Consider the following 53,737-nt stretch of genomic DNA (forward strand, 5'->3'; position numbering starts at 1 on the left):
GCTGCTCGAGAGCCTGAAATTATTGATGTAGCTACTTTGTTAAATAATATGGGAGCTCATATTCGTGGTGCAGGTACGGATATGATTACTATCGATGGTGTTGAATCTCTACACGGCACACGTCATCAAGTTATTCCAGATCGTATCGAAGCTGGTACTTATATTTCTTTAGCTGCTGCTGTGGGACAAGGAATTCTTATAAACAATGTACTTTATGAACACTTAGAAGGTTTTATTGCAAAACTTGAAGAAATGGGTGTTCATATGACGATTTCTGAAGATAGTATCTACGTTGAAGAACAAACAAATCTTAAGGCTGTAAATATCAAAACAGCTCCATATCCAGGATTTGCTACAGACCTTCAACAACCGATTACACCACTTTTGTTGAAAGCAGAAGGACGAGGGACACTGATTGATACCATTTATGAAAAACGTGTGAACCATGTCTTTGAATTAGCTAAAATGAACGCAGATATTACAACGACTAATGATCACATTATCTATAAGGGTGGTAATTCTTTACACGGTGCAAGTGTAAGAGCGACTGACTTACGTGCAGGTGCAGCCTTGGTTATTGCTGGATTAATGGCTGAAGGTAGAACAGAAATTACTAGTGTGGAGTTCATTTTAAGAGGCTACTCAAATATTATTGAAAAATTACGTAAGCTTGGAGCAGATATTGAGCTAATTGAAGATTAGCCATTTTGAGGAACACAATGAATATCTGGACAAAATTAGCAATGTATTCTTTCTATGAGACGGAACGTTTGTATTTCCGTCCATTCTTTTTTACGGATGTAGATGACTTTCATGCTCTAGCATCAGACCCTGAAAATCTCCAATTTATTTTTCCTACGCAAGCCAGCATTGAGGAAAGTCAATATGCTCTTGCTAACTACTTTATGAAATCACCTTTGGGAATTTGGGCGATTTGTGATAAGAAAGCACAGAAGATGATTGGAGCCATTAAGTTTGAAAAGCTGGATGAAATTCGTAAAGAAGCAGAAATTGGCTATTTTTTAAGGAAAGACTATTGGTCTCAGGGATATATGACGGAAGCAGTTACCAAATTACGCGATTTGTCTATGGATCAGTTTGAATTAAAGCAACTTTCTATTGTGACGCATTTAGAAAATAGTGCTAGTCAAAAGGTTGCACAAAAATCAGGCTTCGTTCTATATCGTCGTTTCAAGGGTAGTGATCGATATACTCGTAAGATGCGGGATTATCTAGAATTTCGCTATACAAAAGGAGAGCTAAATGAGTAAACACCAAGAAATTTTAGCTTATTTAGAAGAATTACCAGTCGGAAAACGGGTCAGTGTTCGAAGTATTTCAAATAGGCTGGGAGTGAGTGATGGTACAGCTTATCGTGCTATCAAAGAAGCTGAAAATAGAGGATTGGTTGAAACACGTCCTCGAAGTGGAACTGTCCGTGTCAAGTCCAAAAAAGTTGCCATTGAGAGATTAACCTTTGCAGAAATTGCAGAAGTCACTGGTTCAGAAGTTTTAGCTGGCCAAGCTGGTTTGGAGAGAGAATTCAGTAAATTCTCCATTGGAGCCATGACAGAAAAGAATATTCTTTCTTATCTTCATGATGGCGGTCTACTTATTGTCGGTGACAGAACACGAATCCAATTATTGGCACTTGAAAATGAAAATGCTGTCTTGGTAACAGGTGGATTTGAAGTTCATAAAGATGTTTTGGATGCTGCTAATAAGAAAAATATCCCAGTGTTACGCAGCAAACATGACACATTTACCATTGCAACCATGATTAACCGAGCTTTGTCAAATGTACAAATAAAGACAGATATTTTAACGGTTGAAAAAATCTATCGCACTTGTCATGAATATGGTTTTTTACAAGAAACGGATACTGTAAAAGATTATTTAGATTTAGTTCGTAAGAATAGAAGTAGTCGATTCCCTGTTATCAATCAGCATAAGGTTGTTGTGGGTGTCGTGACCATGCGTGATGCTGGAGATAAATCACCAGGAACTACCATTGATAAGGTCATGACAAGAACTGTCTACATGACCGGTTTAGCCACAAATATTGCTAACGTGAGCCAGAGAATGATTGCTGAAGATTTTGAAATGGTACCTGTTGTACGGAGCAATCAAACCTTGCTTGGTGTCATTACTAGACGTGATGTCATGGAAAAAATGAGTCGTTCTCAGGTCTCAACTTTACCAACCTTTTCAGAACAGATTGGACAGAAGCTATCTTATCATCATGATGAGGTTGTCATTACAGTCGAACCCTTTATGTTAGAAAAAAATGGTGTTCTGGCTAATGGTGTTCTTTCAGAAATCTTGACTCATATGACACAAGACTTGGTCGTTAATAGCGGGCGTAACCTCATCATTGAACAAATGTTGATTTACTTCTTACAGGCTGTTCAGATTGATGATGTTCTACGTATTCAAGCTAGAATAATTCATCATACGAGACGATCAGCTATTATTGATTATGACATTTATCTCAATCATCAAATTGTATCAAAAGCAAATGTAACTGTAAAAATTAATTAGAATCTAGGAGTAAACATGATTACATTAAAATCAGCTAGAGAAATCGAAGCTATGGATAAGGCAGGTGATTTTCTTGCAAGTATCCACATTGGCTTGCGTGATATCATCAAGCCAGGTGTTGATATGTGGGAAGTAGAAGAGTATGTTCGCCGTCGTTGTAAAGAAGAGAATTTCCTTCCACTGCAGATTGGTGTTGATGGAGCAATGATGGACTATCCATATGCAACCTGCTGTTCGCTCAATGACGAAGTAGCACACGCCTTCCCTCGTCATTATATCCTCAAAGAGGGTGACCTCCTAAAGGTTGATATGGTTCTTGGTGGGCCAATCGCGAAGTCTGACCTCAATGTTTCTAAACTCAATTTTAACAACGTTGAGCAGATGAAAAAATATACTCAAAACTTTACGGGTGGCTTGGCTGATTCTTGTTGGGCATACGCAGTTGGTAAACCATCAGAAGAAGTTAAAAACTTGATGGACGTGACCAAGGAAGCTATGTATAAGGGTATCGAGCAAGCTGTTGTTGGCAACCGAATTGGCGATATTGGGGCAGCGATTCAAGAATATGCTGAAAGTCGTGGATACGGTGTTGTCCGTGATCTTGTAGGACACGGTGTTGGACCAACTATGCATGAAGAGCCAATGGTTCCTAACTATGGTGTAGCTGGTCGTGGTCTCCGTCTTCGTGAAGGTATGGTTTTGACAATCGAACCTATGATCAATACAGGTGATTGGGAAATCGATACAGACATGGAGACAGGTTGGGCTCATAAAACTATCGACGGTGGTCTATCATGTCAGTATGAACACCAGTTTGTTATTACCAAGGATGGACCTGTAATCTTGACAAGTCAAGGTGAAGAAGGAACTTATTAATAAAAAAGGGAGCTGAGCTCCTTTTTTTTGTTAAAGCTGAAATCAAATTTGCGTAGCAGATATCTTACAAACGTTTTCTTTTATAGTAAAATAAAAGATGACTATATGAAAGAAGGTTCTTAATTGGAAAGTATTATATTTTTTATCTCTGTATTTTTAGCTGGTATCTTGTCATTTTTTTCTCCCTGCATATTTCCTTTGTTACCAGTCTATGCAGGTGTTTTGTTAGATGATCAAGAGCAGTCAAAAACATTTCGGTTTTTAGGTAAAGATGTTGCCTGGTCAGGATTAATTCGGACATTCTGTTTTATCGCTGGTATCTCTCTAATTTTCTTTATTCTAGGGTTTGGAGCAGGATTTCTGGGGAACTTACTCTATGCTGATTGGTTTCGTTATGTTATGGGTGGTATTATTATCATACTAGGCTTACATCAGATGGAAATCCTTCATCTACGAAAATTAGAGTTCCAAAAAACAGTAAGATTTGATCAAAAACAGTCTAGTAAATATCTATCAGCCTTTCTATTAGGTATCAGCTTCAGCTTTGGTTGGACTCCATGTATTGGTCCAGTTTTAAGTTCAGTTTTAGCATTAGCTGCCTCAGGAGGAAATGGAGCTCTTCAAGGGGCCTTATTAACCCTAGTTTATACTCTTGGAATGGCGCTTCCATTTTTAGTATTGGCTTTGGCATCAGGTCTGATTATGCCTTATTTTAGTAGAATTAAATCTCACCTACTCTTACTGAAAAGAATTGGTGGTTTACTAATTATTCTCATGGGAATTTTATTAATGTTGGGACAGTTAAATGTCTTATCTGGAATATTAGGATAAAAGGAGTTATCTATGAAAAAAACAATCTATTTTGGACTTAGTTTCTTATCTATCTTTCTTTTGATTGCTTGTGGCAAGGAAGAGAAGGAACTAAGTCAGGAAAATCAAACGACTCAAGCACAGCAGCAAGCAACGGTTAAGCAAATAGCTGTAGGAGCAGAAGCACCGGATTTCACGCTCCAATCTATGGATGGAAAAGAAGTGAAATTATCAGATTATAAAGGAAAGAAAGTTTATCTTAAATTTTGGGCTTCTTGGTGCGGACCTTGTAAAAAAAGTATGCCTGAATTAATGGAACTTGCTGCAAAAGAAGATCGTGATTTTGAAATATTATCTGTTATTGCACCCGGCCTTCAAGGCGAAAAAACGATCGACCAATTTCCAAAATGGTTTGAGGAGCAGGGCTATAAAGATATACCTGTCTTATATGACACTAAGGGAACTACATTCCAAGCCTATCAGATTCGAAGTATTCCAACTGAATACCTAATTGATTCAAATGGTAAAATTGCTAAGATTCAGTTAGGTGCAATTAGCAATGTAGATGCTGAAGCAGCTTTTGCACAAATGGATTAACGTTATAAAAAATGTCTAGACTGTTTTGTCTAGACATTTCTTTTTTTAAAATTAAATTGAGTTAGTTTTTAGAAGCAGCTTGGAATTCTGGGTTTTTCCATGCTTCATCAATAATCTCTTGCAATTCACGAGCAGAAAGTTGCATTTTTTGAGTTTCAGCGTCGTTCAATGGGATGTTAACTGGGCGAACGATACCATGCGCACCAACGATAGCTGGTTGACCGATAAAGACGTTTTCAACTCCGTATTGGCCTTCTTGGAAGACTGAAAGTGGAAGAACCGCATTTTCATCATCAAGGATAGCTTTTGTGATACGAGCAAGAGCAACTGCGATACCGTATTATGTAGCACCTTTTTTGTTGATGATTGAGTAAGCAGCGTCACGAACTGAGATGAAGAGTTCAACAAGATCCGCTTCATTCAAGTCACGGTTAGCTTGTAACCATTGTTCCAATTTAACACCGGCAACGTTAGCGTGTGACCAAACTGCAAATTCAGAGTCACCGTGCTCACCCATGATGTAGGCGTGAACTGAACGAGCATCAACACCGATAGTTTCAGCAAGTGCTTGACGGAAACGAGCTGAGTCAAGTGAAGTACCTGAACCGATAACACGTTCTTTAGGGAATCCTGAGAATTTCCAAGTTGAGTAAGTTAAAATGTCAACTGGGTTAGCGGCAACAAGGAAGATACCGTCAAATCCAGATGCAACAACTTGTTCAACAATTGATTTGTTAATAGCAAGGTTTTTACCAACAAGATCGAGACGAGTTTCACCTGGTTTTTGTGGAGCACCAGCAGTGATAACTACAAGGTCTGCATCCGCACAGTCTTCGTACTTAGCTGCATAGATTTTTTTAGGTGAAGTAAAAGCTAGCGCGTGGCTAAGGTCTTCAGCATCACCAACTGCTTTTTCAAACAATTGAGGAATTTCAATGATACCAAGTTCTTGAGCAATGCCTTGGTTAACAAGAGCAAAAGCGTAAGATGAACCTACGGCACCGTCACCAACGAGGATAACTTTTTTGTGTTGTTTAGTAACTGTCATTTGTCTAAACATCTCCTTTGTTTTTTTTCAGGGGGAACCCCTATTTGATTTCATTCTATCACTTTTGCTAAGCTTTGTCACGGATATACCTTCGGGATAAATATGTAAACGTTTTACACGTGTTGTTAGACTGTAAAATAGTCCAAACTATGGTATAATATATGTAATTACTAATAGTGAAACGAGGCATTTGTTAATGCAAGATAAAAATTTAGTGAATGTCAATCTGACCAAGGAGATGAAGACTAGCTTTATCGATTACGCCATGAGTGTAATCGTATCGCGGGCTCTTCCTGATGTTCGTGATGGGTTGAAACCTGTTCATCGTCGTATTTTGTACGGAATGAACGAATTAGGAGTTACTCCTGATAAACCTCATAAGAAATCTGCCCGTATTACAGGGGACGTAATGGGTAAATACCACCCACACGGGGACTCATCTATCTATGAAGCTATGGTTCGTATGGCTCAATGGTGGAGCTACCGCTACATGCTTGTAGATGGGCACGGTAACTTTGGTTCTATGGACGGTGATGGTGCTGCCGCGCAACGTTATACAGAAGCACGTATGAGCAAAATTGCTCTTGAAATGCTTCGCGATATCAATAAAAATACCGTTGATTTTGTTGATAACTATGATGCCAATGAACGAGAACCTGTTGTTTTACCAGCTCGTTTCCCAAATCTTTTGGTCAATGGTGCCACAGGTATTGCCGTTGGTATGGCGACCAATATTCCACCTCATAATTTGGGTGAAACCATTGATGCTGTTAAACTCGTCATGGATAATCCTGAAGTTACAACCAAAGATTTAATGGAAGTTTTGCCTGGTCCAGACTTCCCAACAGCTGCCCTAGTTATGGGTAAATCAGGTATTCATAAGGCGTATGAGACCGGTAAGGGATCTATTGTTCTTCGTTCTCGTACGGAAATTGAAGAAACTAAAACAGGTCGCGAACGGATCGTTGTTACAGAATTTCCATATATGGTTAACAAGACTAAAGTGCATGAACACATTGTACGTTTAGTTCAGGAAAAACGTATCGATGGAATTACAGCTGTTCGTGATGAATCTAACCGTGAAGGTGTTCGCTTTGTTATTGAAGTTAGACGTGATGCATCAGCTAATGTTATTTTGAACAACTTATTCAAGATGACTCAGATGCAGACTAGCTTTGGTTTTAACATGCTTGCTATCCAAAATGGTGTTCCAAAGATTTTATCGCTTCGCCAAATCTTGGATGCATACATTGAGCACCAAAAAGAAGTTGTGACTCGTCGCACTCAATTTGATAAAGAAAAAGCTGAGGCACGCGCGCATATCTTGGAAGGTTTGCTAATTGCTCTGGATCATATTGATGAAGTCATTCGTATCATCCGTGCCAGCGAAACTGACCAAGAAGCTCAAGCGGAATTGATGAGCAAGTTCAAGCTATCTGAACGTCAAAGCCAAGCAATCCTAGACATGCGTCTCCGTCGTTTGACTGGCTTGGAGCGTGATAAGATTCAATCTGAATATAATGAGTTGATTGCTTTGATTGCTGACTTAGCGGACATTCTTGCTAAACCAGAACGTGTTGCGCAAATCATCAAGGAAGAATTGGATGAAGTCAAACGCAAGTATGAAGATAAACGCCGTACTGAGTTAATGGTTGGTGAAGTCTTGACGCTTGAAGATGAAGACTTGATTGAAGAGTCTGATGTTCTTATCACTCTATCAAATAAAGGTTATATTAAACGTTTGGACCAAGACGAGTTTACTGTCCAAAAACGTGGTGGACGTGGCGTACAGGGAACAGGAGTCAAGGACGATGACTTTGTCCGTGAGTTGGTTTCTACCAGCACCCATGATCACTTGCTCTTCTTTACCAACAAAGGTCGTGTCTATCGTTTGAAAGGTTATGAAATCCCAGAATATGGTCGTACAGCCAAGGGATTGCCTGTAGTTAACCTCTTGAAACTGGATGAGGGAGAAAGCATCCAAACTATCATTAATGTCGAATCAGAACGTAGTGATGATGCATACATCTTCTTTACGACTCGAGCAGGTATTGTTAAGAGAACTAGCGTTAAAGAATTTGCCAACATTCGTCAAAATGGTCTAAAAGCCTTGAATTTGAAAGATGAGGACGAATTGATTAATGTTCTTCTTACTCAAGAAGATACTGATATCATTATCGGTACTAAGTTAGGCTATGCAGTTCGTTTCAACCAGTCATCCGTTCGTAGCATGAGTCGTAGTGCAACTGGTGTTAAAGGAGTAAATCTTCGTGAAGGCGATTCTGTAGTTGGAGCTAGAGTAATCACTGACCAAGATGAGGTTCTCATTATCACCGAAAAAGGATACGGTAAGCGTACAGTTGCCACTGAATATCCAACTAAAGGTCGTGCTGGTAAAGGTATGAAAACCGCTAATATTACCGATAAAAACGGTCAACTTGCCGGCCTACTCACAGTAAAAGGTGACGAAGACTTGATGGTCATCACAGATACTGGTGTTATGATTCGAACAAATGTTGCCAATATTTCACAAACTGGACGTTCAACTATGGGAGTAAAAGTGATGCGTCTAGATGAAAATGCTAAGATTGTAACCTTTACAACAGTTGCAGCAGCAGAGAAAGAAGAAGTTGGGACAGAAAACGAAACAGAAAGTGAAGAATAATGTCTCAAAAAAGAATAAAAAGTAAAAAAAATAAGCGTAAGAATCTGCTGATTAATATTTTGGCTGGATTTCTAATCCTTTTGTCTCTAGCTTTGATTTTTAATTCAAAGATACGTGATGTAATTATGATTTGGAATACCAATAAATATCAAGTAAGTCAGGTTTCAAAAGAGGAAATTGAGGAAAATAAAACTGCTAGTGGAAATTTTGATTTTGACTCTGTAAAATCCTTATCTTCAGAGGCAGTACTTTCTGCTCAATGGAATTCCCAACAACTTCCAGTGATTGGGGGTATTTCTATTCCAGAACTTGAAATGAATTTACCTATTTTTAAGGGGCTGGATAATGTGAACCTGTTCTATGGTGCTGGAACGATGAAAGCTAATCAGGTTATGGGGCAGGGAAATTATTCATTGGCAAGTCACCGGATTTTTACTGGTAAAGATGCAGATCAGAAGCTATTTTCACCCTTAGCACGTGCTACTAATGGAATGTTCATTTATCTAACAGATAAAGAAAAAGTTTATAAATATGAAATAGTAGAAGTTAAAAAGGTAACTCCAGATCGCATCGATGTTATTGAAGACAGAGAAGGGATTGACGAGCTGACTTTGGTAACCTGTGAAGATGCTAATGCTACAGAACGGATAATTGTTAAAGCAAATTTGAAGGAAGTTAAAGACTATTTAGAAGCTTCTCCAGAAATATTGCAATCATTTACTAAACCATATAAACAATTTTATGAATAGTAGAAGAGGTTGGGCCAAAAGAGCCCGACCTCATTTTTTATTAGCAATCAAACTTTGACGCGGTAGCTGATTGAACTTTTTGTTCGTCTTTTAGACTCCAAAAAGCTCCTAATCATCCTCGCGGGGCTGGGACTACGAAATCGAGACTTTGTCTATCGATTTCTGTCCCATCGCCTTTTCTTGTAATTTCAGAAAATAGATAGGGTAAAGACTTTTCAATTCTTTTAAAAAGTAGTATAATGTTTCTATTATAGAAATTTTTAGAAAATTCAAAAAGAGGTTTGTTATGGGATACACAGTTGCTGTTGTCGGTGCTACAGGTGCCGTTGGTGCTCAAATGATCAAAATGTTGGAAGAATCAACTCTTCCAATCGATAAAATTCGCTATCTTGCATCTGCACGTTCTGCAGGAAAGGTCTTGCAATTCAAAGGCCAAGATGTGACTATTGAAGAAACAACAGAAGAAGCTTTTGAAGGAGTTGATATTGCTCTCTTCTCAGCTGGTGGTTCAACTTCTGCAAAATACGCACCTTATGCTGTTAAAGCGGGGGCAGTAGTAGTAGATAACACTTCTTATTTCCGTCAAAATCCAGATGTGCCATTAGTCGTTCCTGAAGTAAACGCCCATGCTCTTGATGCTCACAACGGAATCATCTCTTGTCCAAACTGTTCAACTATTCAAATGATGGTTGCTCTTGAGCCTGTTCGTCAAAAATGGGGTTTGGACCGTATCATTGTATCAACTTATCAAGCAGTTTCAGGTGCCGGTATGGGAGCTATTCTTGAAACCCAACGTGAGCTTCGTGAAGTCTTAAATGATGGAGTTAACCCACGTGATGTTAAAGCAGAAATCTTACCTTCAGGTGGAGATAAGAAACACTATCCAATCGCCTTCAACGCTCTTCCGCAAATTGATGTCTTCACTGATAATGACTACACTTATGAAGAAATGAAGATGACAAACGAAACTAAGAAAATCATGGAAGACGATAGCATTGCCGTTTCAGCAACTTGCGTGCGTATTCCTGTCTTGTCAGCCCACTCTGAGTCAGTCTATATTGAAACAAAAGAAGTAGCACCAATCGATGAAGTCAAAGCTGCTATTGCTGCCTTCCCAGGTGCAGTTCTTGAAGACGATGTTGCTCACCAAATCTATCCTCAAGCAGTCAATGCTGTCGGTTCACGTGATACATTTGTCGGACGTATCCGTAAAGACTTGGATGCTGAAAAAGGGATCCACATGTGGGTGGTGTCTGATAACCTTCTTAAAGGTGCTGCTTGGAACTCAGTGCAAATTGCAGAGACTTTACATGAACGTGGTTTGGTTCGTCCAACTACAGAATTAAAATTTGAATTGAAATAGGGAGCAAAACAGAAATCAGTAACTCGAAGAGTTTGATTTCGTAGTTTTGCCCCCGCACAGTTGATTAGTAAGTACGAATGTTGCAAACATGAGTAGTTCCAATCAACCACTGCGTTATGAAACAGAAATCAGTAACTCGAAGAGTTTGATTTCTTCCTCTTATTTTATGTACAGAACAGGAGGTAAAGGCAAGTATGCCCCAGCCTCTTTCTTATATAGAGAAAGGTTTTTTCTATGTCTTATCAAGATTTAAAAGATTGTAAAATTATCACTGCTTTTATTACCCCTTTTCATGAAGATGGGTCAATAAATTTTGACGCGATTCCAAAGTTGATTGAACATTTATTGGCACACCATACTGATGGTATTCTCATGGCGGGGACGACTGCTGAGAGTCCAACCCTAACCCACGATGAAGAGTTGCAGTTGTTCGCGGCTGTACAAAAGGTTGTTAACGGCCGTGTTCCTTTAATTGCGGGTGTTGGTACTAACGATACTCGCGACTCGATCGAGTTCGTTAAAGAAGTAGCGGAGTTTGGTGGTTTTGCAGCCGGTCTAGCGATTGTACCTTACTACAATAAACCATCTCAAGAAGGTATGTACCAACACTTTAAAGCCATTGCAGACGCATCAGATTTGCCAATTATTATCTATAACATCCCAGGTCGTGTAGTTGTCGAAATGACTCCAGATACTTTACTTCGTTTGGCTGACCATCCAAATATTATCGGTGTCAAAGAATGTACTAGTCTTGCCAATATGGCCTACTTGATTGAGCATAAGCCTGAAGACTTTTTGGTATACACTGGTGAAGATGGGGATGCTTTCCATGCTATGAATCTTGGTGCTGACGGTGTAATTTCTGTTGCTTCTCATACGAATGGTGATGAAATGCATGAAATGTTCACTGCGATTGAAGAGAGTGATATGAAGAAAGCGGCATCTATTCAACGTAAATTTATTCCCAAGGTTAATGCTCTCTTCTCATACCCAAGTCCTGCACCTGTTAAGGCAGTACTCAACTATATGGGATTTGAAGCTGGTCCAACTCGCCTCCCATTGGTTCCTGCGCCTGAAGAGGATGCTAAACGCATTATCAAGGTTGTTATTGACGGAGACTACGAAGCAACTAAAGCGACTGTCACTGGAGTTCTTCGACCTGATTACTAATATAACTAAGATAAATAGAAACTTCCTAACAAGTAAAATTGTTGGGAGTTTTTTTCTTTTTCTACGAATAGTTAAATAGAGAGAGAAAAAGGAGTCGATCATGAAAATTAAGATTGATAATTTTGAAATTTATAAGCTAAAGCAAGCAGGATTAAGTAATCAGCAGGTTCTGAAAGTACTTCAATACGGAGAAATTTATGATCAGGAATTGAGTTTAGAGACAATCGCTGAAGCCTCGGAGTGTCGTAACCCAGTAGTTTTTATGGAGCGGTATCATAAGCTGACTTTTGAAAGTATGGAACGTTTAAAGAAAGATTTTGAAAAGTTCCCATCATTTTCGATTTTGGATGATGTTTATCCAATTGCACTCAGTGAAATTTACGATGCACCTGTATTGCTTTTTTATAAAGGAGATTTAAATCTCTTAAAATTACCAAAGATAGCAGTTGTAGGTAGTCGCTCTTGTAGTCAAACCGGAACCAAATCAGTCCGGAAAGTCATCGAAGAACTGGAGAATGAATTAGTTGTGGTGAGCGGACTTGCTAGAGGAATTGACACAGCAGCCCATATGTCAGTTCTTCAAACTGGTGGCAAAACGATTGCAGTGATCGGAACTGGTTTAGACGTCCATTATCCCCGCTCCAATAAACGTCTTCAAGAATATATTGGAGACAATCATTTAATACTAAGTGAGTACGGACCAGGGGAAGAACCCTTGAAATTTCACTTTCCTGCCAGAAATCGCATTATTGCAGGATTGTGTCGAGGAGTTATCGTTGCAGAAGCTAAAATGAGATCTGGTAGCTTAATCACTTGTGAGCGTGCGATGGAGGAAGGTAGAGATGTCTTTGCGATTCCAGGTTCCATTTTAGATGGACGCTCAGACGGCTGTCATCATTTGATCCAAGAAGGAGCAAAACTAGCAACATGTGGGCAGGATATTCTCGCTGAGTTTGAGTTTTAGAAATAGAATCATTTCATTTAGCAAACTTTTCTTCTATTATATGGGTGTTAAGTCTTGACAGGTTTTTAAAAATGGTTTACACTTTATAAAGTTTAATTACTTTGAGAAGGTGTGATACTGTGGTAACGGCAACCAAAAAGAAAAAATCAACAAGTAAAAAAAATCTTGTAATCGTAGAGTCGCCTGCAAAGGCTAAAACGATTGAAAAATATCTAGGACGTAATTATAAGGTTTTAGCCAGTGTCGGACATATCCGTGATTTGAAAAAGTCAAGTATGTCAGTTGACGTTGAAAATAATTACGAGCCGCAATATATCAATATTCGAGGTAAAGGTCCTCTTATTAATGATTTGAAAAAAGAAGCAAAGAAAGCCAATAAAGTCTTTCTTGCAAGTGACCCGGACCGTGAAGGAGAAGCTATTTCTTGGCATTTAGCGCATATTTTAAATCTTGACGAGAATGATACTAACCGTGTTGTTTTCAACGAGATTACCAAGGATGCGGTAAAAAATGCCTTTAAAGAACCTCGTAAAATCAATATGGATTTGGTCGATGCCCAACAGGCCCGTCGTGTTTTGGACCGTTTAGTAGGGTATTCAATTTCACCAATTCTTTGGAAAAAAGTTAAAAAAGGCTTATCGGCAGGACGTGTTCAGTCTGTTGCGCTTAAATTAATCATTGATCGTGAAAATGAAATCAATGCCTTCCAACCTGAAGAATATTGGACGATTGATGGTGTCTTTAAAAAAGGTACCAAGCAATTCCAAGCTTCTTTTTATGGAATGAATGGCAAGAAGATGAAGTTGGCTACCAATGAAGAAGTCAAAGAAGTTTTATCTCACCTTAGCAGTAAAGACTTTACTGTTGATCAAGTAGATAAAAAGGAAAGAAAGCGCAATGCTCCTCTTCCATATACAACGTCTTCTATGCAGATGGATGCTGCTAACAAGATAAATTTCCGTACTCGCAAGACTATGATGGTTGCTCAGCAACTCTATGAAGGAATCAATATTGGTACAGGTGTCCAAGGTCTGATTACCTATATGCGTACGGATTCTACTCGTATCAGTCCAGTTGCTCAGAATGAAGCTGCTAGCTACATCAATGAACGTTTTGGTAGTAAGTATTCTAAACATGGTAGCAAGGTAAAAAATGCCTCTGGCGCTCAAGACGCCCACGAAGCTATTCGTCCTTCAAGTGTCTTTAATACTCCTGAAAAAATTGCTAAGTATTTGGATAAAGACCAGCTAAAACTTTATACCCTTATCTGGAACCGCTTTGTAGCGAGTCAAATGACTGGTGCGATTTTCGATACCATGGCTGTTAAACTTTCGCAAAATGGTGTTCAATTCGCGGCAAATGGTAGTCAGGTTAAGTTTGATGGTTATTTAGCCATTTACAACGATTCTGATAAAAATAAGATGCTGCCTGATATGGAAGTAGGAGATGTGGTCAAACAGGTTAATAGCAAACCTGAACAACATTTCACACAACCACCGGCACGATATTCTGAGGCTACTTTGATTAAGACCTTGGAAGAAAACGGAGTTGGACGTCCATCTACCTATGCTCCAACCATTGAAACAATCCAAAAACGTTACTATGTAAGACTAGCATCTAAACGCTTTGAACCAACTGATTTAGGACAAGTCGTTAACAAGCTGATTGTTGAATATTTCCCAGACATTGTTAACGTGAAGTTTACCGCTGAAATGGAAGGTAAACTGGATGATGTCGAGGTTGGAAAAGAAGAGTGGCAACGGGTTATTGATGAATTTTACAAACCATTCTCTAAAGAGGTCGCTAAAGCTGAAGCAGAGATGGAAAAAATTCAAATTAAGGATGAGCCAGCTGGATTTGACTGTGAAGTTTGTGGTAGTCCTATGGTAATTAAGATTGGACGCTTCGGTAAGTTTTACGCATGTAGCAATTTCCCAGATTGTCGGCATACGCAAGCCATTGTTAAAGAAGTCGGTGTTACATGTCCAAATTGTCATCAAGGGCAAATTATCGAACGCAAAACCAAACGTAATCGTATTTTCTATGGATGCAATCGTTATCCAGAATGTGAGTTTACCTCTTGGGATAAACCTGTTGGACGTGATTGTCCTAAATGTGGTCACTTCCTCATGGAGAAAAAAATCCGTGGTGGCGGAAAACAGATTGTATGTAGCAATGGTGACTACGAAGAAGAAAAGATTAAATAAAAATAATTAGGGCTGAAATGATAATTTCAGCTCTTTTTAATTTAAACTTGACAGATTTTATCTTTTTATGCTTAACTAGAAGAAGATTATTCTTACTTAGGAGTAGATATGCGCATTATTTATCTTTGCATTGGATTCATTTCTTTAGCTTTAGCAATCGTTGGAGTTGCCTTGCCACTATTACCGACAACACCCTTCCTCTTGTTGTCAATAGCTTGTTTTTCAAAATCTTCTAAACGTTTTGAAGATTGGCTCTATCATACCAAGCTCTACCAAACTTATGTTGCGGACTTTAGAGAAACTAAGTCTATTGCGCGTGAACGGAAGAAGAAGATTATCGTATCGATTTATATTTTGATGGGCATCTCCATTTATTTTGCTCCGCTCTTACCTGTAAAAATTGCTTTAGGCTGCTTAACAGTATTTATAACCTATTATCTCTTTAAGGTAATACCAGATAAAGAATAGCTAAAAAAGTAATGATTTTCCTTGATAAAAAGTAGGGGTTACTTAAAACAATATGATATAATAATATTAAAGAAAGCTTCAAGGAGTATCAAATGATTTACGAATTTTGTGCTGAAAATGTGACCTTGCTTGAAAAAGCTATGCAGGCAGGAGCTCGCCGTATTGAGCTCTGTGATAATTTAGCGGTTGGTGGAACGACACCAAGCTACGGAGTAACCAAGGCAGCTGTTGAACTTGCATCAAACTACGACACGACTATCATGACTATGATTCGTCCACGTGGTGGTGACTTTGTTTACAATGACCTCGAGATTTCTATTATGCTCGAGGATATTCGTCTAACTGCTCAAGCAGGTAGCCAAGGGGTTGTCTTTGGTGCCTTAACAGCAGATAAGAAATTGGATAAGGCTAACCTTGAAAAGTTGATTGTTGCATCTAAAGGTATGGAGATTGTCTTCCATATGGCTTTTGACGAATTGAGCGAACAAGATCAGTTGGAAGCCATTGATTGGCTCAACCAGGTTGGTGTAACACGCATCCTCACTCGAGCTGGTGTATCTGGCGACTCGTTAGAGAAACGTTTTGCTCACTACCGCAGAGTTTTAGAACACGCTGCAGGAAAAATCGAAATTTTACCGGGTGGTGGGATTGACATGGACAACCGTCAAACCTTTATTGACCAACTGGGCGTGACACAATTACATGGAACTAAGGTTGTCTTTTAAAAAATAGAAAGGAACTGCTAGCTTTTGGTAGCAGTTTTCGCTTATGTTTGAAATTTTTAAGGCCTATCAGTTTAATAGTAAAAAGGCTAAAGAGTTTGGATTTGTAGAAAATCAAGGTGTATGGACCTATAGTTCGACTATCTTGCAGGGAGATTTTCTCATGATGGTTACAGTTGAGGATGGGGACTTAAGTTTTCAAGTTTATGACCAAGAAACTGGGGACCTCTATCCTCAAGTGCATATGGAAAGTATGAGAGGAACTTTTGTCGGGAGCGTTCGAGAGTCTTGTTTAGAAGTTCTTTATGGCACTCGAAAGGCTTGTTTTGAGGTACAGGAATTTCTCTATCCACAGACCAAGAGAATCATGGCGCTTGTTCAAGAAAAGTATGGTAATCAGCTGGAATATCTATGGGAGAAATCACCTGATACGGCGGTTTTGCGCCATGAAGATAATCAGAAGTGGTATGCTATTTTAATGAGAATTCCTTGGGATAGGCTAGATAAGGAGAGAGAAGGGCTAGTGGAAGCAGTCAACCTCAAACACGACCAAGTAGCTGACTTGCTTTCACAAAACGGAGTTTATCCAGCCTTTCATATGAATAAACGCTATTGGATTAGTCTTCCACTCGATGACACTCTAACTGACGAAAAGGTCCTTGAATTATTTGAGAGAAGTTGGTTTTTGACTTCTAAGAAATAAACATATTTGAGTTTTCAAATACTTTCAATTCGCAAAATATTCTTTATTGAAGAAATTTTCAGAAAATATTGGATTTTTTCTTGACAAGTGATTTTTCCTATGCTAGAATACTAAACAAGACATCAAACAAAGGAGAAAGCCAAACATGAAAACAGCTAAGTTTAATCAATTTGCTTTGTTGTTGAGGTACTCGGACTAGTGCAAAAGCATTAGTCCTGTTTGGCTTACCAAGCGGGAGTAAATCAACATCTCGCTTGGAACTCCGAGCGAGATGTTTTTTCTATATCGAAAATGTGAAGGGAGAATTCTCATGCGTGTAGTTGAGTTTTTAGATACCAGTCTCCGAGATGGTGAGCAGACACCAGGTGTCAATTTTTCAATAAAGGAAAAGGTTGCTATAGCAAAACAGCTAGAGAAATGGGGGATTTCAGCAATCGAAGCTGGTTTTCCAGCTGCTAGTCCAGATTCATTTACAGCTGTTCAAGAAATCGCTAAATCCATGAAAAAAACAGCAGTGACAGGCTTAGCTCGTTCTGTAAAATCTGATATTGACGCTTGTTATGAAGCACTCAAGGATGCTAAGTATCCACAAATACATGTCTTTATCGCAACTAGCCCTATTCATAGAGAGTTCAAGTTGAACAAGAGTAAAGAGGAAATATTGGAAGCAATTAAAGAACATGTTTCCTATGCATGTTCTAAGTTTGAAGTAGTAGAATTCTCTCCTGAAGATGCGACTAGAACCGAGTTGGATTTCCTTTTACAAGTCGTTCAGACAGCGGTAGATGCGGGTGCGGCCTATATCAATATTCCTGACACGGTTGGTTTTACGACACCAGAGGAATATGGAAGCATCTTTAAATACTTGATTGACAATGTACAAACTGACCGACAAATTATCTATTCACCTCACTGTCATGATGATCTTGGAATGGCGGTAGCAAATAGCCTTGCGGCCGTTAAGAATGGGGCAGGACGTGTTGAGGGAACCATTAACGGTATCGGAGAACGAGCTGGGAATGCTGCTCTAGAAGAGATAGCAGTAGCTCTCAATATTCGCCAAGATTATTACCAAGCAGAGACAAGCATCGTTCTAGATGAAACCATCAATACGTCTGAAATGGTTTCACGCTTCTCAGGGATTCCAGTTCCTAAAAATAAGGCAGTTGTCGGAGGAAATGCCTTTTCTCACGAATCAGGTATTCACCAAGATGGCGTTCTTAAAAATCCACTTACCTACGAAATCATCACACCAGAGCTGGTGGGTGTTAAGAGTAACAATCTGCCACTTGGTAAATTATCTGGTCGCCATGCCTTTGTAGAAAAACTAAGAGAATTGGCCCTAGACTTCACAGATGAGGATATCAATCCACTCTTTACCAAGTTCAAAGCCTTAGCAGATAAGAAGCAAGAAGTTACAGACGCAGATATTAGAGCTCTGGTAGCTGGAACCATGGTTGAAAATCCAGAAGGATTCCACTTTGATGATTTGCAACTTCAAACTCATGCGGAAAATGATATTGAAGCAACTGTCAGCCTATCTAATCTGGATGGTGAGAAGGTCGAATTTAATGCTACTGGGCAAGGTTCTGTGGAGGCTATCTTCAATGCTATCGACAAGTTCTTTAATCAATCGGTTCGTCTGGTATCCTATACAATAGATGCGGTAACGGATGGTATTGATGCTCAGGCAAGAGTCTTAGTTACTGTTGAAAACAAAGACACAGAAACAATCTTTAATGCGGCCGGACTTGATTTTGATGTACTGAAGGCTTCAGCAATTGCATACATTAATGCCAATACCCTTGTTCAAAAAGAGAATACTGGCGAGATTGGTCCAAATGTCTCTTACCGAGATATGCCTAGTCTTTAAAGGAGAATACCATGACAAAGAAAATTGTTGCCCTTGCAGGTGACGGAATCGGCCCAGAAATCATGGAAGCTGGTTTAGAAGTTCTAGCCGCTATAGCCGAAAAAACAGGCTTTGACTATGAGATAGATAGGCGACCTTTTGGCGGTGCAGGTATTGATGCAGCAGGACATCCTTTGCCAGATGAAACTTTAAAAGCTGCTAGAGAAGCAGATGCTATCCTTCTAGCAGCTATTGGTAGTCCCCAGTATGATAATGCCGCAGTTCGACCTGAACAAGGCTTGCTGGCTCTTCGTAAGGAACTCAATCTCTATGCTAATATTCGTCCGGTTAAAATCTTTGATAGTCTCAAGCATTTATCACCTCTTAAGCCCGAACGAATTGTTGGTGTTGACTTTGTAGTAGTGCGTGAGTTGACAGGTGGGATTTACTTTGGAGATCATATCCTTGAAGAGAAATCGGCACGTGATATCAACGATTATAGCTATGAGGAAGTAGAGCGGATTATACGCAAGGCCTTCGAAATTGCAAAAGGTCGAAATAAAGTTGTTACTAGTATCGATAAGCAAAATGTGTTAGCAACTTCAAAACTCTGGAGGAAAGTAGCTGAAGAAGTCGTAAAAGATTTTCCGGATGTAACCTTGGAGCACCAGCTAGTCGACTCGGCTGCCATGCTCATGATTACAAATCCAGCCAAGTTTGATGTAATCGTGACAGAGAATCTTTTCGGAGACATCCTCTCGGATGAGTCAAGTGTCCTATCTGGTACACTTGGAGTCATGCCATCGGCTAGTCACTCTGAAAATGGACCGAGTCTCTACGAACCCATTCATGGTTCGGCGCCTGATATAGCAGGCCTAGGAATCGCCAATCCTATTTCTATGATTTTATCAGTTGCTATGATGTTGCGTGATAGTTTTGAACGATATGAGGATGCGGATTGTATCGAGCATGCTGTTGAAGAAACTTTAGCAGCAGGAATTTTAACGAGAGATATAGGAGGACAGGCTTCAACTAGTGAAATAACAGAAGCCATCATTGAAAGACTATGAAGATAAATCAAGGAATTACTTTTGCTATTTTGATTTGGAATTTATTGGTATTTATGATTTATGGTATTGACAAATCCAAAGCAAAAAGAAGTGCTTGGCGAATACCAGAAAAATATTTATTATCATTTGCATTCATTCTTGGTGGTTTTGGTGCTTGGTTGGCAGGTATTACCTTTCATCACAAGACTAGAAAATGGTATTTTAAAACGGTTTGGTTCCTAGGAATAGTGACTACACTAGTAACTTTGTATTTGATATGGAGGTAATGAATGGCAGGAAAATCAATTTTTGATAAATTATGGGACCTCCATGTGATTACAGGAGAAGAAGGACAGCCTCAACTCATGTATGTAGATCAGCACTATATTCACGAGGTGACCAGTCCTCAAGCTTTTCAAGGATTGCGAGATGCAGGGCGAAGATTGAGAAGACCAGATTTAACATTTGGTACCTTTGACCACAATGTTCCAACGGTAAATATTTATGATATTCGAGATGTAATCTCGAAAGCACAGATTGATAAGTTGGCAGAAAATGTTGAGGAATTCGGGATTGAACATGCGGCCCACGGTTCTGAAAAACAAGGCATCGTTCACATGGTTGGTCCAGAAACAGGACGAACACAACCAGGAAAATTTATCGTCTGTGGAGATAGCCATACGGCGACCCATGGAGCCTTTGGAGCGATTGCCTTTGGGATTGGAACCAGTGAGGTCGAGCACGTATTTGCTACTCAAACTATTTGGCAGGTTAAACCCAAGAAAATGTTGGTGGAATTCACAGGAGTTCCTCAAAAAGGAGTCTATTCCAAGGATTTCATCCTAGCTTTGATTGCCAAGTATGGTGTTGCTTGTGGTGTTGGCTACGTGGTTGAGTATCGTGGTCAAGCGATTGATGCACTCAGTATGGAAGAGCGAATGACCATCTGCAATATGTCCATTGAGTTTGGCTCTAAGATGGGAATCATGAATCCAGATCAGATAACATATGACTATCTAAAGGGACGTGAGTGTGTTCCAAAGGATTTTGATGCAGCAGTAGCTGATTGGAAAAGACTGGTTAGTGATGACGATGCCGTCTATGACAAGGTTATCCGTATGGATGTTTCTGAATTAGCACCTATGGTGACTTGGGGAACCAATCCTGCCATGGGAGTTGACTATGAGACTAGCTTCCCAGAAATAAAAGATATGAACGATGAACGGGCCTATCATTACATGGATTTACAACCAGGTCAGAAACCAGCAGATATCCAACTTGGCTATGTTTTTATAGGTTCTTGTACTAATGCTCGGCTTAGCGATTTGCAACTGGCTGCTCGATTTGTCGAAGGGAAGAAAATTGCTCCCAACTTGACAGCAATCGTAGTACCTGGTTCTCGACCAGTCAAGCGAGCTGCTGAGAAGTTAGGTTTGGATAAGATTTTCCAAGATGCTGGATTTGAGTGGAGAGACCCAGGTTGCTCCATGTGTCTAGGGATGAATCCTGACAAGGTACCAGATGGTGTTCACTGCGCCTCAACTAGCAATCGTAACTTTGAAGATAGACAGGGATTTGGAGCGAAGACCCATCTTTGTAGTCCAGCAATGGCAGCTGCGGCAGCTATCGCAGGACGATTCGTAGATGTTCGGCAAATGCCAGAAGCCCAGTAAGGAGAGGATATGGAAAAATTTACAGTTTATACAGGAACAACGGTTCCTCTTATGAATGATAATATCGATACCGACCAAATCCTACCTAAACAGTTTCTGAAGTTGATTGATAAGAAAGGTTTTGGAAAATACCTCATGTATGCTTGGCGTTATGTGGATGATCAGTATACTGAGGACCCAGACTTTGTCTTTAACCGATCTGAATATCGTAAAGCCAGTATCCTCATCACAGGAGATAATTTTGGGGCTGGTTCTTCGAGGGAACACGCTGCTTGGGCATTAGCAGACTACGGCTTTAAGGTCGTTATTGCTGGCTCTTTTGGAGATATTCATTACAATAATGAACTCAATAATGGCATGTTGCCTATTGTTCAGCCTAGGGAGGTTAGAGAAAAGCTAGCCCAACTTAAACCGACCGACCAGATAACTGTGGACTTGGAACAACAAACAATCATCACACCAGTCGGAGAATTCACTTTCGAAATTGATAGTGAGTGGAAACACAAGCTCTTAAATGGTTTAGATGATATCGGTATTACCTTGCAGTATGAAGACTTGATTGCTGCTTATGAAAAACAACGACCAGCCTACTGGCAAGAATAAAAAAATAGAAAAGGAAACAGAACTATGACAAAACACATTCAATGGAACGGAACACTTTCACAAGAAGGCTATGACATTTTAAAAGGTGAGGGCGGATGTATCGTTTGTCCTACTAAAGTCGGTTACATCATCATGACTAGTGACAAGGCTGGACTTGAGCGTAAGTTTGAAGCCAAAGAACGTAACCGTAACAAACCAGGTGTTGTCCTCTGTGGTAGCATGGACGAGCTACACGCTTTAGCACAGCTAAATCCTGAAATCGAAGCCTTCTATCAAAAACATTGGGACAAAGATATTCTCCTCGGTTGTATCCTTCCTTGGAAACCAGAAGCCTTTGAAAAATTGAAAGCATACGGTGATGGTCGTGAAGAACTCATGACAGACGTTCGTGGTACTAGCTGTTTTGTCATCAAGTTTGGTAAAGCTGGTGAACAATTATCTGCCAAACTTTGGGAAGAAGGGAAAATGGTCTACGCTTCATCTGCAAACCCTTCTGGAAAAGGAAATCGTGGTAAAGTGGAAGGAATTGGGGAGCGTATCGAAGGAGCAGTGGATCTTGTCATCGAAGCAGACGACTACGTTGCCTCAATCCAACCAGACAAAACAATCGAAACTCGCTACGAGCAAGGTGTGATGGTGTCTATGGTTGATAAAGACGGCAAGCTTATTCCAGAACAAGGAGGAACACGCTCAACATCACCAGCACCAGTTGTGATTCGTAAAGGACTTGACATCGATAAAATCATGATGCATCTGTCAGATACCTTTAACTCATGGGACTACCGCCAAGGGGAGTATTATTAATATAGAAAAGAAGTCTAGTGTTAAGAGACATTGAAGCTCCTAACGCTGGGCTTTTTCTTTAGAAATTCTTTTCATTTTTTATAGGATATGATATTCTATATATGAAATATATAGTTTCTTATTCGAACATTATTATAAAAGGAGTAAGATTGATGCTAAAAAGAAAAGTCAGTTTGGAAGATTTTTATGCTTGGTACCAAGAAAATAAAATAAGATTAAGAGAAGATGCATCTAAATATAGTATTTACAATGAACAATTACGTGAAGAATTTCTTAAAGAGTGGCCACTTGATAGAATTTTAACACTATCTATCGATGAATACGTCATTGGGAAAGGAGCTCAAAGTAATTCTTTTTGCTACGGTCTTGAGAGGGGGAAATACAAATCTTTATTTATGGGAATTGGAGGCGGAGGTTCTTCAAAATTTGGTATTTATTGGAATGAAAAAACAAAGAGTTATAAAGATCAAGCTAATAAAGTCATTCCTCTTTCAGAGTTGGATCATCGATTTACTAAATTAAAAACAGATTTGTACGAAATTATTAAAGAAGGTATTCATTTCAAATTTGATAATGCTATCTTTGATATGAAAAAGTCAACAAATGAATTTATTGGTCGTTCTGCGGTGGTGACAAAATTACTTTGTATTTATTCTGAGAATCATTCTTTTTTAGGGGTAAATATGAATAGTCAAAAGAGATTCTGGAACAAGCTACTTCCTCAAAAAAATCAAGGGGGGCCTTATCTTCAGAATCATGAGATTTGTCAACTCGTATTGCAAAAGTATCCTGAGCTGGAACCATCATTGTTGGGAAGTATCTTATTTGAATATTCAACACAATTTTTAGACGAAAAAGAAAAGAAAGAAGAAAAAATGTCTCTAGAATATAAGGTTTATTATCCATTGAGTCAAACTCTACTACAATCCAAAAACCTCATTCTCCGTGGTGCACCTGGTACAGGAAAAACTTATCTTGCTAAAGAAATTGCCAAAGAATTAACAGATGGTAACGAAGATCAAATCGGCTTTGTTCAGTTTCATCCATCCTATGACTATACAGATTTTGTGGAGGGGTTAAGACCAGTATCAAATGGGGATGGAGCTATTGAGTTTAGGCTACAGGATGGTATTTTTAAAGATTTTTGTCAGAAAGCAAAAGAAGCCCAATTGATTGGAGGACAAGATAATTTTGATGAGGCTTGGGATTCTTACTTAGAATATATAAATGTTGCTGAAGAAAAAGAATATATAACAAAAACATCTTACTTATCTGTTAATAGTAGACAAAATTTGTCAGTAAATTATGATAGTGGTGTTCCAGGATGGTCACTACCTCGCAAATATGTTTATGAGTTGTATAAAGATAAAAATTATAATAAGCAAGAATACTACAAAAGTGGTGGAAGAACTGTCCTAGAAACATTGAGAAAGAGATTTGGTCTGAAAGACTACCTTTCCCCAACAGAAATTGATACCGATAAGAAATTCGTCTTCATCATCGATGAGATCAATCGTGGTGAGATTTCTAAAATTTTTGGTGAACTCTTTTTCTCCATTGATCCTGGATATCGTGGCGAAAAGGGAAGAGTATCTACCCAATATGCCAATCTACACGAAAACGATGAAAAGTTTTATATCCCAGAAAATGTTTACATCATTGGAACTATGAATGATATTGACCGTTCGGTAGACACCTTTGATTTTGCAATGCGCCGTCGTTTCCGTTTTGTTGAAATTACTGCTGAAAGCCAACTAGGCATGCTAGATGATGCTCTTGGTGATAAGGCTGAAGAAGCTAAAGCGCGTCTAAGAAACTTGAATGCTGAAATTGAAAAAGTTCAGGAACTAAATAGTCATTATCATATCGGACCAAGTTATTTTCTTAAGTTAGAAGATGTAAACTTTGACTATGAGTTGCTCTGGTCTGATTATCTGAAACCGCTCTTGGAAGATTACTTACGTGGTTCTTATGAAGAAGACGAAATACTGAATACTTTGAAAAAAGCATATGATTTGACAAATCAGCAAGATATTGGTGATGACGATGCAGTTAACTGACAATCAACAGGCCTTAAACAAAGAAGAGTTTATCACAGAATATCCTAAAATTAGTCAAGTTCTTCTAGATAGAACTCTAGATAATCTTTCTCAAGAAGATAGTATCTTTATATTTCCAAACGACCTGAAAAATTCTCCTGATTTGGATAAGGAACAAAAGATTTTGGAAACAGTCAATCAGAAAATTAAGACAGGGAATGTGATTGGATTTCTGGGGTGTGGTCAGGAGAGATTAACCATTTCTTCCCGCTTTTCGAGTAAAAGTGATGACTATTTTTTGCATTATCTATTGCAGAAAGTTCTAAATATCAATCTCACTAGTTTGGATGTTGGTTTATCGCGCGAGGAAAGACTCTATCAGCTTTTAATCTACCTCTTTCCAAAGTATTTGGAAGCTGCTATGCGAAAGGGACTTTATAAGGAATACCAGAGATTTTCCCATAATGATAGTCATATCAAGGGAGTGATTGATGTAGGAAATCATCTCAAGAAAAATCTTCCTTTCACAGGCAATATTGCTTATACTACAAGAGAATTTACTTATGACAATCCGATGATGCAGCTGATTCGTCATACTATCGAGTACATTAAAAATCAAAAATCTCTAGGAAGAGGTATCATTTATACTAATCGTGATAATATTACAGAAATAATTCGTGTAACACCTTCGTACAAACAAGCTGATCGTGCTAAGGTTATTCGACGAAATCAAGATAAACCTCTTCGTCATGCCTACTTTCGAGAGTACAGAAAATTGCAAGAACTTTGTCTGATGATCCTAAATAGGGAAGAGCATGGTTTAGGTTACCAAGAGCAAAAAATCCATGGTATTCTTTTTGATGTTGCTTGGCTTTGGGAAGAATATGTTTATACCTTGTTGCCAAAAGATTTCATACATCCTAGAAATAAGGATAAGACGAACGGTATTTCAGTATTTTCTAATCGTGAAAGAAAAGTATATCCAGATTTTTATGATAGAGAACGAAAGATTGTACTAGATGCTAAATATAAAAAACTGGAATTGACTGAAAAGGGAATTAATCGTGATGATCTATTTCAATTGATTTCTTATGCTTATATCTTACAAGCAGAGAAAGCTGGCTTGATTTTCCCTAGCATAGATCAGACAGTAAGTAGTGAAATAGGTAAAGTTGAAGGTTATGGGGTCTTACTTAAAAAGTGGTCTATCCAAATTCCTCAAAAGACGTCATCCTACAGCGAATTCTATGAAATGCTAGGGATGTCAGAAAAAATTTTTCAAAATAATATAAATCAAAAATAGAGAGCCTATAAACTCTCTATTTTTAATGAAATCACCAACAAAATCCGAACGTTATAAATTTTAGGTTTCAAAATAATTGACAAAAACTTTACCTTAGTTTATAATCGTTAGAGGAAACGTCGGAAAAGGCGTAGTGATGCGCAAGCATAGGTAGGTCATTATAAAAGAAACGAGACATCGAAATGTTAAACGAATTTCCGATCTTTGACTATGAAGACATTCAGCTAATCCCTAACAAATGTGTCCTTAAAAGTCGTGCAGAAGCTGACACACAAGTGACACTTGGGAAGCACACCTTTAAATTACCAGTTGTTCCTTCTAATATGCAAACTATCTTGGATGAAGATGTTGCAGAACAACTTGCAAAAGGTGGTTATTTCTATATCATGCATCGCTTCGATGAAGCTGGGCGCATTCCTTTTGTGAAACGCATGCATGAAAAAGGGTTGATTGCTTCTATCTCTGTTGGTGTTAAAGATTACGAGTATGATTTTGTTAGTCAATTAAAGGAAGATGCGCCAGAGTATATCACTATTGATATCGCTCATGGACATGCCGACAGTGTGATTTCAATGATTCAGCACATCAAAAAAGAATTGCCAGATACGTTTATCATCGCTGGTAACGTTGGTACTCCAGAAGCTGTTCGTGAACTTGAAAATGCTGGAGCAGACGCTACTAAGGTCGGAATCGGTCCAGGTAAAGTATGTATTACTAAGGTTAAAACTGGTTTTGGTACTGGTGGTTGGCAGTTAGCAGCTCTTCGCTGGTGTGCTAAAGCTGCGCGTAAACCGATTATTGCCGATGGTGGTATTCGTACACACGGAGATATTGCCAAGTCAATCCGCTTTGGTGCTAGTATGGTTATGATTGGCTCACTATTTGCAGGTCATATTGAAAGTCCAGGAAAAACAGTTGAAGTCGATGGTAAACAATTTAAAGAATACTATGGTTCAGCTTCAGAATATCAAAAAGGTGCCTACAAGAATGTTGAAGGAAAGAAAATTCTTCTTCCTGCCAAAGGACATTTACAAGATACCCTAACTGAGATGGAACAAGATTTGCAAAGTTCAATTTCTTATGCTGGAGGTCGTAAAGTAGCTGATCTTAGACATGTAGATTATGTGATTGTGAAGAACTCTATCTGGAATGGAGATGCTCACTAAAAAATATCATTACTTATTTATGCCGCGAATTGGCGTGGCGTTTCTACAAGGTACCGTAAATACCTAACAATGAGTAAGTCAAGAGAGATAAAAGAAGCAGAGATATCTGTTTCAATCTTTCTAAGGGGCTTACTTTGTAAGTCCCTTTTTATTTCGGAGGTTAATGTGAAATTACTAGAGGAACGTATTTTAAAAGATGGGAATATTCTAGGTGAGAATATTCTTAAGGTGGATTCCTTCTTGACCCACCAAGTTGACTATTCCTTGCTGCGTGAGATTGGTCGTACTTTTGCAGAGCATTTTAAAAATGCTGGCATTACAAAAGTTGTAACCATTGAAGCATCTGGAATTGCTCCAGCTCTATATGTTGCAGAACAATTAGATGTACCTATGATTTTTGCTAAGAAGGCAAAAAATATTACCATGAATGAAGGAATTTTAACTGCAGAAGTATTTTCTTTCACGAAACAAGTTACTAGCACTGTATCTATTGCAGGGAAGTTCTTATCTCCAGGAGATAAAGTATTAATTATTGATGATTTCTTGGCTAATGGTCAAGCAGCTAAAGGTTTGATTCAGATTATCGAGCAAGCTGGTGCTACAGTTGAGGCCGTCGGAATTGTGATTGAAAAATCCTTCCAAGATGGTCGTGAGCTGTTAGAAAAATCAGGTCATCAGGTAGTATCACTTGCTCGTTTAGAGCGTTTTGAAAATGGAAAAGTTATCTTCAAGGAGGCAGACATCTAATGAATCAACAGGAAAAACACTCACAGGCAGCCGTTCTTGGTTTGCAACACTTACTTGCTATGTACTCAGGTTCAATCCTAGTACCCATCATGATTGCAAGTGCTTTGGGGTATTCAGCTCAACAGTTGACATACCTTATCTCTACAGATATCTTTATGTGTGGGGTTGCAACTCTCCTACAATTGCAACTCAATAAACACTTCGGTGTTGGTTTGCCTATTGTTCTTGGGGTAGCCTTCCAGTCTGTTGCTCCACTTATTATGATTGGACAAAGTCATGGTAGTGGTGCCATGTTTGGTGCCTTGATTGCTTCAGGGATTTATGTTATCCTGATTTCAGGTATCTTCTCTAAGGTTGCCAATCTTTTCCCTGCAATCGTAACTGGTTCTGTTATCACAACTATCGGATTGACCTTGATTCCAGTTGCTATCGGAAATATGGGAAATAACGTTGAAAAACCAACTGGACAAAGTCTAGCCTTGGCAATGATTACTGTTCTCATCATTCTTTTGGTCAATATCTTTACAAAAGGATTTATCAAATCTATTTCGATTTTGATTGGTTTGATTGCCGGTACGATTATTGCAGCGACTATGGGCTTGGTTGATTTTTCTCCAGTAGCAGAAGCTCCACTGGTTCATATCCCAACTCCATTCTACTTTGGCGCTCCACAATTTGAGATTTCATCTATTGTCATGATGTGTATCATCGCTACTGTATCCATGGTAGAATCAACAGGTGTATATCTTGCCCTTTCTGATATTACTAAAGATCCAATTGATAGCACTCGTCTCCGTAATGGTTATCGTGCTGAAGGTCTCGCTGTTTTACTTGGTGGACTTTTCAATACCTTCCCTTATACAGGATTTTCACAAAACGTAGGTTTGGTGAAACTTTCAGGTATTCGTACTCGTTTGCCAATCTACTACGCAGCTGGTTTCCTTATCTTACTCGGTCTTTTGCCTAAGTTTGGTGCCTTGGCTCAGATTATTCCTAGCCCTGTTCTTGGTGGAGCAATGCTCGTCATGTTCGGTTTTGTGTCTCTCCAAGGGATGCAAATCTTGGCTCGTGTAGACTTTGAGCACAATGAACACAACTTCCTCATTGCAGCAGTGTCTATTTCTGCTGGTGTGGGATTAAACGGAAGCAATCTCTTCAATACTTTACCGACTGAATTACAAATGTTCTTCTCAAATGGTATTGTCATTGCGAGTGCTGTAGCCATCATCTTGAATGCTATTTTGAATCGTAAAAAATAAAAATAAATGAGAAGTGATAGAAATATCCTTCTCATTTTCTTTTTTAGAGCTTGAATATTGTTTCTATAGTCCTTTTTATGGTAAAATGGTTTTATGAATGAAAGAATGAAAGAGCTCGTTGAGTTGCTCAATCGCTATGCGACAGAGTATTATACAAGTGACAATCCATCTGTATCTGATAGTGAGTATGACCGTCTTTATCGTGAATTGGTAGAGTTAGAAAAAGCTCATCCAGAGCAAATCTTGCCAGATAGTCCAACCCACCGTGTTGGCGGTAAGATTCTAGATGGTTTTGAAAAATATAGTCATCAGTATCCTCTCTATAGTTTGCAGGATGCTTTTTCTCGTGAAGAGCTCGATGCCTTTGATGCGCGTGTTCGTAAGGAATTAGATGATGTTACTTATATCTGTGAGTTAAAAATTGATGGTTTATCAATTTCCTTGACTTATGAGCAGGGAATTTTTGTTGCTGGAGCAACTCGTGGTGATGGTTCAATTGGTGAAAACATCACGGAAAATCTCAAACGTGTCAAGGACATTCCTTTATCCTTACCAGAGAAATTAGATATCACTGTTCGTGGTGAATGTTATATGCCAAGAGCTTCTTTCAAACAAGTCAATCTTGCTCGTCAAGAAAACGGCGAGCCTGAATTCGCCAATCCACGAAATGCTGCTGCAGGAACCCTTCGCCAGTTAGATACTGCAGTAGTAGCTAAGAGAAATCTTGCAACTTTCCTCTATCAGGAAGCTAGTCCTTCAACACGAGATAGCCAAGAGAAGGTTTTGGAACATTTAGAACAGTTAGGTTTTGTGGTTAATCATAGGCGCCTATTAGCGCACAGCATGGATGAGGTTTGGGATTTTATCCAAGAAGTTGGTCGAGAAAGAGACCAGTTGCCTTATGATATCGATGGTGTTGTGATTAAGGTTAATGACTTAGCCGGTCAAGAGCAGTTAGGTTTTACAGTAAAAGCACCTAAGTGGGCAGTGGCTTATAAGTTTCCGGCAGAAGAAAAAGAAGCAAAACTTCTTTCGGTTGATTGGACAGTTGGAAGAACAGGAGTCGTAACTCCGACTGCTAATCTTACTCCAGTACAACTTGCAGGTACAACTGTAAGTCGTGCAACTCTTCATAATGTCGACTATATTGCTGAAAAGGATATCCGCAAGGATGATACTGTCATTGTATACAAGGCAGGGGATATCATACCAGCTGTTTTACGTGTAGTAGAATCCAAGCGTATATCTGAAGAAAAACTTGACATTCCAACAAACTGTCCAAGTTGTGACAGTAAGCTTTTGCATTTTGAAGATGAAGTTGCCCTTCGTTGTATAAACCCACGTTGTCCAGCTCAAATCAAGGAAGGTCTAATTCATTTCGCATCTCGTGACGCCATGAATATTTCTGGCCTTGGTCCATCAATCGTAGAAAAATTATTTGCCGCCAATTTAGTTAAAGATGTTGCGGATATTTATCGCTTAACTGTGGAAAATTTTCTCTTGCTAGATGGCATCAAGGAGAAATCAGCTCAAAAACTTTATCAGGCTATTCAAGCTTCTAAAGAAAATTCTGCTGAAAAACTTTTGTTTGGTTTAGGGATTCGTCATGTTGGAAGCAAGGCAAGTCAGTTACTCTTACAACATTTCCATTCAATCGAGTCACTTGCTCAAGCAAATCCTGAAGAAGTAGCAAGCATCGAAAGTTTGGGAAGTGTCATTGCCCAAAGTCTCCAATCTTATTTTGAGACTGAGGGTGCAAAAATTCTTTTAAGTGAATTGAAAGAATTAGGTGTTAATCTAGACTATAAAGGACAGGTCGTTGCAGCAGATGCTGCCTTATCAGGTTTAACTGTCGTATTGACAGGGAAACTTGAACGTCTTACTCGCTCGGAAGCCAAAAGCAAGCTCGAAAATCTTGGTGCCAAGGTAACGGGTAGCGTATCGAAGAAGACTGACCTTGTAGTAGCAGGAGTCGATGCAGGCAGCAAATTCCAAAAAGCACAAGAACTTGGAATTGAGATTCGAGATGAAGCTTGGTTGGAGAGTTTATAATCATTACACACTAAAGAATGACTATCTTAGATTTCTTGCTCCAACTCGAAAATATAAACAAGAAATTATTTTTTAAAATTTAACAATTAGAAATTAGGGAGAACTATGTACAATTATCCTGTACTTATTCATTATCATCGTAAGGATGGAGCGTATCAGAATTGCAACTTTAGTAAGGGGTCAGCTGATTCAGTAGAATTTGTTAAAGAGCAAGAATACTTTGGAGAGAAGTTTTCATTTACCCAATCAAGTGAAACACCTCTTGAACAAATGGTGTTTACAGTTGATAAAGATGGAGTAAGCAAAGAATATCCTATCCGATTCAATCATTATCCACTTTTAACAGAAGTTTGGATTTTAGATGGAGATGACACAGTTTATTATTCTGAAAATCCAGCCATTGCAAGTCCACACTATAAAGATCAAAATCCATTTGCTTTTGATAAAGCGATTAACAGTGCCAGTTTTGATCACCACTGGGGTTGCCAAGGAGAGTTGGGATGCCAGGTTTCTGAAGAAGAAACAAGCTTTAAACTTTGGTCGCCAACAGCAACAACTGTACAAGTTGTAGTTTATGAATCAGCAAGTAATGATGCGGCTATCCTAAAGACTTATGAAATGCAACGTGGTAACAGTTATTCATATAGTCACAAGGATAATACAATTGGCGTTTGGAATTTGACAGTTCCTGAAAGTCTTGCTGGTCGTGCCTATCAATATCAGATTAATTTTCCACATCATCAATCATTGACACGAGATCCATATACCATTGCGACAAGTCCAGATGGTAAACGTTCAGCGATTCTTTCAGAAAAAGAACGTCAAGTTGAAGGTTTTGAAGTTAAGAATGGAACGGAAGCTACTTGGCGATTGGAAAATTCTTGTCAAGCGGTTGTTTACGAAATGCATGTTCGTGACTTGACCAAGTCTGAAACTTCTGGTGTTGCTCCAGAATTAAGAGGAACATTCTTAGGTGCTGCCCAGACTGGAACAGTCAATCACTTCGGTCAGTCTACTGCATTTGACTACATCAAGGAACTTGGTGTTAACTATGTTCAACTGCAACCAATTGCTGATCGTCACAAAGAGTATGATGCAGATGGAAATGTGACCTACAACTGGGGTTACGATCCACAAAACTACAATGCACCAGAAACCAGCATGTCTACGAATCCAAATGATCCAGGTCAAGTCATCCGAGATTTGAAGACGATGATTCAAGCTTATCATGATGCTGGTATCGGTGTCATCATGGATGTTGTTTATAATCATACTTTCTCTGTAGTCGATGCACCATTTCAAACAACGGTACCAGATTATTATTATCGAATGAATCGTGATGGGACCTATCAAAATGGAACCGGTGTAGGCAATGAAACTGCTAGTGAACACGAAATGTTCCGTAAGTACATGATTGATTCACTTCTTTATTGGTTGAATGAGTTTAATATTGATGGTTTCCGCTTTGACTTGATGGGAATCCATGATATTAAAACCATGCAGATGATTCGTTGGGCAATGGATGAGGTCGATCCTAAAATTATCCTTTATGGAGAAGGCTGGGATATGGGAACTGGTCTTGCTCCTTATGATAAGGCTAAGAAAGACAATGCCTATCAATTACCTAATATTGGCTTTTTCAATGATGATCAACGTAATGCGGTAAAAGGTGCTGAAGTTTATGGTGATATCAAATCAGGCTTCGTAAGTGGTGCTGCCACTGAGCCAATTGTTGCCAAAGCTATCCTTGGTAGTCGTGAACTAGGCTCTTATCTAAGCCCTAACCAGGTTGTCAACTATGTAGAAGCCCATGATAACTATAACTTGCATGATTTATTAACGACACTTCATCCAACAGAAGACCAAGCAAGTATCATGAAAAAGGTAGAAACAGCAACTGCAATGAATCTACTCATGCAAGGCATCTCTTTTATGGAACTTGGTCAAGAGTTTGGACGTACCAAACTGGTTCCTACAGGTGAAAACGGTGAGTTGACTCATGATGATCGCGAACGTGCTATGAACAGTTACAATGCTCCAGACGCTGTTAACCAGGTAGACTGGGATTTAATTAATGAGCGTCAAGAAAGCATAGAATTTATTCGTCAGATTATAGGGCTTAAAACAAAGACTAGTGCCTTTTCATATCCTACATACGAGGAAGTATACCGTCACGTCTTTGTTCACACAGCTATTGAAAATAGTGGCTGGATTGTCTATGAGATTCAGGGAACTAAAGAACATTTCTTGGTTGTATTTAATGCCAAAGGTGCATCTTTCTATTATGAAAATGCTGGAAATCTAGAAATGTTGGTTACAAATAGTCGTTCAAACCAAGAAAACACTCTTGATAATGTGAGTGTTGCAGTTATGAATGTTTTATCTTAAGTCTTAGATCGAAGACGGAGTCAATGAAATGTAGGGCAAAGCTATTTTGTAGAGTCCAATGAATGAACAAAAATGTTTCAAAGGCTCATTTCTACTAAAAATACGAGGTCGGGATTTTTGATCCCGGCCTATACTTCTAGAAAGTCTTCTTTGAAGTCGAAAATAAAACTAAAATTTTCAGAAAAAGTAGTTCATTTTCAAGTACTGGACAGATAGAAAAAAGCAGAAGTTTCATTATTAATTGAATTAAAATTAGAAAAGTTCATTACTTTTAGTGGGAGATACTTATGGATATCAATACAATTACTCTGGAAAAATTCATCACCTTAAATGAAGAGGAGAAACTTCAGTGTCTCAAAGACATTAAGCATACCTACCAATTCGAAAAGATAAAGGAAATCATCTCAGAGCTTGGTTTAGAAAATTTAAGTGGTCAAGTACTTAGTGAACTAGCCAAAGTTTGTAATAATTGGAGTCAATTTGAAGAGGCAAAAACAGTTTTAGAGATAGTCTCTGAAGAAGATAGGGATGCTATTTGGTATTATAGAAATGGTTTTACCCATTGGCGTTTATCTAGTGACCCGAAGAATGACTTTGAAACTGAAGCTAATCAGGCTCTAGCATTATTAGAAAATGCTATCAAAAATGCTGATTCCTCAACAAATCCAGTCATTGAATGGTGTATTGAGTTGGTTAAAGTAGGTTCTCTAAGGGAAGTTCTTGAAGCTAAGCCAGCAGATTATCCCTTGCTAGAAAAATACTATTTTGAAGATGTTAATGAAACTAATCAAGAAATGAAAATTGCGCAGAATAAGAAATTATACAAGAATATTACGGTAGAAGACGTTCAAAAGGCAAGAGACTCATGGGATATTATTAAACCAGTATACGAAACTGTTAACATCTATAACACCTATGAAGACTATCTCGATTCTGCAAAAATCTTTACTCTAGAACAAAGATACCTTCTGGCGATTATCTGGTATTTTATCGAAGTAAACAATGGAGGCCACTATCAATTTTTCGATAATTCGACAGGGATTGTCTGGGAAGATACTTTAAAGGGATTGGAACTATTTGGAATGACGGAGCATGCTGTTAATTTCAAAAATCTTCTTGCATACTTTGGTGGAGCTATCTCCTTTGTTAGAGAAGAGAGATCGGAGATGCTAGCACAGATGGAAGAAGAGTATGGTGATGCTTTTTATCAGAAGTTGGATGAAGCAGATGATTTTGTTTATGATTATGATGGAAATGAGAATGAACTAAGTTTTATCAAAAAATATCCAGAGAAATTCATTTTTCAGGGAAATGCAGATAAATCGTAAAGAATAGTAAATAAAGACAGAGCAGATTGGAAGATCTGCTCTATTTTTTAGGGGAAAATCCTTGCTTTCTGAATAATTTCAATCTAAGTTGAATATCATAAACTCTATATTATTTACGGATTTTGAATATATTTTTTAAAAATATTAGGCTAAAAATTGCTTAAACTCGAATATTTTGTTACTGTTATATAAAAATGTAAGAAAATGAAAAGGAACTAAGATAAATCAGAAAATTATTTTCAGATTTTCAAAATAATTTTTTAAAATATAGTAATTTACTTGAAACTTCTCTTAAAAGATAGTATAATAGAAATATAGAAAACGCTTACAATATAAAGGGGGATTTATGGATACATTAGAAGCTTTAAGAACTTTTACAACAGGCGAAAATTTCCATCTTCAGCACTATTTGGGCGCACATCGTGAGGAGAAAGACGGGGAATGGGGTTACACATTCCGAGTTTGGGCTCCGAATGCGCAGGCTGTTCATCTAGTCGGTGATTTCACGAATTGGGTTGAAAATCAAATCCCTATGGTTCGAAACGAATCTGGAATTTGGGAAGTTTTTACAACTTTTGCCCAAGAAGGTCAGATTTATAAATATCATATCACACGGGCTAACGGTCATCAGCTTATGAAGATTGATCCTTTAGCTGTTCGGTATGAAGCACGTCCAGGCACAGGAGCTGTGTTAACAGAAATTCCAGAAAAAAAATGGAAGGATGGACTTTGGTTAGCTCGTAGAAAACGTTTGGGATTCTTCGAAAGGCCAGTTAATATTTACGAAGCACACGCTGGTTCGTGGAAACGAAATCCAGATGGAACTCCATATAGTTTTGCTCAATTAAAAGAAGAGTTGATTCCTTACTTAGTTGAAATGAACTACACTCATATTGAATTTATGCCTTTGATGGCTCACCCGCTAGGTTTGAGTTGGGGCTATCAACTGATGGGATATTTCGGTTTAGAACATTCTTACGGAAGACCAGAAGAGTTTCAAGACTTTGTTGAGGAGTGTCACTTAAACAATATCGGTGTGATCGTGGACTGGGTTCCAGGTCACTTTACAATCAATGATGATGCCTTAGCCTACTATGATGGAACTCCGACTTTTGAATATCAAGACCATAACAAAGCTCATAACTATGGTTGGGGGGCATTAAACTTCGACTTAGGGAAAAACGAAGTACAATCTTTCCTAATTTCTAGCATTAAGTTCTGGATTGATTTTTATCATTTAGATGGTATCCGTGTAGATGCCGTAAGCAATATCCTTTATCTTGATTATGATAATGCACCTTGGACACCAAATAAAGACGGTGGGAATCTTAACTACGAAGGCTATTATTTCCTTCAGCGTTTAAATACTGTTATTAAGCTAGCTCACCCTGATGTCATGATGATTGCAGAAGAGAGCTCTTCAGCTACTAAAATTACAGGTCCGAAAGAGATTGGTGGCCTTGGATTTGACTACAAGTGGAACATGGGTTGGATGAATGATATCTTACGTTTCTACGAAGAAGATCCAATATACCGCAAGTATGATTTTAACCTTGTAACCTTCAGTTTTATGTATGTCTTTAATGAAAATTATCTCCTACCATTCTCACATGATGAGGTTGTACATGGTAAGAAGAGTATGATGCATAAGATGTGGGGGGATCGTTATAATCAATTTGCAGGCCTTAGAAATCTTTATACTTATCAAATTTGTCACCCTGGTAAGAAATTGCTCTTCATGGGTAGTGAGTTTGGGCAATTCTTAGAATGGAAATCTGAAGAGCAATTGGAATGGTCTAATTTAGAAGATCCAATGAATGCTAAGATGAAATACTTTACTTCTCAACTGAATCAATTCTACAAAGACCATCGCTGTCTATGGGAAGTCGATTTGAGCTATGATGGAATTGAAATCATTGATGCAGATAATAGAGATCAGAGTGTTCTTTCCTTTATTCGTAAAGGAAAGAAAGGCGAGATGCTAGTCTGTGTCTTTAATATGGCACCAGTCGAACGTCCTGATTTCACAATTGGACTGCCAGTTGCAGGTGTGTATGAAGAAATTTGGAATACAGAGCTAGAACAATGGGGTGGTGTTTGGAAAGAACACAATCAAACCGTTCAAACTCAAGAAGGATTATGGAAGGATTATAAGCAGACTTTGACCTTTACCTTGCCAGCTTTGGGGGCAAGTATCTGGAAAATCAAACGTCGCTTGAAACCCACTAAAAAAGAATCAAATAAATCTCAAAAAGGAGTAGAAAATGAAGAATGAAATGCTAGCTTTAATCCTTGCCGGTGGGCAAGGAACTCGTCTCGGTAAACTCACTCAAAGCATTGCAAAACCTGCTGTGCAATTTGGTGGGCGCTATCGTATCATTGACTTTGCTCTTTCTAACTGTGCCAACTCTGGTATCCACAATGTTGGGGTTATCACACAGTATCAACCTCTTGCTCTTAACAATCACATCGGAAACGGTTCTAGTTGGGGTCTTGATGTAATTGATTCAGGTGTTTCTATCCTTCAACCTTACTCTGCAAGTGAAGGAAATCGTTGGTTCGAAGGTACAAGTCATGCGATTTACCAAAATATTGACTATATCGATAGCATTAATCCTGAGTATGTTTTGATTCTTTCAGGAGACCATATCTACAAGATGGACTATGATGATATGCTCCAATCACACAAGGATAACAATGCCAGCTTGACAGTTGCTGTTTTGGATGTACCACTAAAAGAAGCTAGTCGTTTCGGTATCATGAATACAGATGCTAATAATCGCATTGTTGAATTCGAAGAAAAACCTGCCCAACCAAAATCAACCAAGGCATCAATGGGTATTTATATTTTCGATTGGAAACGTCTACGCAATATGCTAGTTGCAGCTGAAAAGAATAATATTGACATGTCAGACTTTGGTAAGAATGTTATTCCTAACTACCTAGAGTCTGGAGAAAGTGTCTATGCTTATGAATTTAATGGATACTGGAAGGATGTTGGTACAATCGAATCTCTTTGGGAAGCAAATATGGAATACATCTCTCCAGAAAATGCTCTAGATAGCCGAAATCGTCAATGGAAAATTTATTCTCGTAACCTTATCGCTCCACCAAACTTCCTTGGAGAATTTGCTCAAGTAGAAGACTCTCTAGTAGTAGATGGATGTTACGTGAATGGTACTGTAAAACATTCCATTCTTTCTACAGCTGCTCAAGTTCGTAAGGGAGCAGAAGTTGTTGATTCTGTCATCATGAGTGGAGCAGTTATCGGTAGAGGTGCTAAAATTACACGTGCAATCATCGGTGAAGGTGCAATTATTGCCGATGGTGTTGAAATTGATGGTACAGAAGAAGTACAAGTAGTCGGATATAACGAAGTAGTGGGGGTAGCAACAGATGAAGATTGATAAATATTCAGCGATTTTAGGAAACACTGTTGGTTTTCATGATATGTCAACCTTGACAAGTAACCGTCCAGTGGCAAGTTTGCCATTTGGAGGAAAGTATCGTTTGATTGACTTCCCACTCTCAAGTTTAGCAAATGCTGGTGTTCGAAGTGTCTTTGGAATCTTCCAACAAGATAACATCAGCTCTGTATTTGACCACATTCGTTCAGGACGTGAATGGGGCTTGAATACCCTTCTTAGCCACTACTATCTTGGAATCTACAATACTCGTGTGGAAAGTAGTACTGTTGGTAAAGAGTATTATCAACAACTCTTGACTTATTTAAAACGTTCTGGATCTAACCAAACGGTTTCCTTGAACTGTGACGTTTTGGTAAATATTGATCTTACTCAGGTTTTCCATTTGCATAATACTACAAAATCTCCTATTACGGTTGTTTATAAGAAACTACCTAAAAAGGATATTTCAGAAGTAAATGCTATCCTAGATATTGATGAAACTGACCACGTGCTCTCTCACAAACTCTTTGATAAAAAAGCTGAACAAGAATACTACAACATGTCAACGGATATCTTTGTTGTAGATACTCAATGGTTGATTGAACGTCTGGAAGAAGAAGCTCAGAAAGAACACCCAGAAAAACTACGTTATGTTCTACGTGACTTGGCAGCGGAATCAGGCGCTTTTGCATACGAGTATACTGGTTACTTAGCAAATATTCATTCTGTAGAAACATACTACCAAGCCAATATTGATATGCTTGATCAGCATAAATTCTACTCTTTATTCTCTCCAAATCAAAAGATTCACACAAAGGTGAAAAACGAAGAACCAACTTATTATGCACCTGGTTGTGAAGTAAATACTTCGCAGTTTGCTTCTGGTAGTATTGTCGAAGGTAAGGTTGTTCGTTCAGTTGTTTCGCGTAATGTTCAAATTCATAAAGATAGCTTAGTTAAAGAATCTATTGTTTTCCCTCGTGTTGTCATTGGTGAAGGTGCTCAAGTTGAGTATGCAATTATTGATAAGGGTGCTGAAGTAGCTGATGGAGTTGTTATTCGTGGTACAGCAGAAAATCCTGTTGTCATCAAAAAAGGTGAAAAAGTAACAGAGGACATTCTTTCATGAAAATTTTATTTGTAGCAGCCGAAGGAGCCCCTTTTTCTAAAACAGGTGGCTTGGGAGATGTTATCGGGGCTCTTCCAAAATCATTAGTTAAAGCTGGTCATGAAGTTGCTGTTATCCTGCCATACTATGACATGGTGGAAGCCAAGTTTGGTGATCAAATTGAAGATGTTCTTCAATTTGAAGTATATGTTGGTTGGCGTAGACAATTTTGTGGAATAAAGAAAACTGTTTTAAATGGCGTTACTTTCTACTTTATTGACAACCAGTATTATTTCTTCCGTGGTCACGTATACGGAGACTTCGATGATGGTGAACGCTTTGCTTTCTTCCAACTTGCGGCTCTGGAGGCTATGGAGCGTATTGGTTTTATTCCAGATGTTCTTCATGCTCATGATTATCATACAGCTATGATTCCCTTCTTGTTGAAGGAAAAATACAGATGGATTCAAGCCTATCAAAACATTAAGACTGTCTTAACGATCCACAACCTGGAATTCCAAGGTCAATTCTCTGAAGGTATGCTTTGGGATTTGTTCCGAGTTGGTTTTGAACGCTATGCAGATGGTACAGTTCGCTGGAATGACTGCCTGAACTGGATGAAGGCTGGTATCCTCTATGCAGATCGTGTATCTACTGTTTCGCCAAGCTATGCTTATGAAATCATGACAACAGAGTTTGGATGTGGCTTGGATCAGATTTTACGAATGGAGTCTGGTAAGGTTTCTGGTATTGTAAATGGAATCGATACGGATCTTTATAATCCAGAAACGGATCCTTTGTTGGATTATCATTTTAATAAATCAGACCTATCAGGAAAAGGTCAGAATAAAGCTAAACTTCAAGAGAAAGTTGGTCTTCCAGTTCGTCCCGATGTTCCAATGATTGGTATTGTGTCGCGTTTAACAAGACAGAAAGGTTTTGATGTCGTTGTTGAAGGTTTGCATCGCATGCTTCAAGAGGATGTTCAAATCGTTCTCTTGGGTACAGGTGATCCTGGTTTTGAACAAGCCTTCTCATGGTTTGGTCAAGTATTCCCAGATAAACTATCTGCCAATATTACCTTTGATGTCAAGCTAGCACAAGAAATTTATGCAGCCTGTGATATTTTCCTCATGCCAAGTCGTTTTGAACCTTGTGGACTTTCTCAAATGATGGCTATGCGTTATGGAACATTACCACTTGTTCATGAGGTGGGCGGGTTGAGAGATACTGTCCAACCGTTTAATCCAATTGAAGGAACGGGTACAGGATTTAGTTTTGACAACTTGACGTCATACTGGCTTAACTGGGCTCTTCAAACTGCTTTGGATGTTTACTATAATCATCCTGACGTTTGGAAGAGACTTCAAGTCCAAGCTATGGAATGTGACTTTTCTTGGGATACAGCTTGTCAGTCTTATCTTGATTTGTATCACAGCTTAGCAAATTAAATAAATAAAATCGTATGATGGTTTCATACGATTTTTTGAGATGATGAAAGTATGGGGAATAAATGAATAAAGCTAGAGGACTCTGTGTGCTCGATGTAGATGGAACTCTGATAGAAGAAGAGGTTATTGATTTATTAGGGAAAGAGGCAGAATGCGAAAAAGAAGTTGCCCTGCTAACAGCTCAAGCTATGAGAGGAGAATTAGACTTCGAAGCAAGTTTAAAAAGACGTGTTTCTCTTCTTAAAGGTCTCTCTATCAATGTTTTTGATAAGATTTATCATGAGCTTCATCTTAGTAAGAACGCTGCCCAGTTTATTAAAGTTCTTCAAGAAAATCAGATAGAAGTCGGTTTAGTATCAGGTGGATTTACCACTATTGTAGAAAGATTAGCAAAAGATTTGGGGATTTCATTATATACTGCTAATCAACTGGAAATCAGAGATGATCATTTAACTGGAAATCTAATTGACCCTATTATAAGCAGAGAAGTTAAAGAAGAAAGACTTATAAGGTGGGCTAAAGAATTACAAGTGCCTTTCGAGAGAACGATAGCTATCGGTGATGGAGCTAATGACTTAAAAATGCTTAAAAGAGCAGGGCTTGGAGTAGCTTTTTGTGCCAAGGATATTGTGAATAAGGAAATAAATATTCAGGTAGATGAGAGAGATTTTGGGAAAGTTTTGGAAATGATAGACTTCCTTTAGATAGAAAGAGGAATCGAAATGAAAGTTGTTATCGCGCCAGATTCTTTCAAAGAGAGTCTACCTGCAAACGAAGTAGCAGAAGCTATAAAAAGAGGATTTAAAAGGGTGATACCGGATGCTGAATGTTTACTTTTACCTGTTGGTGATGGAGGTGAAGGAACAGTAGACGCCATTAAAAGTTCTCTAGGTTTGGAAGAAAAAAGAGTCCAGGTAACTGGACCTTTTGGTGATGAGGTTTTGATGTCTTACTTTCAAAAAAGAGATTTAGCTCTATTTGAAGTTGCAAATTTAGTGGGTCTTGCTAAAATCCCTTTTGATAAACGTAATCCTCTAGAGATTCAAACAAAGGGAATTGGTCAACTTATTCTCCATTTGATAGAACAAGGAATCAAAGATATCTATGTTGGTGTCGGTGGTACGGCTAGTAACGATGGTGGAATTGGCATTGCTTCAGGACTTGGTTACCAGTTTTATGACAAAAACGGAATTGTACTTCAAGCAAATGGTCAATCTCTATTTGATATCAGGAAAATTTTGAAGGAGGGAGTATTTCGAATTCCTTCTGATGTCCATATCAAAATATTAGCAGATGTGACTAATCCACTTTGTGGACCTTATGGTGCTACCTTTACATTTGGGAAACAAAAGGGATTGGATCCATCTAAATTTCAAGAAGTTGATGCTACTATTAAAGACTTCTATAGTAAAGTTGGACCTGAAATATTAAAATTAGATGGTGCAGGAGCAGGTGGTGGTATTGCAGCTGGCTTTTGTGCCTTCGCTGGAGCAGAGATTGTATCTGGTATTCAAACTTGTTTGGATTTGATAAACTTCGATCAAAAAGTTACTGATGCAGACCTAGTTATCGTTGGTGAAGGTAGGTTGGATACTCAAAGTTTGGCAGGTAAGGCACCAATCGGTGTAGCAAAAAGAACACCAAATGGTGTTCCAGTTATTGCTATTTGTGGTAGTTTGTCAGAGGATTTACCACCCTTACCATTTGAGAATATAGTCGCAGCTTTTTCCATACTTGAAAAAAGCGAACCGTTAGCAGACAGTCTAAAAAAAGCAGCTGTCTATTTAGAAAATACAGCTGCAAGTATCGCACGAATCATGTCTTTGAGATAGAGTTAACCAAACCATTTTTTCCAGAGAGAAGTAGGAACTTTCGTCTCTTTCTCTTGCCACAAGTCTGAAAAGGCCTTTCTGAGGTCTTTTTCACTTGTTTGAACCGGAACATCGCTATGGATAACCAGTCCGAAAGGAGAAGAGTTATGATCTTCAGAAACGATAGTTGCTTGGCAGTCAGCATCTTTGGCTTGTTTTAAATAATAGACCTGTTTGTCAAATACTACTTGAGGAGAAATTTTGACAAATAGAGGTTCGGTTTCTTTTTTAAAAGTCTCTAAAATTGTTAAAAATGCCTTTTGAAATTTGACATCATTCGCAGTAGCGAGTTCAGCGTAGCCAAGAACACGTTCTTCAAAGGTACCAAGAAAACGTCTTTGTTCGTCTGGATTTAACTTAAGTCCACCATTGGCTTTTTCTAATATTTGTTTAGATATATCAGTCATAAATATAGTATATCATAAAAGTCTATAGATAAGGCGGAAAAGAAAGCGATTACTTAACAAAGTTAAGGAAAATTTGCACAAAGATAACGTTTTTTCTTGAAAAAGGTATCTTTTTGATGTATCATAGAGGTGTAAAATAATTTAACTCAAAGGAGAGTAAAAAATGTCAATTATTACTGATGTTTACGCTCGCGAAGTCCTAGACTCACGCGGTAACCCAACACTTGAAGTAGAAGTTTACACTGAATCAGGTGCTTTCGGACGTGGTATGGTTCCATCAGGAGCTTCTACTGGTGAACACGAAGCAGTTGAACTTCGCGACGGTGACAAATCTCGTTACGGTGGTCTTGGTACACAAAAAGCTGTTGACAACGTTAACAACATCATTGCTGAAGCAATTATCGGCTACGATGTACGTGACCAACAAGCTATCGACCGTGCTATGATCGCTCTTGACGGTACTCCTAACAAAGGTAAATTGGGTGCAAACGCAATCCTTGGTGTGTCTATCGCTGTAGCCCGCGCTGCTGCTGACTACCTTGAAATCCCACTTTACAGCTATCTTGGTGGATTCAACACTAAAGTTCTTCCAACTCCAATGATGAACATCATCAATGGTGGATCTCACTCAGATGCTCCAATCGCTTTCCAAGAATTCATGATCGTACCTGCTGGTGCACCTACATTCAAAGAAGCTCTTCGTTGGGGTGCTGAAATCTTCCACGCACTTAAGAAAATCCTTAAATCACGTGGTTTGGAAACTGCCGTAGGTGACGAAGGTGGATTTGCTCCTCGTTTCGACGGAACTGAAGATGGTGTAGAAACAATCCTTGCTGCTATCGAAGCTGCTGGTTATGTTCCAGGTAAAGACGTATTTATCGGATTTGACTGTGCATCATCAGAATTCTACGATAAAGAACGTCAAGTATACGACTACACTAAATTCGAAGGTGAAGGAGCTGCTGTCCGTACTGCGGCAGAACAAATCGACTACCTTGAAGAATTGGTAAACAAATACCCAATCATCACTATCGAAGATGGTATGGACGAAAATGACTGGGACGGTTGGAAAGCACTTACTGAACGTCTTGGTGGTAAAGTTCAATTGGTTGGTGACGACTTCTTCGTAACAAACACTTCTTACCTTGAAAAAGGTATCGCAGAAGGAGCTGCTAACTCAATCCTTATCAAAGTTAACCAAATCGGTACTCTTACTGAAACATTCGACGCTATCGAAATGGCGAAAGAAGCTGGTTACACTGCCGTTGTATCACACCGTTCAGGTGAAACTGAAGATTCAACAATCGCTGACATCGCAGTTGCAACAAACGCAGGACAAATCAAGACTGGTTCACTTTCACGTACAGACCGTATCGCTAAATACAACCAATTGCTTCGCATCGAAGATCAACTTGGTGAAGTAGCTGAATACCGTGGATTGAAATCATTCTACAACCTTAAAAAATAAAATAGTTCAGTGAACTAATGAAAGCCCTTGGATTTTTCCGAGGGCTTTTGTATATTATTAGACAAGCCCAAAGAAATCCAGTCTTGTTTTCGTATTCTAGAGGTGAAAAGAGAGATTTTTAAACGTTTTTTTGGTATAATAATACCCAGGAAAAACTAGAGAAAGAAGGAGGTTGAGATGGATAAGTATTTGTCGGTAACAACTTTGACTAAGTATCTGAAAATGAAATTCGATAAAGACCCATACTTGGAGAGGGTCTATTTAACTGGTCAGGTTTCTAACTTCCGGAAGCGTCCAACTCATCAATATTTTTCTCTAAAAGATGATCGAGCTGTAATCCAAGCGACTATTTGGTCAGGTATTTATCAGAAACTAGGTTTTGATTTGGAAGAAGGGATGAAGATCAATGTTATCGGTCGTGTCCAAGTCTATGAACCAAGTGGGAGCTACTCTATCATCATTGAAAAGGCAGAGCCTGATGGTGTAGGGGCTCTTGCGATTCAGTTCGAACAATTAAAAAAGAAATTATCGGAAGAAGGCCTTTTTCAAGAACGCTTTAAACAAGCAATCCCTCAGTTTGCAAAACGTATCGGGGTTGTGACTAGTCGTAGTGGTGCTGTTATACAGGATATTATTACTACCGTTAGCAGACGTTTCCCAGGGGTTGAGATTGTTTTATATCCTACTAAGGTTCAAGGCGAAGGGGCAGCAGAGGAGATTGCCCGTAACATTGCTAGAGCTAATGAACGAGAAGACTTGGATGTTCTGATCATTGGTCGTGGTGGTGGTTCAATTGAGGATCTTTGGGCTTTTAACGAAGAGATTGTAGTGCGTTCTATCTTTGAATCGCGCCTTCCTATTATTTCAAGTGTGGGCCACGAAACGGATGTAACCTTGGCTGATTTTGTTGCCGACAAGAGAGCAGCAACACCAACTGCTGCAGCAGAGTTAGCTACACCTGTGACTAAGTTAGATCTACTGACCTACCTTAAAAATCAAGAGAAACGAATGTCTACTGCTGTACAAAATACTTTATCAAAGAAAAAAGAAGCCTTGAGAGGGCTTAGTCAATCAGTCATCTTTAGACAACCAGAGCGTTTATATGATGGATATCTGCAACGTTTGGATCAGTTAATGCTTCGACTGAAGCAGGGATTGAATGGTGAGTTAGTTAGAAATCAACAGAAGGTTCAAGCTCAAATTCACCGTTTGGAGCAATTATCGCCAAATGTCAAGATTCAGCGCTACCAAGACCGTATTCAACAGTTACAAAAATTAATGCGTAGCCAGATGGCTGTGATCTATGATGCTAAGGTTGCTGAAGTAAAACGCTTGTCAGAAGCTCTACTCATGTTAGATACGAGTCGTATCGTAGCAAGGGGTTATGCGATTGTTAAAAAAGAGGATACTGTGGTATCTTCAGTAAATGATTTGAAAAAAAATGACCAGGTGATGTTGATGATGCGAGATGGTCAGGTAGAATTAGAGGTTAAAGATGTCAAAACAGAAGAAATTTGAAGATAATTTAGCAGAGCTTGAGACTATTGTTCAGAGTTTAGAAAATGGTGAAATTGCTTTAGAAGATGCTATTACTGCATTTCAAAAAGGAATGGTTCTTTCAAAAGAATTGCAAGCAACACTTGATAAAGCAGAAAAGACCTTGGTTAAAGTTATGCAAGAAGATGGAACAGAAAGCGAACTTCTATGAACAAGCAAAAAAAATTAGCTTTGGTTCAGTCAGCTCTTGAGGAGTTTTATGGAGACCAGCAATTAGCTGCTAATCTCAGAGAAGCTGTTCTCTATTCTATTCATGCAGGTGGTAAACGAATTCGTCCTTATCTGCTTTTAGAAGTTTTGGAGTCTTTGCAGGTGCCAATCACTATAGCTCATGCCCAGGTTGCAGCAGCGCTTGAGATGATTCACACAGGTAGCTTAATTCATGATGATCTTCCGGCTATGGATGATGATGATTTTCGTCGTGGGCGTTTAACCAACCATAAGAAGTTTGGTGAAGCACTAGCAATTTTAGCAGGAGATGCCCTCTTTTTAGATCCTTATGCTTTGATAGCGCAAGCAGACTTGCCAAACGAAATTAAGGTAGATTTAATAGCTTCTTTGTCCCTTTCTTCTGGAAGTATGGGGATGGTCGCTGGCCAAGTTTTGGATATGGAAGGTGAAGGTAAACATTTAAATCTAGAAGAACTTCAGACCATCCATGCTAATAAAACTGGTAAACTCTTAGCCTTCCCTTTTCAAGCGGCAGGAGTTATTGCAGGATTGGATAAAAATCTTCAAAAACAGTTGAAAACAGTTGGAGAGCTGATTGGGCTTGCTTTTCAAGTGAGAGATGATATCCTTGATGTTACTGCTAGTTTTGAGGAAATTGGTAAAACACCACAAAAAGATTTGCAAGCTGAGAAATCAACCTATCCTGCTTTGTTAGGATTGGATGAGGCAAAAGTTTTTTGTAACCGAACTTTGGATCAGGCTAATGAAAAATTAGATGTGATTAGCCAATTAGTCGACTTTGATAAAGAACCAATTGTAAAAATAGTAGAAAGTTTGAGAATCAATGCCTAAGGAAAGAGTAGATGTACTTGCCTACAAACAAGGTTTATTTGAAACAAGAGAACAGGCTAAGCGGGGCGTAATGGCTGGATTAGTGATTGCAGTCCTAAATGGTGAGCGTTTTGATAAACCAGGAGAAAAAATTCCTGACGATACTGAATTAAAACTCAAGGGTGAGAAACTCAAGTATGTGAGCCGAGGCGGCTTGAAACTTGAGAAAGCTTTAGAAAAATTTGAAATATCGGTTGAAGGCAAAACGACCATTGATATTGGTGCTTCAACAGGAGGCTTTACGGATGTCATGCTTCAAAATGGTGCAAAACTGGTTTATGCCGTTGATGTTGGGACCAATCAGCTAGCCTGGAAATTACGCCAAGATTCACGTGTTGTCAGCATGGAGCAATTTAACTTTCGTTATGCTGAAAAAAATGACTTTGAAGAAGAGCCATCTTTCGCAAGTATCGATGTGAGTTTTATTTCTTTGAGTCTCATTTTACCAGCTCTACATAGAATATTGGCCAATCAAGGGGAAGTTGTTGCACTTATAAAACCACAGTTTGAAGCAGGGCGAGAACAAATTGGAAAAAATGGTATTATCAGAGATGCCAAAGTTCACCAAAATGTTTTAGAATCAGTTACTAAAATGGCAGTTGATGAAGGATTCTCAGTCTTAGGATTGGATTTCTCTCCTATTCAAGGTGGACACGGGAATATTGAATTTCTTGCTTATTTACGTAAAGAGGAACATGCAAGCAACCAAGTAGTTTCTGAAATAGAAAAAGTAGTAGAAAAAGCACATAGAGAGTTTAAAGATGAATAAAAAAGAAAGACTTGAAAAGATTAGAAGATTTGTGACTGATTATCAAATCGGCACACAAGAAGAAATCGTTGAACACTTGAGAGAAGCAGGCATCTCTGCTACTCAAGCAACTGTTTCACGTGATATCAAAGAATTAGGGATTGTAAAAATTCCTTTGAAAGACAATACATATGTCTATGAATTACCAAAGTCAGTAGTTAAAAGTTTACAGTTAGCTGAGAACAATATCGAAAGTTTCGAAAGAATGGGTAATCTCATCAACTTAGATGTCATTCCTGGGAATACAATTTTTGTTAAAAGTCAATTGACTCAAACATTTTCGGATATGATTTTTAGCTGTTTAGCAGATGATAACTCAATTTTAATTGTGGCGCGAACTGAAGAAGCAGCTGTAGAGATTGTTGAACAAGTTAAAAAGTGGTAGGACCTTATGTTACTTGAAATTTCAATTAAAAACTTTGCCATCATTGAGGCTATTTCGCTTAATTTTGAGAAGGGAATGACAGTTCTGACGGGGGAAACCGGTGCTGGGAAGTCTATCATCATCGATGCTATGAATATGATGCTGGGAGCCAGAGCTACAACGGACGTCATTCGTCATGGTGCTCCTAAGGCTGAAATCGAAGGTCTTTTCTCGGTTGAAAACAGTCATGCTTTGCAAATGATTTTTGATGAGCAAGGAATAGAGTTAGGTGATGAAATCATCATCCGTCGTGAAATTTTACAAAACGGGCGTAGTGTTAGTCGTGTCAATGGACAGATGGTTAATCTATCTGTTCTTCGCTCAATTGGACAGTATCTTGTTGATATCCATGGCCAACATGATCAAGAAGAGTTAATGCGTCCCCAATTGCATATTCAGATGCTTGATGGGTTTGGTGATGCAGATTTTCTGGAACTGAAGCAAGCCTATCAGACAAACTTTGATGCTTATCGTAAAATGCGTAAGCAACTTCTTGAGATTAAGAAAAATCAAGAAGAGCACAAGGCTCGTATTGAAATGTTGGAATTTCAGATGGCTGAAATTGAATCTGCGTCCTTACAGCCAGGTGAAGACCTCAAACTAAACCAAGAACGAGATAAACTTCTAAATCATAAAAATATTGCTGATACGTTGACTAACGCTTATACAATGTTAGATAATGAAGAGTTTTCAAGTCTAGCTAACGTTCGTTCAGCAATGAATGATATGGAAAGTTTAGAAGACTATGATGCAGAGTACCGTGAAATATCGTCCTCTCTATCTGAATCCTACTATGTTTTAGAGGATGTCACTAAGCGTTTAGAGGATATTATCGAAGATTTAGATTTCGATGGTAATCGCTTGATGCAGATTGAAAGTCGTTTAGATCTCATTCACTCCATTACACGTAAGTACGGTGGGAATGTTGACGATGTCTTGATGTACTTTGCTAAAATCACAGAAGAATACAACCTTCTGACTGGCAATAACTTATCTTCAGATGATATGGAAGCAGAACTCAAAAAGTTGGAAGTAAGTCTAGTTGACTTAGCAACTAATCTTGCATCTGCTCGACATAACTTAGCTCAACAATTAGAAACTGAGATTCAGCAAGAACTCAAAGACCTTTATATGGACAAGGCTCGATTTCAGGTTCAATTTACTAAAGGTAAGTTTACTCGTGAAGGAAATGAAAGTGTTGAATTTTACATCTCCACCAACCCTGGAGAAGACTTTAAACCATTGGTTAAAGTAGCTTCTGGAGGAGAGTTATCTCGCCTCATGTTGGCGATCAAGTCTGCTTTTTCTCGTAAGGAAGGTAAGACCAGCATTGTATTTGATGAAGTGGACACAGGAGTTTCAGGTCGTGTAGCCCAAGCAATTGCTCAAAAGATTCATAAAATTGGTCAGCACGGCCAAGTATTAGCTATATCTCATCTTCCTCAAGTCATTGCGATTGCAGATTATCAGTTCTTTATTGAAAAGATTAGTAATGACCATTCAACTGTTTCAACAGTTCGCTTGTTGACAGTTGAAGAAAGGGTGGAAGAAGTTGCTAAAATGTTGGCTGGTGAGAATGTGACTGAAGCGGCACTTAGTCAAGCGAGAGAATTGTTACAAAGTAAGGAGAAATAAATGACAGACTATTATGTTATTGGAGATGTTCACGGAAAAGCAGGAATGCTCGAGGACCTTCTAAAAACATGGGATGGTAAGACTCAATTACTCTTTCTTGGAGATTTGATTGATAGAGGAGAGGATAGCCGACGTGTTCTTGAAATGGTCAAGGACTTGGTTGATAACAAAGGAGCTATCTGTTTATCAGGAAATCATGAGTATATGTTTTTAACATGGTTGGATAATCCTGAAGAAAGCTATGACCACTATCGTCGTAATGGTGGGGATACAACTATTAACTCTATTCTAGGTCGCCCTTTGGATGCACCAGTAGATGGTGTAGCAGATGCTAAGCGTGTTGTAACTGAAGCAGCTGACTTAGTGGAGTTTATCCGTCAGATGCCTTTTGTGATTGAAACAGATAAGTATATATTCGTTCATGCTGGTATTGATTTGACTTTGGATGACTGGCATGATACTACAGATTACAAGAAAGTTTGGCTCAGAAAACCATTCCACGAAGCAGCTAATCATACTGGTAAAACGATTGTCTTTGGACATACACCAGTCTATGGTTTACTAAATCAAGAACGCGGTACAGCGGAACTTTGGATTACAGAAGACGGTAAGATTGGAATGGATGGAGGAGCTGTTTACGGCGGTGTCCTTCACGGTATTGTCTTTACTGACCAAGGTATGACTGAACGCTATTTCATCGAAAATGACGGCTTTGTCGCCGAAGATTAGTACTCCTAGCAGGGTATGGTCTTGTCAAAATATTAAAAACATTTTATAATTAATAGATACCCTGAAAGGAAGAGAATCATGAACGTAGAAGAATTGAAAAAACGACAGGAGAAGATTCGTAACTTCTCTATTATTGCCCATATTGACCACGGAAAATCAACGCTAGCAGACCGTGTTTTAGAGAAGACAGAAACAGTTTCTAGCCGTGAAATGCAGGCCCAACTATTAGATAGTATGGACCTTGAACGTGAACGTGGGATTACTATCAAGCTTAATGCCATTGAGCTTAATTATACTGCAAAAGATGGCGAGACTTATATTTTCCACTTGATTGACACACCAGGACACGTGGACTTTACCTATGAAGTTTCACGTTCCCTTGCTGCCTGTGAGGGTGCTATCTTGGTAGTCGATGCTGCACAAGGGATTGAGGCTCAAACACTAGCTAACGTTTACCTTGCTTTGGATAATGATTTGGAAATTCTTCCAGTTATCAATAAGATTGACTTACCTGCTGCAGATCCGGAGCGCGTGCGTACAGAAATCGAAGATGTCATTGGTCTGGATGCTAGCGAAGCAGTCTTAGCTTCAGCCAAAGCTGGTATCGGAATTGAAGAAATTCTTGAGCAAATCGTAGAGAAAGTTCCTGCTCCAACCGGTGATGTATCAGCACCATTAAAAGCCTTGATTTTCGACTCAGTATACGATGCCTATCGTGGGGTTATTCTTCAAGTCCGTGTTATGGATGGAGTTGTCAAACCAGGTGATAAGATTCAGCTCATGAGTAATGGTAAAACCTTTGATGTTACCGAAGTGGGGATCTTCACACCTAAAGCAGTGGGACGAGACTTCCTTGCGACAGGTGACGTTGGTTACATTGCAGCTTCTATCAAGACTGTTCAGGATACTCGTGTCGGTGATACAGTAACCTTGGCGACGAATCCTGCTTCAGAGCCACTATCTGGATACAAACAGATGAATCCAATGGTTTTCGCAGGTCTCTATCCAATTGAGTCAAATAAATATAACGATCTTCGTGAAGCCCTTGAAAAATTGCAACTAAATGATGCTAGTTTGCAGTTTGAACCTGAAACTTCTCAAGCGCTCGGATTTGGTTTCCGTTGTGGTTTCCTTGGATTACTTCATATGGATGTTATTCAGGAACGTTTGGAACGTGAGTTTAACATCGACCTTATCATGACTGCACCATCCGTTATCTACAAGGTTAATCAGACAGATGGTGAATCTATGGATGTATCGAACCCATCTGAGTTTCCTGATCCTACAAAGATTGCGACCATTGAAGAACCGTATGTAAAGGCACAAATCATGGTACCACAAGAATTCGTTGGAGCAGTAATGGAACTAGCTCAACGCAAACGTGGTGATTTTGTGACCATGGATTATATTGATGATAATCGTGTCAATGTCATCTATCAAATTCCCCTTGCTGAGATTGTCTTTGACTTCTTTGATAAACTTAAGTCTTCGACGCGTGGTTATGCAAGCTTTGACTACGAATTGTCAGAGTACCGCCCATCTAAACTGGTCAAAATGGATATCCTTCTCAATGGTGACAAAGTGGATGCTCTTAGCTTTATCGTTCATAAAGATTTTGCTTATGAACGTGGGAAACTTATCGTAGATAAACTTAAGAAAATCATTCCTCGTCAACAATTTGAAGTGCCCATTCAAGCTGCAATTGGACACAAGATTGTGGCTCGTACTGATATCAAAGCCCTTCGTAAGAATGTGCTTGCCAAGTGCTACGGTGGTGACGTTTCACGTAAACGTAAACTACTCGAAAAACAAAAAGCTGGTAAGAAACGGATGAAAGCTATTGGTTCAGTAGAAGTCCCACAAGAAGCTTTCCTCAGCGTCTTGAGCATGGATGAAGAATAATTAATTTCTTTTATTCTTTAGAATGAATCACAGTTATCTTTTGACACTTTTATTTACATACATTAAAATAGGGGTGAAAGGAGAAGGATTATGAAAAAAATCATCAGCTTATCTACGCTTTTAGTGTGTTGCTTAACTCTTGCTGCTTGTAATACTTCAAAAGCTAAGAAAGAAGCAACCTCAGATACAACAACAGTCCAGGAAACTACCACAGCACAAGAAACAACAACTGTAGCCGAATCAACGATTAAAGATATCCAGGTAATTGGATCGGATGCTTATGGATATGTAAAGGTTCCGAAATCTTGGATTCATTTTAAAGAAGTTGAGGGCGGTGATGATATTCAGTACTGCGATGGAACGGACATCAACATCGTAACCCTAAATACTTTTAAACCAGAGCACCTTGGTGTTAGTGAAAGTGAATATGCTGCTCTTGATGCTGTTCAAGTTTCTACTAGCGTTTATCAAACTAAACAACAAAGCAAGGATTTCTCTAAAGTTTGGGGATCTAAGTCAAAAATTGGTGGTTATGACGCCTATGTCGTAAACTGTATTGCTAAAAATGGTAAATATCTAGTGATCTGGATCTTTAAATCAGACGATGGTAAGTTTAGATACGTTTCTCTAGAAGGAACACCTGAAGTGTTAAAGGATATGCTTCCATTGATTGAACAAAGTTGGACTACGAAAAAAGATTAATAAATAAGAAAACAGGATGTATATCCTGTTTTTTTCTATCTTTTTCTATCTTTTTTCAAA

General features: G+C 38.7%; 46 protein-coding genes, 1 pseudogene and 1 riboswitch (1 of these 48 cut by a window edge). Of the genes and pseudogenes, 45 read left to right on the plus strand and 2 right to left on the minus strand.

The genetic code is table 11. The features are described from left to right. The 6 genes from I1J71_RS00660 to sdbB all read left to right on the plus strand — a co-directional run. A protein-coding gene (locus tag I1J71_RS00660; protein ID WP_195183344.1) for a UDP-N-acetylglucosamine 1-carboxyvinyltransferase crosses the window boundary here: on the plus strand, window positions 1–702 show its 3' portion. The gene continues 558 nt to the left of window position 1, outside the view; only the last 702 of its 1,260 coding nucleotides appear in the window; the start codon falls outside the window, past its left edge; its stop codon occupies window positions 700–702. 17 nt (window positions 703–719) lie between these two features. Then, on the plus strand, window positions 720–1,271 hold the full coding sequence (locus I1J71_RS00665) for a GNAT family N-acetyltransferase (protein WP_006145664.1): 552 nt from the start codon (window positions 720–722) through the stop codon (window positions 1,269–1,271). Beyond that, window positions 1,264–2,541 (plus strand): CBS-HotDog domain-containing transcription factor SpxR, encoded by a 1,278-nt coding sequence (spxR, locus tag I1J71_RS00670; protein WP_036757618.1) that lies wholly within the window; start codon window positions 1,264–1,266, stop codon window positions 2,539–2,541. The genes I1J71_RS00665 and spxR overlap by 8 nt, the downstream gene beginning before the upstream one ends. A gap of 15 nt (window positions 2,542–2,556) precedes the next feature. Then, on the plus strand, window positions 2,557–3,417 hold the full coding sequence (locus tag I1J71_RS00675) for a methionyl aminopeptidase (protein WP_195183345.1): 861 nt from the start codon (window positions 2,557–2,559) through the stop codon (window positions 3,415–3,417). A 123-nt stretch (window positions 3,418–3,540) separates the two neighbouring features. Beyond that, the gene (gene ccdA2 / locus I1J71_RS00680; RefSeq protein WP_195183346.1) at window positions 3,541–4,248 is read left to right on the plus strand and encodes a thiol-disulfide oxidoreductase-associated membrane protein CcdA2; all 708 of its coding nucleotides are present in this window, start codon (window positions 3,541–3,543) and stop codon (window positions 4,246–4,248) included. A gap of 12 nt (window positions 4,249–4,260) precedes the next feature. Further along, the gene (sdbB, locus tag I1J71_RS00685; protein WP_195183347.1) at window positions 4,261–4,824 is read left to right on the plus strand and encodes a thiol-disulfide oxidoreductase-associated lipoprotein SdbB; all 564 of its coding nucleotides are present in this window, start codon (window positions 4,261–4,263) and stop codon (window positions 4,822–4,824) included. Between the two features lie 61 nt (window positions 4,825–4,885). Here sdbB and I1J71_RS00690 read toward each other — a convergent pair. Next, window positions 4,886–5,872: pseudogene (locus I1J71_RS00690) on the minus strand (L-lactate dehydrogenase). Between the two features lie 196 nt (window positions 5,873–6,068). On the opposite strand from I1J71_RS00690, the gene gyrA reads away from it, so the two are divergent. From gyrA to I1J71_RS00835, 29 genes are all read left to right on the plus strand, one after another. Further along, the gene (gene gyrA / locus I1J71_RS00695) at window positions 6,069–8,537 is read left to right on the plus strand and encodes a DNA gyrase subunit A (protein ID WP_195183348.1); all 2,469 of its coding nucleotides are present in this window, start codon (window positions 6,069–6,071) and stop codon (window positions 8,535–8,537) included. Continuing rightward, the gene (locus tag I1J71_RS00700) at window positions 8,537–9,286 is read left to right on the plus strand and encodes a class A sortase (RefSeq protein WP_195183349.1); all 750 of its coding nucleotides are present in this window, start codon (window positions 8,537–8,539) and stop codon (window positions 9,284–9,286) included. The genes gyrA and I1J71_RS00700 overlap by 1 nt, the downstream gene beginning before the upstream one ends. A gap of 286 nt (window positions 9,287–9,572) precedes the next feature. Continuing rightward, window positions 9,573–10,649, plus strand: coding sequence for an aspartate-semialdehyde dehydrogenase (locus tag I1J71_RS00705; RefSeq protein WP_195183350.1), 1,077 nt, complete (start codon window positions 9,573–9,575; stop codon window positions 10,647–10,649). A 234-nt stretch (window positions 10,650–10,883) separates the two neighbouring features. Further along, entirely contained in the window at window positions 10,884–11,819 is a 936-nt protein-coding gene (dapA, locus tag I1J71_RS00710; RefSeq protein ID WP_195183351.1) for a 4-hydroxy-tetrahydrodipicolinate synthase, read from the plus strand. A 106-nt stretch (window positions 11,820–11,925) separates the two neighbouring features. After that, entirely contained in the window at window positions 11,926–12,783 is an 858-nt protein-coding gene (dprA, locus tag I1J71_RS00715) for a DNA-processing protein DprA (protein ID WP_368407196.1), read from the plus strand. 119 nt (window positions 12,784–12,902) lie between these two features. Further along, the gene (gene topA, locus I1J71_RS00720) at window positions 12,903–14,990 is read left to right on the plus strand and encodes a type I DNA topoisomerase (protein ID WP_195183353.1); all 2,088 of its coding nucleotides are present in this window, start codon (window positions 12,903–12,905) and stop codon (window positions 14,988–14,990) included. A gap of 108 nt (window positions 14,991–15,098) precedes the next feature. Continuing rightward, window positions 15,099–15,458 carry a YbaN family protein gene (locus tag I1J71_RS00725; protein WP_006148621.1) on the plus strand — a complete coding sequence of 120 codons (360 nt, stop codon included), beginning with the start codon at window positions 15,099–15,101 and terminating at the stop codon, window positions 15,456–15,458. 92 nt (window positions 15,459–15,550) lie between these two features. Next, window positions 15,551–16,183 carry a copper homeostasis protein CutC gene (locus I1J71_RS00730; protein WP_195183354.1) on the plus strand — a complete coding sequence of 211 codons (633 nt, stop codon included), beginning with the start codon at window positions 15,551–15,553 and terminating at the stop codon, window positions 16,181–16,183. A gap of 43 nt (window positions 16,184–16,226) precedes the next feature. Next, a complete protein-coding gene (locus tag I1J71_RS00735; protein ID WP_195183355.1) occupies window positions 16,227–16,883 on the plus strand; it encodes an MmcQ/YjbR family DNA-binding protein in 657 nt (218 codons plus the stop codon). 310 nt (window positions 16,884–17,193) lie between these two features. After that, the gene (locus I1J71_RS00740; RefSeq protein ID WP_195183356.1) at window positions 17,194–18,756 is read left to right on the plus strand and encodes a 2-isopropylmalate synthase; all 1,563 of its coding nucleotides are present in this window, start codon (window positions 17,194–17,196) and stop codon (window positions 18,754–18,756) included. An 11-nt stretch (window positions 18,757–18,767) separates the two neighbouring features. Beyond that, window positions 18,768–19,805: a 3-isopropylmalate dehydrogenase gene (gene leuB, locus I1J71_RS00745; RefSeq protein WP_195183357.1), complete on the plus strand. Its 1,038-nt coding sequence runs from the start codon at window positions 18,768–18,770 to the stop codon at window positions 19,803–19,805. After that, on the plus strand, window positions 19,802–20,071 hold the full coding sequence (locus I1J71_RS00750; RefSeq protein WP_195183358.1) for a DUF1294 domain-containing protein: 270 nt from the start codon (window positions 19,802–19,804) through the stop codon (window positions 20,069–20,071). The genes leuB and I1J71_RS00750 overlap by 4 nt, the downstream gene beginning before the upstream one ends. Before the next feature lie 3 nt (window positions 20,072–20,074). Then, complete coding sequence (gene leuC / locus I1J71_RS00755; RefSeq protein WP_195183359.1) at window positions 20,075–21,457, plus strand: 3-isopropylmalate dehydratase large subunit; 1,383 nt, start codon at window positions 20,075–20,077, stop codon at window positions 21,455–21,457. A gap of 9 nt (window positions 21,458–21,466) precedes the next feature. Continuing rightward, window positions 21,467–22,060 (plus strand): 3-isopropylmalate dehydratase small subunit, encoded by a 594-nt coding sequence (gene leuD, locus I1J71_RS00760; protein ID WP_195183360.1) that lies wholly within the window; start codon window positions 21,467–21,469, stop codon window positions 22,058–22,060. 24 nt (window positions 22,061–22,084) lie between these two features. Then, window positions 22,085–22,864 carry an L-threonylcarbamoyladenylate synthase gene (locus I1J71_RS00765; RefSeq protein ID WP_195183361.1) on the plus strand — a complete coding sequence of 260 codons (780 nt, stop codon included), beginning with the start codon at window positions 22,085–22,087 and terminating at the stop codon, window positions 22,862–22,864. Window positions 22,865–23,016: 152 nt separating this feature from the next. Next, on the plus strand, window positions 23,017–24,924 hold the full coding sequence (locus I1J71_RS00770) for an McrB family protein (RefSeq protein ID WP_195183362.1): 1,908 nt from the start codon (window positions 23,017–23,019) through the stop codon (window positions 24,922–24,924). Further along, complete coding sequence (locus I1J71_RS00775; RefSeq protein WP_195183380.1) at window positions 24,911–26,206, plus strand: McrC family protein; 1,296 nt, start codon at window positions 24,911–24,913, stop codon at window positions 26,204–26,206. The genes I1J71_RS00770 and I1J71_RS00775 overlap by 14 nt, the downstream gene beginning before the upstream one ends. A gap of 182 nt (window positions 26,207–26,388) precedes the next feature. Beyond that, window positions 26,389–27,372: a GMP reductase gene (gene guaC / locus I1J71_RS00780; RefSeq protein ID WP_195183363.1), complete on the plus strand. Its 984-nt coding sequence runs from the start codon at window positions 26,389–26,391 to the stop codon at window positions 27,370–27,372. After that, window positions 27,366–27,462, plus strand: a riboswitch (purine riboswitch). It overlaps the preceding gene by 7 nt. A gap of 75 nt (window positions 27,463–27,537) precedes the next feature. After that, window positions 27,538–28,119 carry a xanthine phosphoribosyltransferase gene (locus I1J71_RS00785; protein ID WP_195183364.1) on the plus strand — a complete coding sequence of 194 codons (582 nt, stop codon included), beginning with the start codon at window positions 27,538–27,540 and terminating at the stop codon, window positions 28,117–28,119. Next, window positions 28,119–29,378, plus strand: coding sequence for a nucleobase:cation symporter-2 family protein (locus I1J71_RS00790; RefSeq protein ID WP_195183365.1), 1,260 nt, complete (start codon window positions 28,119–28,121; stop codon window positions 29,376–29,378). Before I1J71_RS00785 ends, I1J71_RS00790 begins: the two co-directional genes overlap by 1 nt. A 93-nt stretch (window positions 29,379–29,471) precedes the next feature. Then, window positions 29,472–31,430, plus strand: a complete 1,959-nt coding sequence (ligA, locus tag I1J71_RS00795) for an NAD-dependent DNA ligase LigA (protein ID WP_195183366.1) — start codon at window positions 29,472–29,474, stop codon at window positions 31,428–31,430. Window positions 31,431–31,535: 105 nt separating this feature from the next. After that, window positions 31,536–33,818: a type I pullulanase gene (gene pulA / locus I1J71_RS00800; RefSeq protein ID WP_195183367.1), complete on the plus strand. Its 2,283-nt coding sequence runs from the start codon at window positions 31,536–31,538 to the stop codon at window positions 33,816–33,818. A gap of 287 nt (window positions 33,819–34,105) precedes the next feature. Further along, entirely contained in the window at window positions 34,106–35,146 is a 1,041-nt protein-coding gene (locus tag I1J71_RS00805; protein WP_195183368.1) for a DMP19 family protein, read from the plus strand. A 346-nt stretch (window positions 35,147–35,492) separates the two neighbouring features. Next, window positions 35,493–37,421 (plus strand): 1,4-alpha-glucan branching protein GlgB, encoded by a 1,929-nt coding sequence (gene glgB / locus I1J71_RS00810; RefSeq protein WP_195183369.1) that lies wholly within the window; start codon window positions 35,493–35,495, stop codon window positions 37,419–37,421. Beyond that, window positions 37,411–38,553, plus strand: a complete 1,143-nt coding sequence (locus tag I1J71_RS00815; protein WP_195183370.1) for a glucose-1-phosphate adenylyltransferase — start codon at window positions 37,411–37,413, stop codon at window positions 38,551–38,553. The genes glgB and I1J71_RS00815 overlap by 11 nt, the downstream gene beginning before the upstream one ends. Next, the gene (gene glgD / locus I1J71_RS00820; protein WP_049496439.1) at window positions 38,543–39,682 is read left to right on the plus strand and encodes a glucose-1-phosphate adenylyltransferase subunit GlgD; all 1,140 of its coding nucleotides are present in this window, start codon (window positions 38,543–38,545) and stop codon (window positions 39,680–39,682) included. Before I1J71_RS00815 ends, glgD begins: the two co-directional genes overlap by 11 nt. Beyond that, window positions 39,679–41,112 carry a glycogen synthase GlgA gene (gene glgA, locus I1J71_RS00825; RefSeq protein WP_049496435.1) on the plus strand — a complete coding sequence of 478 codons (1,434 nt, stop codon included), beginning with the start codon at window positions 39,679–39,681 and terminating at the stop codon, window positions 41,110–41,112. Before glgD ends, glgA begins: the two co-directional genes overlap by 4 nt. 62 nt (window positions 41,113–41,174) lie before the next feature. Continuing rightward, on the plus strand, window positions 41,175–41,816 hold the full coding sequence (gene serB, locus I1J71_RS00830) for a phosphoserine phosphatase SerB (RefSeq protein WP_049496433.1): 642 nt from the start codon (window positions 41,175–41,177) through the stop codon (window positions 41,814–41,816). A gap of 18 nt (window positions 41,817–41,834) precedes the next feature. Then, window positions 41,835–42,944, plus strand: a complete 1,110-nt coding sequence (locus tag I1J71_RS00835; RefSeq protein ID WP_195183371.1) for a glycerate kinase — start codon at window positions 41,835–41,837, stop codon at window positions 42,942–42,944. 2 nt (window positions 42,945–42,946) lie between these two features. Here I1J71_RS00835 and I1J71_RS00840 read toward each other — a convergent pair whose 3' ends face one another. After that, window positions 42,947–43,390 carry a DUF1694 domain-containing protein gene (locus tag I1J71_RS00840; protein ID WP_049496428.1) on the minus strand — a complete coding sequence of 148 codons (444 nt, stop codon included), beginning with the start codon at window positions 43,388–43,390 and terminating at the stop codon, window positions 42,947–42,949. 163 nt (window positions 43,391–43,553) lie between these two features. On the opposite strand from I1J71_RS00840, the gene eno reads away from it, so the two are divergent. The 10 genes from eno (at window position 43,554) to I1J71_RS00890 (ending at window position 53,677) form a co-directional block, all read left to right on the plus strand. Then, window positions 43,554–44,858, plus strand: a complete 1,305-nt coding sequence (gene eno / locus I1J71_RS00845; RefSeq protein ID WP_049496425.1) for a surface-displayed alpha-enolase — start codon at window positions 43,554–43,556, stop codon at window positions 44,856–44,858. A gap of 177 nt (window positions 44,859–45,035) precedes the next feature. Next, window positions 45,036–46,376: an exodeoxyribonuclease VII large subunit gene (gene xseA / locus I1J71_RS00850; protein WP_195183372.1), complete on the plus strand. Its 1,341-nt coding sequence runs from the start codon at window positions 45,036–45,038 to the stop codon at window positions 46,374–46,376. Then, complete coding sequence (locus I1J71_RS00855) at window positions 46,354–46,566, plus strand: exodeoxyribonuclease VII small subunit (RefSeq protein WP_004253516.1); 213 nt, start codon at window positions 46,354–46,356, stop codon at window positions 46,564–46,566. Before xseA ends, I1J71_RS00855 begins: the two co-directional genes overlap by 23 nt. Next, window positions 46,563–47,438: a polyprenyl synthetase family protein gene (locus I1J71_RS00860; RefSeq protein WP_195183373.1), complete on the plus strand. Its 876-nt coding sequence runs from the start codon at window positions 46,563–46,565 to the stop codon at window positions 47,436–47,438. The genes I1J71_RS00855 and I1J71_RS00860 overlap by 4 nt, the downstream gene beginning before the upstream one ends. After that, a complete protein-coding gene (locus I1J71_RS00865; protein WP_195183374.1) occupies window positions 47,431–48,246 on the plus strand; it encodes a TlyA family RNA methyltransferase in 816 nt (271 codons plus the stop codon). Before I1J71_RS00860 ends, I1J71_RS00865 begins: the two co-directional genes overlap by 8 nt. Further along, window positions 48,239–48,670, plus strand: a complete 432-nt coding sequence (locus tag I1J71_RS00870; RefSeq protein WP_004253525.1) for an arginine repressor — start codon at window positions 48,239–48,241, stop codon at window positions 48,668–48,670. The genes I1J71_RS00865 and I1J71_RS00870 overlap by 8 nt, the downstream gene beginning before the upstream one ends. Window positions 48,671–48,676: 6 nt before the next feature. Next, the gene (recN, locus tag I1J71_RS00875) at window positions 48,677–50,344 is read left to right on the plus strand and encodes a DNA repair protein RecN (RefSeq protein ID WP_195183375.1); all 1,668 of its coding nucleotides are present in this window, start codon (window positions 48,677–48,679) and stop codon (window positions 50,342–50,344) included. Further along, window positions 50,345–51,073: a metallophosphoesterase family protein gene (locus I1J71_RS00880; RefSeq protein WP_195183376.1), complete on the plus strand. Its 729-nt coding sequence runs from the start codon at window positions 50,345–50,347 to the stop codon at window positions 51,071–51,073. A 78-nt stretch (window positions 51,074–51,151) separates the two neighbouring features. After that, window positions 51,152–52,975, plus strand: a complete 1,824-nt coding sequence (lepA, locus tag I1J71_RS00885; protein ID WP_195183377.1) for a translation elongation factor 4 — start codon at window positions 51,152–51,154, stop codon at window positions 52,973–52,975. Window positions 52,976–53,065: 90 nt separating this feature from the next. Further along, on the plus strand, window positions 53,066–53,677 hold the full coding sequence (locus I1J71_RS00890; RefSeq protein ID WP_195183378.1) for a hypothetical protein: 612 nt from the start codon (window positions 53,066–53,068) through the stop codon (window positions 53,675–53,677). The last annotated feature ends 60 nt before the right edge of the window (window positions 53,678–53,737 follow it).

This window comes from Streptococcus infantis (assembly GCF_015546995.1).
Taxonomy (GTDB): Bacteria; Bacillota; Bacilli; order Lactobacillales; family Streptococcaceae; genus Streptococcus; species Streptococcus infantis_J.

What these genes read in the sequence shown, in the direction of transcription:
- I1J71_RS00835 (WP_195183371.1), top strand. Translation starts at nt 41,835, where the DNA reads ATGAAAGTTGTTATCGCGCCAGATTCTTTCAAAGAGAGTCTACCTGCA.
- guaC (WP_195183363.1), top strand. Translation starts at nt 26,389, where the DNA reads ATGTTAAACGAATTTCCGATCTTTGACTATGAAGACATTCAGCTAATC.
- I1J71_RS00740 (WP_195183356.1), top strand. Translation starts at nt 17,194, where the DNA reads ATGCGTGTAGTTGAGTTTTTAGATACCAGTCTCCGAGATGGTGAGCAG.
- eno (WP_049496425.1), top strand. Translation starts at nt 43,554, where the DNA reads ATGTCAATTATTACTGATGTTTACGCTCGCGAAGTCCTAGACTCACGC.
- I1J71_RS00750 (WP_195183358.1), top strand. Translation starts at nt 19,802, where the DNA reads ATGAAGATAAATCAAGGAATTACTTTTGCTATTTTGATTTGGAATTTA.
- serB (WP_049496433.1), top strand. Translation starts at nt 41,175, where the DNA reads ATGAATAAAGCTAGAGGACTCTGTGTGCTCGATGTAGATGGAACTCTG.
- pulA (WP_195183367.1), top strand. Translation starts at nt 31,536, where the DNA reads ATGTACAATTATCCTGTACTTATTCATTATCATCGTAAGGATGGAGCG.
- I1J71_RS00700 (WP_195183349.1), top strand. Translation starts at nt 8,537, where the DNA reads ATGTCTCAAAAAAGAATAAAAAGTAAAAAAAATAAGCGTAAGAATCTG.
- dapA (WP_195183351.1), top strand. Translation starts at nt 10,884, where the DNA reads ATGTCTTATCAAGATTTAAAAGATTGTAAAATTATCACTGCTTTTATT.
- I1J71_RS00765 (WP_195183361.1), top strand. Translation starts at nt 22,085, where the DNA reads ATGACAAAACACATTCAATGGAACGGAACACTTTCACAAGAAGGCTAT.
- I1J71_RS00770 (WP_195183362.1), top strand. Translation starts at nt 23,017, where the DNA reads ATGCTAAAAAGAAAAGTCAGTTTGGAAGATTTTTATGCTTGGTACCAA.
- I1J71_RS00865 (WP_195183374.1), top strand. Translation starts at nt 47,431, where the DNA reads ATGCCTAAGGAAAGAGTAGATGTACTTGCCTACAAACAAGGTTTATTT.
- glgA (WP_049496435.1), top strand. Translation starts at nt 39,679, where the DNA reads ATGAAAATTTTATTTGTAGCAGCCGAAGGAGCCCCTTTTTCTAAAACA.
- I1J71_RS00880 (WP_195183376.1), top strand. Translation starts at nt 50,345, where the DNA reads ATGACAGACTATTATGTTATTGGAGATGTTCACGGAAAAGCAGGAATG.
- sdbB (WP_195183347.1), top strand. Translation starts at nt 4,261, where the DNA reads ATGAAAAAAACAATCTATTTTGGACTTAGTTTCTTATCTATCTTTCTT.
- lepA (WP_195183377.1), top strand. Translation starts at nt 51,152, where the DNA reads ATGAACGTAGAAGAATTGAAAAAACGACAGGAGAAGATTCGTAACTTC.
- glgD (WP_049496439.1), top strand. Translation starts at nt 38,543, where the DNA reads ATGAAGATTGATAAATATTCAGCGATTTTAGGAAACACTGTTGGTTTT.
- I1J71_RS00870 (WP_004253525.1), top strand. Translation starts at nt 48,239, where the DNA reads ATGAATAAAAAAGAAAGACTTGAAAAGATTAGAAGATTTGTGACTGAT.
- I1J71_RS00675 (WP_195183345.1), top strand. Translation starts at nt 2,557, where the DNA reads ATGATTACATTAAAATCAGCTAGAGAAATCGAAGCTATGGATAAGGCA.
- recN (WP_195183375.1), top strand. Translation starts at nt 48,677, where the DNA reads ATGTTACTTGAAATTTCAATTAAAAACTTTGCCATCATTGAGGCTATT.
- spxR (WP_036757618.1), top strand. Translation starts at nt 1,264, where the DNA reads ATGAGTAAACACCAAGAAATTTTAGCTTATTTAGAAGAATTACCAGTC.
- I1J71_RS00860 (WP_195183373.1), top strand. Translation starts at nt 46,563, where the DNA reads ATGAACAAGCAAAAAAAATTAGCTTTGGTTCAGTCAGCTCTTGAGGAG.
- leuD (WP_195183360.1), top strand. Translation starts at nt 21,467, where the DNA reads ATGGAAAAATTTACAGTTTATACAGGAACAACGGTTCCTCTTATGAAT.
- I1J71_RS00775 (WP_195183380.1), top strand. Translation starts at nt 24,911, where the DNA reads ATGCAGTTAACTGACAATCAACAGGCCTTAAACAAAGAAGAGTTTATC.
- glgB (WP_195183369.1), top strand. Translation starts at nt 35,493, where the DNA reads ATGGATACATTAGAAGCTTTAAGAACTTTTACAACAGGCGAAAATTTC.
- I1J71_RS00735 (WP_195183355.1), top strand. Translation starts at nt 16,227, where the DNA reads ATGTTTGAAATTTTTAAGGCCTATCAGTTTAATAGTAAAAAGGCTAAA.
- I1J71_RS00705 (WP_195183350.1), top strand. Translation starts at nt 9,573, where the DNA reads ATGGGATACACAGTTGCTGTTGTCGGTGCTACAGGTGCCGTTGGTGCT.
- ligA (WP_195183366.1), top strand. Translation starts at nt 29,472, where the DNA reads ATGAATGAAAGAATGAAAGAGCTCGTTGAGTTGCTCAATCGCTATGCG.
- I1J71_RS00665 (WP_006145664.1), top strand. Translation starts at nt 720, where the DNA reads ATGAATATCTGGACAAAATTAGCAATGTATTCTTTCTATGAGACGGAA.
- I1J71_RS00805 (WP_195183368.1), top strand. Translation starts at nt 34,106, where the DNA reads ATGGATATCAATACAATTACTCTGGAAAAATTCATCACCTTAAATGAA.
- I1J71_RS00890 (WP_195183378.1), top strand. Translation starts at nt 53,066, where the DNA reads ATGAAAAAAATCATCAGCTTATCTACGCTTTTAGTGTGTTGCTTAACT.
- I1J71_RS00840 (WP_049496428.1), bottom strand. Translation starts at nt 43,390, where the DNA reads ATGACTGATATATCTAAACAAATATTAGAAAAAGCCAATGGTGGACTT.
- gyrA (WP_195183348.1), top strand. Translation starts at nt 6,069, where the DNA reads ATGCAAGATAAAAATTTAGTGAATGTCAATCTGACCAAGGAGATGAAG.
- leuC (WP_195183359.1), top strand. Translation starts at nt 20,075, where the DNA reads ATGGCAGGAAAATCAATTTTTGATAAATTATGGGACCTCCATGTGATT.
- I1J71_RS00790 (WP_195183365.1), top strand. Translation starts at nt 28,119, where the DNA reads ATGAATCAACAGGAAAAACACTCACAGGCAGCCGTTCTTGGTTTGCAA.
- xseA (WP_195183372.1), top strand. Translation starts at nt 45,036, where the DNA reads ATGGATAAGTATTTGTCGGTAACAACTTTGACTAAGTATCTGAAAATG.
- leuB (WP_195183357.1), top strand. Translation starts at nt 18,768, where the DNA reads ATGACAAAGAAAATTGTTGCCCTTGCAGGTGACGGAATCGGCCCAGAA.
- I1J71_RS00725 (WP_006148621.1), top strand. Translation starts at nt 15,099, where the DNA reads ATGCGCATTATTTATCTTTGCATTGGATTCATTTCTTTAGCTTTAGCA.
- I1J71_RS00815 (WP_195183370.1), top strand. Translation starts at nt 37,411, where the DNA reads ATGAAGAATGAAATGCTAGCTTTAATCCTTGCCGGTGGGCAAGGAACT.
- I1J71_RS00730 (WP_195183354.1), top strand. Translation starts at nt 15,551, where the DNA reads ATGATTTACGAATTTTGTGCTGAAAATGTGACCTTGCTTGAAAAAGCT.
- I1J71_RS00855 (WP_004253516.1), top strand. Translation starts at nt 46,354, where the DNA reads ATGTCAAAACAGAAGAAATTTGAAGATAATTTAGCAGAGCTTGAGACT.